Annotated in this window: 63 protein-coding genes and 2 pseudogenes (1 of these 65 only partly in view); 34 read left to right on the forward strand and 31 right to left on the reverse strand. The window is 30.7% G+C overall.

Annotated elements, in window-relative coordinates; genetic code table 11:
• A partial coding sequence (locus tag AJ885_RS05255; RefSeq protein ID WP_002934477.1) for a methyl-accepting chemotaxis protein occupies positions 1–915 on the forward strand: 915 nt, incomplete at its 5' end.
• Between the two features lie 120 nt (positions 916–1035).
• Here AJ885_RS05255 and AJ885_RS05260 read toward each other — a convergent pair.
• Genes AJ885_RS05260 through ilvE form a run of 4 tightly spaced genes read right to left on the reverse strand, consistent with a single transcriptional unit; the run spans position 1036 to position 4100 of the window.
• Positions 1036–1545, reverse strand: coding sequence for a DUF2393 family protein (locus AJ885_RS05260; RefSeq protein ID WP_002861050.1), 510 nt, complete (start codon positions 1543–1545; stop codon positions 1036–1038).
• Entirely contained in the window at positions 1545–2075 is a 531-nt protein-coding gene (locus tag AJ885_RS05265; protein ID WP_002861051.1) for a DUF2393 domain-containing protein, read from the reverse strand. Before AJ885_RS05265 ends, AJ885_RS05260 begins: the two co-directional genes overlap by 1 nt.
• 12 nt (positions 2076–2087) lie before the next feature.
• On the reverse strand, positions 2088–3173 hold the full coding sequence (locus AJ885_RS05270) for a prohibitin family protein (RefSeq protein WP_044780358.1): 1086 nt from the start codon (positions 3171–3173) through the stop codon (positions 2088–2090).
• 12 nt (positions 3174–3185) lie between these two features.
• The gene (gene ilvE, locus AJ885_RS05275; protein ID WP_044780359.1) at positions 3186–4100 is read right to left on the reverse strand and encodes a branched-chain-amino-acid transaminase; all 915 of its coding nucleotides are present in this window, start codon (positions 4098–4100) and stop codon (positions 3186–3188) included.
• Between the two features lie 173 nt (positions 4101–4273).
• Here ilvE and AJ885_RS05280 point away from each other — a divergent pair, with 173 nt between their 5' ends.
• The 10 genes from AJ885_RS05280 to AJ885_RS05325 all read left to right on the forward strand — a co-directional run bounded on the left by AJ885_RS05280 (position 4274) and on the right by AJ885_RS05325 (position 14304).
• Positions 4274–4480 carry a 4-oxalocrotonate tautomerase family protein gene (locus tag AJ885_RS05280; RefSeq protein ID WP_044779567.1) on the forward strand — a complete coding sequence of 69 codons (207 nt, stop codon included), beginning with the start codon at positions 4274–4276 and terminating at the stop codon, positions 4478–4480.
• Positions 4477–4932: a thioredoxin-dependent thiol peroxidase gene (gene bcp, locus AJ885_RS05285; protein ID WP_044780360.1), complete on the forward strand. Its 456-nt coding sequence runs from the start codon at positions 4477–4479 to the stop codon at positions 4930–4932. The genes AJ885_RS05280 and bcp overlap by 4 nt, the downstream gene beginning before the upstream one ends.
• Positions 4932–6023 (forward strand): epoxyqueuosine reductase QueH, encoded by a 1092-nt coding sequence (locus AJ885_RS05290; protein WP_044780361.1) that lies wholly within the window; start codon positions 4932–4934, stop codon positions 6021–6023. Before bcp ends, AJ885_RS05290 begins: the two co-directional genes overlap by 1 nt.
• Before the next feature lie 94 nt (positions 6024–6117).
• A complete protein-coding gene (fabZ, locus tag AJ885_RS05295) occupies positions 6118–6558 on the forward strand; it encodes a 3-hydroxyacyl-ACP dehydratase FabZ (RefSeq protein ID WP_002851782.1) in 441 nt (146 codons plus the stop codon).
• Positions 6558–7349 (forward strand): acyl-ACP--UDP-N-acetylglucosamine O-acyltransferase, encoded by a 792-nt coding sequence (lpxA, locus tag AJ885_RS05300; RefSeq protein ID WP_044779564.1) that lies wholly within the window; start codon positions 6558–6560, stop codon positions 7347–7349. The genes fabZ and lpxA overlap by 1 nt, the downstream gene beginning before the upstream one ends.
• Positions 7342–8565, forward strand: a complete 1224-nt coding sequence (clpX, locus tag AJ885_RS05305; protein ID WP_002860329.1) for an ATP-dependent Clp protease ATP-binding subunit ClpX — start codon at positions 7342–7344, stop codon at positions 8563–8565. The genes lpxA and clpX overlap by 8 nt, the downstream gene beginning before the upstream one ends.
• Positions 8566–8575: 10 nt before the next feature.
• Positions 8576–9616 (forward strand): rod shape-determining protein, encoded by a 1041-nt coding sequence (locus AJ885_RS05310; protein WP_002861059.1) that lies wholly within the window; start codon positions 8576–8578, stop codon positions 9614–9616.
• Positions 9606–10355 (forward strand): rod shape-determining protein MreC, encoded by a 750-nt coding sequence (gene mreC, locus AJ885_RS05315; protein WP_044779563.1) that lies wholly within the window; start codon positions 9606–9608, stop codon positions 10353–10355. Before AJ885_RS05310 ends, mreC begins: the two co-directional genes overlap by 11 nt.
• 260 nt (positions 10356–10615) lie before the next feature.
• Positions 10616–13885: a carbamoyl-phosphate synthase large subunit gene (gene carB, locus AJ885_RS05320; RefSeq protein WP_070210113.1), complete on the forward strand. Its 3270-nt coding sequence runs from the start codon at positions 10616–10618 to the stop codon at positions 13883–13885.
• Positions 13882–14304, forward strand: a complete 423-nt coding sequence (locus tag AJ885_RS05325; RefSeq protein WP_002861062.1) for a hypothetical protein — start codon at positions 13882–13884, stop codon at positions 14302–14304. The genes carB and AJ885_RS05325 overlap by 4 nt, the downstream gene beginning before the upstream one ends.
• Here AJ885_RS05325 and AJ885_RS05330 read toward each other — a convergent pair whose 3' ends face one another.
• From AJ885_RS05330 to AJ885_RS05380, 11 genes are all read right to left on the reverse strand, one after another.
• A complete protein-coding gene (locus AJ885_RS05330; RefSeq protein ID WP_002861063.1) occupies positions 14305–15282 on the reverse strand; it encodes a transaldolase in 978 nt (325 codons plus the stop codon).
• Positions 15282–15905 carry a phosphoserine phosphatase SerB gene (gene serB, locus AJ885_RS05335; protein WP_002857594.1) on the reverse strand — a complete coding sequence of 208 codons (624 nt, stop codon included), beginning with the start codon at positions 15903–15905 and terminating at the stop codon, positions 15282–15284. Before serB ends, AJ885_RS05330 begins: the two co-directional genes overlap by 1 nt.
• Complete coding sequence (locus tag AJ885_RS05340) at positions 15905–16426, reverse strand: chemotaxis protein CheW (protein ID WP_002826355.1); 522 nt, start codon at positions 16424–16426, stop codon at positions 15905–15907. The genes serB and AJ885_RS05340 overlap by 1 nt, the downstream gene beginning before the upstream one ends.
• Before the next feature lie 4 nt (positions 16427–16430).
• A complete protein-coding gene (locus AJ885_RS05345; protein ID WP_070210114.1) occupies positions 16431–18740 on the reverse strand; it encodes a chemotaxis protein CheW in 2310 nt (769 codons plus the stop codon).
• Between the two features lie 3 nt (positions 18741–18743).
• Entirely contained in the window at positions 18744–19700 is a 957-nt protein-coding gene (locus tag AJ885_RS05350; RefSeq protein ID WP_002934096.1) for a chemotaxis protein, read from the reverse strand.
• The gene (locus AJ885_RS05355) at positions 19693–20451 is read right to left on the reverse strand and encodes a UDP-2,3-diacylglucosamine diphosphatase (RefSeq protein WP_350223072.1); all 759 of its coding nucleotides are present in this window, start codon (positions 20449–20451) and stop codon (positions 19693–19695) included. Before AJ885_RS05355 ends, AJ885_RS05350 begins: the two co-directional genes overlap by 8 nt.
• 9 nt (positions 20452–20460) lie before the next feature.
• Positions 20461–20946 (reverse strand): transcription elongation factor GreA, encoded by a 486-nt coding sequence (gene greA, locus AJ885_RS05360; RefSeq protein ID WP_002851733.1) that lies wholly within the window; start codon positions 20944–20946, stop codon positions 20461–20463.
• A gap of 11 nt (positions 20947–20957) precedes the next feature.
• Positions 20958–22052 (reverse strand): lipid-A-disaccharide synthase, encoded by a 1095-nt coding sequence (gene lpxB, locus AJ885_RS05365; RefSeq protein WP_070248615.1) that lies wholly within the window; start codon positions 22050–22052, stop codon positions 20958–20960.
• 213 nt (positions 22053–22265) lie between these two features.
• The gene (locus tag AJ885_RS05370) at positions 22266–22838 is read right to left on the reverse strand and encodes a cytolethal distending toxin subunit A (protein WP_002861073.1); all 573 of its coding nucleotides are present in this window, start codon (positions 22836–22838) and stop codon (positions 22266–22268) included.
• A 14-nt stretch (positions 22839–22852) separates the two neighbouring features.
• Positions 22853–23659 (reverse strand): cytolethal distending toxin subunit B family protein, encoded by an 807-nt coding sequence (locus AJ885_RS05375; protein WP_044780366.1) that lies wholly within the window; start codon positions 23657–23659, stop codon positions 22853–22855.
• Between the two features lie 17 nt (positions 23660–23676).
• Positions 23677–24477, reverse strand: coding sequence for a cytolethal distending toxin subunit A/C (locus AJ885_RS05380; RefSeq protein WP_070210117.1), 801 nt, complete (start codon positions 24475–24477; stop codon positions 23677–23679).
• Between the two features lie 479 nt (positions 24478–24956).
• On the opposite strand from AJ885_RS05380, the gene surE reads away from it, so the two are divergent.
• From surE to blaOXA, 3 genes and pseudogenes are all read left to right on the forward strand, one after another.
• Positions 24957–25733, forward strand: coding sequence for a 5'/3'-nucleotidase SurE (gene surE, locus AJ885_RS05385; protein WP_044780369.1), 777 nt, complete (start codon positions 24957–24959; stop codon positions 25731–25733).
• Positions 25723–26388: a ThiF family adenylyltransferase gene (locus AJ885_RS05390; RefSeq protein WP_079396828.1), complete on the forward strand. Its 666-nt coding sequence runs from the start codon at positions 25723–25725 to the stop codon at positions 26386–26388. Before surE ends, AJ885_RS05390 begins: the two co-directional genes overlap by 11 nt.
• Positions 26385–27157, forward strand: a pseudogene (blaOXA, locus tag AJ885_RS05395) (OXA-184 family class D beta-lactamase). The gene AJ885_RS05390 and the pseudogene blaOXA overlap by 4 nt, the downstream one beginning before the upstream one ends.
• Here the strand turns inward: blaOXA and AJ885_RS05400 are convergent.
• Genes AJ885_RS05400 through AJ885_RS05430 form a run of 7 tightly spaced genes read right to left on the reverse strand, consistent with a single transcriptional unit; the run spans position 27113 to position 32289 of the window.
• A complete protein-coding gene (locus tag AJ885_RS05400; protein WP_070210119.1) occupies positions 27113–27994 on the reverse strand; it encodes a sulfate/molybdate ABC transporter ATP-binding protein in 882 nt (293 codons plus the stop codon). The pseudogene blaOXA and the gene AJ885_RS05400 overlap by 45 nt on opposite strands.
• Entirely contained in the window at positions 27991–28665 is a 675-nt protein-coding gene (gene modB / locus AJ885_RS05405; RefSeq protein WP_070210120.1) for a molybdate ABC transporter permease subunit, read from the reverse strand. The genes AJ885_RS05400 and modB overlap by 4 nt, the downstream gene beginning before the upstream one ends.
• Positions 28658–29059 carry a molybdopterin-binding protein gene (locus AJ885_RS05410; RefSeq protein ID WP_070210121.1) on the reverse strand — a complete coding sequence of 134 codons (402 nt, stop codon included), beginning with the start codon at positions 29057–29059 and terminating at the stop codon, positions 28658–28660. Before AJ885_RS05410 ends, modB begins: the two co-directional genes overlap by 8 nt.
• Positions 29056–29805, reverse strand: coding sequence for a molybdate ABC transporter substrate-binding protein (modA, locus tag AJ885_RS05415; RefSeq protein WP_070280866.1), 750 nt, complete (start codon positions 29803–29805; stop codon positions 29056–29058). Before modA ends, AJ885_RS05410 begins: the two co-directional genes overlap by 4 nt.
• 50 nt (positions 29806–29855) lie before the next feature.
• Positions 29856–30542 carry a malonyl-ACP O-methyltransferase BioC gene (gene bioC / locus AJ885_RS05420; RefSeq protein ID WP_002880517.1) on the reverse strand — a complete coding sequence of 229 codons (687 nt, stop codon included), beginning with the start codon at positions 30540–30542 and terminating at the stop codon, positions 29856–29858.
• Positions 30539–31150 carry a pimeloyl-ACP methyl esterase BioG family protein gene (locus tag AJ885_RS05425; RefSeq protein ID WP_002880516.1) on the reverse strand — a complete coding sequence of 204 codons (612 nt, stop codon included), beginning with the start codon at positions 31148–31150 and terminating at the stop codon, positions 30539–30541. The genes bioC and AJ885_RS05425 overlap by 4 nt, the downstream gene beginning before the upstream one ends.
• Positions 31147–32289: an aminotransferase class I/II-fold pyridoxal phosphate-dependent enzyme gene (locus AJ885_RS05430; RefSeq protein WP_070210123.1), complete on the reverse strand. Its 1143-nt coding sequence runs from the start codon at positions 32287–32289 to the stop codon at positions 31147–31149. The genes AJ885_RS05425 and AJ885_RS05430 overlap by 4 nt, the downstream gene beginning before the upstream one ends.
• Before the next feature lie 67 nt (positions 32290–32356).
• Here AJ885_RS05430 and AJ885_RS05435 point away from each other — a divergent pair, with 67 nt between their 5' ends.
• Entirely contained in the window at positions 32357–33640 is a 1284-nt protein-coding gene (locus AJ885_RS05435) for an adenosylmethionine--8-amino-7-oxononanoate transaminase (RefSeq protein ID WP_002880514.1), read from the forward strand.
• Here the strand turns inward: AJ885_RS05435 and AJ885_RS05440 are convergent.
• The 3 genes from AJ885_RS05440 to AJ885_RS05450 are packed head-to-tail and all read right to left on the reverse strand — an operon-like array spanning position 33627 to position 34897.
• Positions 33627–34232, reverse strand: a complete 606-nt coding sequence (locus tag AJ885_RS05440; protein ID WP_002880513.1) for a dethiobiotin synthase — start codon at positions 34230–34232, stop codon at positions 33627–33629. The genes AJ885_RS05435 and AJ885_RS05440 overlap by 14 nt on opposite strands.
• Positions 34233–34241: 9 nt before the next feature.
• The gene (locus AJ885_RS05445) at positions 34242–34556 is read right to left on the reverse strand and encodes a DMT family transporter (RefSeq protein WP_002857436.1); all 315 of its coding nucleotides are present in this window, start codon (positions 34554–34556) and stop codon (positions 34242–34244) included.
• Positions 34557–34558: 2 nt separating this feature from the next.
• The gene (locus tag AJ885_RS05450; RefSeq protein WP_002880510.1) at positions 34559–34897 is read right to left on the reverse strand and encodes a DMT family transporter; all 339 of its coding nucleotides are present in this window, start codon (positions 34895–34897) and stop codon (positions 34559–34561) included.
• 133 nt (positions 34898–35030) lie between these two features.
• On the opposite strand from AJ885_RS05450, the gene AJ885_RS05455 reads away from it, so the two are divergent.
• The 17 genes and pseudogenes from AJ885_RS05455 (at position 35031) to AJ885_RS05535 (ending at position 51817) form a co-directional block, all read left to right on the forward strand.
• The gene (locus AJ885_RS05455; RefSeq protein WP_002880509.1) at positions 35031–35567 is read left to right on the forward strand and encodes a 50S ribosomal protein L25/general stress protein Ctc; all 537 of its coding nucleotides are present in this window, start codon (positions 35031–35033) and stop codon (positions 35565–35567) included.
• On the forward strand, positions 35564–36109 hold the full coding sequence (pth, locus tag AJ885_RS05460) for an aminoacyl-tRNA hydrolase (protein ID WP_002861093.1): 546 nt from the start codon (positions 35564–35566) through the stop codon (positions 36107–36109). Before AJ885_RS05455 ends, pth begins: the two co-directional genes overlap by 4 nt.
• A gap of 1 nt (position 36110) precedes the next feature.
• The gene (locus tag AJ885_RS05465; RefSeq protein ID WP_002880507.1) at positions 36111–37169 is read left to right on the forward strand and encodes an LptF/LptG family permease; all 1059 of its coding nucleotides are present in this window, start codon (positions 36111–36113) and stop codon (positions 37167–37169) included.
• Positions 37170–37212: 43 nt separating this feature from the next.
• Positions 37213–38421, forward strand: coding sequence for a diaminopimelate decarboxylase (gene lysA / locus AJ885_RS05470; protein WP_002880506.1), 1209 nt, complete (start codon positions 37213–37215; stop codon positions 38419–38421).
• Position 38422: 1 nt separating this feature from the next.
• The gene (locus tag AJ885_RS05475; RefSeq protein ID WP_070210127.1) at positions 38423–39190 is read left to right on the forward strand and encodes an HAD-IIA family hydrolase; all 768 of its coding nucleotides are present in this window, start codon (positions 38423–38425) and stop codon (positions 39188–39190) included.
• A complete protein-coding gene (gene pheA / locus AJ885_RS05480; RefSeq protein WP_002880504.1) occupies positions 39178–40251 on the forward strand; it encodes a prephenate dehydratase in 1074 nt (357 codons plus the stop codon). Before AJ885_RS05475 ends, pheA begins: the two co-directional genes overlap by 13 nt.
• Positions 40241–41335, forward strand: a complete 1095-nt coding sequence (hisC, locus tag AJ885_RS05485) for a histidinol-phosphate transaminase (RefSeq protein WP_070280868.1) — start codon at positions 40241–40243, stop codon at positions 41333–41335. Before pheA ends, hisC begins: the two co-directional genes overlap by 11 nt.
• Positions 41336–41388: 53 nt before the next feature.
• Positions 41389–43071: a flagellar basal-body MS-ring/collar protein FliF gene (gene fliF / locus AJ885_RS05490; protein ID WP_002861099.1), complete on the forward strand. Its 1683-nt coding sequence runs from the start codon at positions 41389–41391 to the stop codon at positions 43069–43071.
• Positions 43071–44099: a flagellar motor switch protein FliG gene (gene fliG, locus AJ885_RS05495; protein ID WP_002854670.1), complete on the forward strand. Its 1029-nt coding sequence runs from the start codon at positions 43071–43073 to the stop codon at positions 44097–44099. The genes fliF and fliG overlap by 1 nt, the downstream gene beginning before the upstream one ends.
• Before the next feature lie 7 nt (positions 44100–44106).
• The gene (fliH, locus tag AJ885_RS05500) at positions 44107–44937 is read left to right on the forward strand and encodes a flagellar assembly protein FliH (RefSeq protein ID WP_002880502.1); all 831 of its coding nucleotides are present in this window, start codon (positions 44107–44109) and stop codon (positions 44935–44937) included.
• Positions 44930–46777: a 1-deoxy-D-xylulose-5-phosphate synthase gene (gene dxs, locus AJ885_RS05505; protein WP_002880501.1), complete on the forward strand. Its 1848-nt coding sequence runs from the start codon at positions 44930–44932 to the stop codon at positions 46775–46777. Before fliH ends, dxs begins: the two co-directional genes overlap by 8 nt.
• An 85-nt stretch (positions 46778–46862) precedes the next feature.
• Positions 46863–47273, forward strand: a complete 411-nt coding sequence (perR, locus tag AJ885_RS05510) for a peroxide-responsive transcriptional repressor PerR (RefSeq protein ID WP_002861102.1) — start codon at positions 46863–46865, stop codon at positions 47271–47273.
• A 45-nt stretch (positions 47274–47318) separates the two neighbouring features.
• Positions 47319–48515 (forward strand): hypothetical protein, encoded by a 1197-nt coding sequence (locus tag AJ885_RS05515; protein ID WP_002880500.1) that lies wholly within the window; start codon positions 47319–47321, stop codon positions 48513–48515.
• Between the two features lie 2 nt (positions 48516–48517).
• Positions 48518–49225: a bifunctional demethylmenaquinone methyltransferase/2-methoxy-6-polyprenyl-1,4-benzoquinol methylase UbiE gene (gene ubiE, locus AJ885_RS05520; protein WP_002872421.1), complete on the forward strand. Its 708-nt coding sequence runs from the start codon at positions 48518–48520 to the stop codon at positions 49223–49225.
• Positions 49222–50385, forward strand: coding sequence for an exodeoxyribonuclease VII large subunit (xseA, locus tag AJ885_RS05525; protein ID WP_053872709.1), 1164 nt, complete (start codon positions 49222–49224; stop codon positions 50383–50385). The genes ubiE and xseA overlap by 4 nt, the downstream gene beginning before the upstream one ends.
• A 9-nt stretch (positions 50386–50394) precedes the next feature.
• Positions 50395–51471 carry a phosphoserine transaminase gene (gene serC, locus AJ885_RS05530; RefSeq protein ID WP_070210128.1) on the forward strand — a complete coding sequence of 359 codons (1077 nt, stop codon included), beginning with the start codon at positions 50395–50397 and terminating at the stop codon, positions 51469–51471.
• A pseudogene (locus tag AJ885_RS05535) lies at positions 51468–51817 on the forward strand (RidA family protein). Before serC ends, AJ885_RS05535 begins: the two are co-directional and overlap by 4 nt.
• Here the strand turns inward: AJ885_RS05535 and AJ885_RS05540 are convergent.
• The 6 genes from AJ885_RS05540 to AJ885_RS05565 form a co-directional block, all read right to left on the reverse strand.
• Entirely contained in the window at positions 51814–52788 is a 975-nt protein-coding gene (locus tag AJ885_RS05540; RefSeq protein ID WP_044780418.1) for a beta-ketoacyl-ACP synthase III, read from the reverse strand. The pseudogene AJ885_RS05535 and the gene AJ885_RS05540 overlap by 4 nt on opposite strands.
• A complete protein-coding gene (plsX, locus tag AJ885_RS05545; RefSeq protein WP_044780419.1) occupies positions 52781–53767 on the reverse strand; it encodes a phosphate acyltransferase PlsX in 987 nt (328 codons plus the stop codon). Before plsX ends, AJ885_RS05540 begins: the two co-directional genes overlap by 8 nt.
• A 5-nt stretch (positions 53768–53772) precedes the next feature.
• A complete protein-coding gene (gene rpmF, locus AJ885_RS05550; protein ID WP_002858674.1) occupies positions 53773–53919 on the reverse strand; it encodes a 50S ribosomal protein L32 in 147 nt (48 codons plus the stop codon).
• A 23-nt stretch (positions 53920–53942) separates the two neighbouring features.
• A complete protein-coding gene (locus AJ885_RS05555) occupies positions 53943–54296 on the reverse strand; it encodes a hypothetical protein (protein WP_044780420.1) in 354 nt (117 codons plus the stop codon).
• Positions 54297–54710 carry a nucleoside-diphosphate kinase gene (gene ndk, locus AJ885_RS05560; protein ID WP_044780421.1) on the reverse strand — a complete coding sequence of 138 codons (414 nt, stop codon included), beginning with the start codon at positions 54708–54710 and terminating at the stop codon, positions 54297–54299.
• Positions 54711–54822: 112 nt separating this feature from the next.
• The gene (locus AJ885_RS05565) at positions 54823–55107 is read right to left on the reverse strand and encodes a DUF362 domain-containing protein (RefSeq protein WP_002854354.1); all 285 of its coding nucleotides are present in this window, start codon (positions 55105–55107) and stop codon (positions 54823–54825) included.
• A gap of 206 nt (positions 55108–55313) precedes the next feature.
• Here AJ885_RS05565 and AJ885_RS05570 point away from each other — a divergent pair, with 206 nt between their 5' ends.
• Complete coding sequence (locus AJ885_RS05570) at positions 55314–55910, forward strand: peroxiredoxin (RefSeq protein WP_002854219.1); 597 nt, start codon at positions 55314–55316, stop codon at positions 55908–55910.
• Positions 55911–56028: 118 nt separating this feature from the next.
• Positions 56029–56142 carry the start of a flagellar biosynthesis protein FlhB gene (flhB, locus tag AJ885_RS05575; protein WP_070210130.1) on the forward strand. It continues 975 nt past the right edge of the window, so only the first 114 of its 1089 coding nucleotides appear in the window; the start codon lies at positions 56029–56031; its stop codon lies off the right edge, out of view.

A 56142-nucleotide genomic window follows, 5' to 3' on the forward strand; every position in this document is an offset into this window, starting at 1 on the left:
ATCAACGAAAACATCCTTGCTACTAAAAAAGGTTTAGAACAAGACAATCAAGCTGTTAAAGAATCAGTTCAAACCGTATCAGTTGTAGAAGGTGGTAATTTAACAGCAAGAATTACTGCTAATCCAAGAAACCCACAACTTATTGAACTTAAAAATGTTCTAAATAAACTTCTTGATGTTTTACAAGCTAGAGTAGGTTCTGATATGAATGTTATTCATAAAATATTTGAAGAATACAAAAGCTTAGATTTTAGAAATAAAATCTCTAATGCTTCAGGAAGTGTTGAATTAACTACTAATGCTTTAGGTGATGAAATAGTTAAAATGCTAAAACAAAGTTCAGACTTTGCTAATGCTTTAGCTAATGAAAGTGGAAAATTACAAACTGCTGTTCAAAGCTTAACCACTTCTTCAAATTCTCAAGCTCAATCTTTAGAAGAAACTGCAGCAGCTTTAGAAGAGATCACTTCTTCTATGCAAAATGTTTCAGTTAAAACTAGTGATGTTATCACTCAATCTGAAGAGATTAAAAATGTTACAGGTATTATAGGAGATATCGCAGATCAAATCAATCTTCTAGCTTTAAATGCAGCTATTGAAGCTGCACGTGCTGGAGAACATGGTAGAGGCTTTGCTGTTGTGGCTGATGAAGTTAGAAAGCTAGCTGAGAGAACTCAAAAGTCTTTATCTGAAATAGAAGCTAATACTAATTTACTTGTTCAATCTATCAATGATATGGCAGAAAGTATTAAAGAACAAACTGCAGGTATTACTCAAATCAATGATAGCGTAGCACAAATTGATCAAACTACTAAAGATAATGTTGAAATTGCTAATGAATCAGCTATTATTTCTAGTACAGTAAGTGATATAGCTAATAATATCTTAGAAGATGTTAAGAAGAAGAGGTTTTAACCTTAGATAACTAGCTAAAAAGCTAGTTATCTCTATAAAATAATATATGTTTAATTCTTTAAGATTTAATGAAATGTGATATAGACAAATTCTAATTATTAATATTAAGTATTTTCTAAATCAAATACATTTTAGAGTGTGATAAAATTCAGGGTTATCAAAACTTGGAGGAAAAGGAACACTGGCTCTAAATTCTTTATAAGTATTACCCGGAAGTTTGTCTATAATTTCTATAGTGTAAGAAACACTTGTATTTTGCATTTTGGCATTGCGAATATTTTTATCATTGAAAATTTCTCCCCCTACTTTTTTTTGGTTTAATATGCTAAGTATCAAATAGCATTTTCTGATTTCAAATTTAGTAAGATTTTGAACCTTTCCGCTCACGATAACACTTTCATGTCTTAGATCTCTTGTATAGGTTAGTTTGCTAAGATCGGCTTGAGTGGTGAATTGATTGATTGTTAGAAAAATAGAATATATCAAAAGTGCGGTAAAAATAGTAGCTATGGTATAAGAAATTAAAGCCATTTCTTTCTGTTTGACTTTTAGAAAGATTAAAATACAAATCAAGGCAAAGCAAATAAGTAAAATGATAAAAGCTATAATATGGAAAATCGTAAAATGCATTAAAAACACTCCGAAACTAAGCGTATGGTATAGTTATTTTCATAGTTAAAATTTTCAAAAGCAATTCTTTGAACTTGGGTTGCGTTTTTCTTTAGATCTTTAATTTCTCTACTTTTTTGTCTAAAAGGGATAAATTTCTTTTTATATTCTTCTATGATATTATCATTAGGTATTTTATCCGCAAAAATTTTAGCTGTAATTTTACATTCTTTAAAATTATTTTTTGAATTATTTGTAATGTTAAAATCAACAATTAAATCATTTGAGCTTTGTATTATTTTTTGATCCGTAATAGCGGTTTTTCGAGTTCTTACTTCATTGTCTATTAGTTTATACCCATAGATATAAACTAAAAAACAAATAATAATATCAAATGCAATAATAAAAAGTGCTGCTATAGGTCTATGGCGTAAAAATACACAAAGAAGTAAAACACAAGTGAAGAGAAAAAAAACTAATAAAATCAGCATATAATCTACTAAATATAAATGAGTAGTGTAAAAAAGCACGATTTCTCTTAGTTTTTCCACTTGCGTATCCTTTTAGTTCATGTTGGCAGAACTTTGCTTTTTAGCATCTTTGGTATCAACCCAAATGTTTGGTACTGCTCCACCTGGAGTTAAGAAAATTTTAGCATCTTGATTGACTTTTAAAGCTTCATTAAATTCTTTTTGAGTTTCAATTTGCTTTAAATTTAGTAAAGGAGTGTTTAAGCTGTTTGCGATTTCTTTATTAGAATAAGCTTGTGCATCTGCTTCTATCTTAACAGCCATAGCTTTACCTTTAGCACTAATTATGGTTGCATTTGCTTCCCCTTCAGCTAAGGCAGCTTTTTTTAAGGCTTCTTGATTAGCTCTTTCTACTTCATATTTAGTTCTTTCAGCCTCTTGTTTTGCAATTTGCACGCGTTCGATTTGCTCTTTTACTTTTGAAGGTAAAATAATTTCTCTAAGTTGTACAGCACGAAGTTCTACAGGTTCATTTGGTTGAGCTTCTATAGTTTTTCTTATGCCTTCTTCTATTTGAGCGGCTATTGTATTACGATTAGTAGGAAGTTCCTCGGCTGTATATTTTCCTACAACACTTCGCACTACATCACGAACAACTGGATCGATAATTTTATTTTCCCAATTTAAGCTCCAAGTAGCTATGGTTTGAGGAACTTGCAAAGGATTTAAACGGTATTGCACTGTAACATCAATAGATACAGGCAATCCACGAGAGTCAAGTACAGAAATACTATTTTTATTAATAACACCTGAACCTGAAGATAAATTTTCATTACTTCCCTCTATAGAAGCATAGTTGATTTGTCTTACTCTAGTATCGATTATGGTTATTTTTTGTACAAAAGGCAAGAAAAAGTGAAGTCCTGGTTCTAATGGATTTGGGTCATATTTACCTGTTGTTGATTTAATACCCATTTCTCCAGAATTTATTACCATAAAAGGTTTTGCAACGATTAAAAATAAGATAATAATAATCACCCCATAAATAAGCGGAGAAAATTTTCCAAAACCTTTAAAATTAAATTCTGGTGCTTTGAAATTGAAATTTTGACGGTTGTTTCCGTTATTATTAGAATTTCCATTTTTTTTATTGAAATAATCATTCAAATCAGCTGGCATTTATTTCCTTTTTTAAATATAAGTTAGCATAGATGCGTATTTTTGATTGCGTCCATAAACTACATCAAAATAAGCATCTTGAAGTTTTTTAGTTACAGATCCTCTTAAACCATTTCCTATTATTCTTGCATCAATATTGTTAATAGGTGTGATTTCAGCGGCTGTTCCGGTAAAAAATGCTTCATCAGCAGTATAAACTTCATCTCTTGAAATTCTTTGGCGAAGCACAGTGACACCAAGATCATGAGCGATTTTAAGCACTGTATCTTGAGTAATGCTTTTTAAAGAAAAATCATTTGGAGGTGTGATTAAAACCCCATCTTTTACAATAAAGAAACATTCTCCTGTTCCTTCTGCGATAAAACCTTCTTCATCAAGCATTAAAGCTTCTTCATAGCCTGCTTCAATAGCTTCAAATTTTGCAATTTGAGAGTTAAGATAATTCGCACTTGCTTTAGCTTTTCCCATGCATGATTTAACACTATTTCTTGCAAAAGACGAAATTTTTACTTTTATACCTTTTTCTAAACCTTCTTCTCCAAGGTAAGCACCCCATTCCCAAGCTGCAATCCCAACTCTTACAGGAGCTTTTATATGATAAAGTCCCATAACTCCATCGCCTAAGAAAATCAAAGGGCGGATATAGACATTGCTTTTAAAATTATTTGCTTTTAATAGTTCAATTTGTGCATTTTCAAGCTCTTTTTGAGAAAAAGGACAATTTAAAAGAGTAATTTTTGCAGACTCTAAAAGTCTTTTGGTGTGATCTTCAAGTCTGAAAATTGCTAAGCCTTTATCTGTTTTATAGGCTCTAGTTCCTTCAAAAACAGCATTGCCATAATGTAAAGAATGGGTTAAAAAGTGTAAAGTTGCATCTTTAAAATCAACTAATTTTCCATCCATCCAAATTTTATCTGCTGAGATCATTTTTTACCTTTTATAGTTGTTTATTTCTTAAAAAATATTATTTTAAGAATAAATTAGGATTTTATCAAAAATATACTAACAATAAGCTTTTATTAAATTCAGGTTTTTTGTTAAAAAAAATATTAGGTATTTTTTGAAATAATTATAAAAAATTATCATTAAAAAGGAGAAATATGCCATTAGTAAATATTAAATTAGCAAAGCCGTCTTTAAGCAAGGAACAAAAAGCGGAGCTTATAGCTGATATTACCAAACTTTTAAGCACGAAATATAATAAAAGTAAAGAAAGAGTTGTGGTGGTTTTAGAAGATGTAGAAAGTTATGACATAGGCTTTGGCGGAGAAAGTGTAGAAGCTATCAAAGCAAAGGCAAACAAATGAGTTTAAATATAGGAGATAAAGCGCCTCAGTTTGAGCTTTTAAATCAAGATGGGGTAAAAATAGCATTAAAAGATTTTATTGGTAAAAAGGTGATTTTGTATTTTTATCCAAAAGATAATACTCCAGGTTGTACTACAGAAGCTTGTGATTTTAGTTTAAATTATGATAAATTTGGTGATAAAAATGCAGTGATTATCGGTATCAGTCCTGATAGCGTGGCAAGTCATGAAAAATTTATCTCTAAATTTGATTTAAAGCATATTTTACTTAGTGATAGCGAAAAAGAAATTGCTAAAGCTTATGGAGCTTGGGGGATTAAGAAAAATTACGGAAAAGAATACGAAGGTCTTATCCGATCTACTTTTGTTATCGATGAAACAGGTAAGATTGCTCAAATTTATAGTAATGTTCGTGTAAAAGATCATGCTTTAAAAGTACTTGAAAGTCTTTAATGCTAGTGCATATTTGTTGTAGTGTGGATAGTCATTATTTTATTGAAGAACTTAGAAAGACTTATCCTGATGAAAAAATCATAGGGTATTTTTATGATCCAAATATTCATCCTTTAAGCGAATACGAACTAAGATTTTTAGATGTAAAAAGATCTTGTGATAAACTTGGTATTAAGTTATATAAGGGCGAGTATGAGTATGAAAAATGGCTTAATGCTGTGCGTGGTTATGAAAATGAGCCTGAAAAAGGTGCAAGGTGTGAAATTTGTTTTGATGTAAGAATGGGATCTAGTGTTAAATTTGCTGCTAAAATAGGAGAAAAAAAGCTTACTACTACGCTTTTAACCAGCCCTAAAAAAGATTTAGAACAGTTAAAAAATGCTTTACAAAAAGAATGTGAGTCTTATGGGGTAGAGTTTTTAGCTCCTGATTTTCGTAAAAATGGCGGCACTCAAAGGCAGTTTGCTTTAGCAAAAAAAGAAATGCTTTATCATCAAAACTATTGTGGTTGTATTTATGGGCTTAAAAAACAAAAACAAGATAAGAATTTCATTGATGAGTTAATGTCTCCTGTAAATAAGCAAATTTTACCTGCAAGTATAGAAGCAAGAATAGCTCTTTATAAAAAAATAGTTTTATGGGAAAAAAAAGGTATAAAATTTGAAATTTTAAGAGAGAAATTTTTAAATTATCGTCTTTTAAATGCTTTAATAAAATTAGATAAAAAGCCTGTTAAATCTCATATTTTATTTTATTCGCATTTTAAAAACGCTTATACAAGATTTTCTTTGGATGAGGAAAATTTAAAACAAAATTTAAAAGAAGGCTTTTATAGAAGCACTAAAGATGAAATGGTTTTTGTTGAATTTTGGCGTTTTAATGCATTTTTTAAAAACAAATGGAAAAATTTTGAAGATTTTTTAAAAAGACCTTTGAGTGTGCAAGCAGAAACTAAATGGCGTAATAAATTGTTTGGAACTTATAATCTTAGCCCTATTATCATCCTTGAAAATATTTTACCTTCAAGATATGAAGTGATAGCAAAAAGTGAAATTTATCATGATAATCAAGAGGTGCTTGTAGAAATTTAAGAAATTTATTAAGAAAAACTTTTTTTGTTAATGTAATTTTTAATGATTTTTTTATATAATAAAATTTTTAATTGTTTTCAAGGTTAATTTAATAATGATAGATGTAATGCAAATTCAAGAAATCTTACCACACCGTTATCCTTTTTTACTAGTAGATAAAATTACAGAATTAAAAGTTAAAGAAGTGGTTCGAGGATATAAAAACATCAGTATAAGTGACCATGTTTTTATGGGACATTTTCCAGGGCATCCTATTTATCCTGGAGTTTTGATTTTAGAAGGTATGGCTCAAACAGGCGGAGTTTTAGCTTTTGAAAGTATGGAAGATAAAGTGGATCCAAAAAGTAAAGTAGTTTATTTCACAGGCATAGATGGAGCAAAATTTAGAAATCCTGTGCGTCCTGGAGATAGGCTTGATTATGAAATGAGCGTGGTTAAAAATCGTGGTAATATGTGGATTTTTAAAGGGCAAGCTTTTGTAGATGGAAATTTAGTTGCAGAGGCTGAGCTTAAAGCTATGATAGTGGATAAATAATGAAAAAAATTCATCCAAGTGCGGTGATTGAAGAGGGTGCACAACTTGGTGACGATGTTGTAATAGAAGCTTATGCTTATGTAGGTAAAGATACTAAAATAGGTAATGATGTTGTCATCAAACAAGGTGCTCGAATTCTTTCAGATACAACTATAGGTGATCATTCTCGTGTATTTTCTTATGCTATAGTAGGCGATATTCCTCAGGATATATCTTATAAAGAAGAGCAAAAAAGCGGTGTTGTTATAGGAAAAAATGCAACTATTAGAGAATTTGCAACGATAAATTCAGGTACAGCTAAAGGAGATGGTTTTACTCGTATAGGCGATAATGCTTTTATTATGGCTTACTGTCATATTGCTCATGATTGTTTTTTGGGTAATAATATTATTTTAGCTAATAATGCAACTTTAGCAGGACATGTAGAGCTTGGAGATTTTACGGTTGTAGGCGGGCTTACACCTATTCATCAATTTGTCAAAGTAGGTGAGGGTTGTATGATAGCAGGAGCTAGTGCACTCTCTCAGGATATAGTACCGTTTTGTTTAGCAGAAGGAAATCGTGCAAGTATTAGAAGTTTAAATTTAGTAGGTATTCGTCGTCGTTTTGATAAAGATGAAGTAGATAGACTTAGCAGAGCTTTTAAAACTTTATTTAGACAAGGAGATTTAAAAGAAAATGCTAAAAATTTGCTTGAAAATCAAGAAAGTGAAAATGTTAAAAAAATGTGCCATTTTATATTAGAAACAAAGCGCGGAATTCCTGTCTATAGGGGTAAAAATAATGCCTAGAAAATGTAGTTTTTGCAATGAAGTGGAGAATCCACAAAGAAGAATTTTAGCAAATGAAAATGATGATGCTTTTATTTGTGAATATTGCGTTGAAGGTGCTTATAGTATTATTTATGGAGAAGAAAAAGAATTTAAAGAACCTAAACAAAGCCATAATACAGAATTTAAAGATATCACTCCAAAAGAATTAAAAGCTTATCTAGATCGTTATGTCATAGGACAAGATAGAGCTAAAAAAGTTTTTAGTGTTGGAGTATACAATCATTATAAAAGACTTTTTAAAGCCGAACTTCAAGATGATGATACAGAGCTTTTTAAGTCAAATATTTTACTTGTTGGGCCAACAGGAAGTGGAAAAACTTTATTGGCGCAAACTTTAGCTAAATTTTTAGATGTACCTATAGCAATTTGTGATGCAACTTCTTTAACTGAAGCAGGATATGTAGGTGAGGATGTGGAAAATATTTTAACACGTCTTTTGCAAGCTGCAGATGGAGATGTGCAAAGAGCTCAAAAAGGTATAGTTTTTATTGATGAGATTGATAAAATTGCTAGAATGAGTGAAAATCGTTCTATTACTCGTGATGTAAGTGGAGAGGGTGTGCAACAAGCTTTACTTAAGATTATCGAAGGAAGTTTGGTAAATATTCCACCAAAAGGGGGAAGAAAACATCCAAATCAAGAGTTTATACAAATTGACACTTCAAATATTTTATTTGTTTGTGGTGGAGCTTTTGATGGTTTGGAAACTATCTTAAAAAGAAAACTTGGCGATAAAGTTGTGGGCTTTTTTGATGATGCAAAAGAAGAAAATAAAGCTTTGCTTGAGAAAATCGAACCTGATGATTTGGTGCATTTTGGTTTGATTCCTGAGCTTATAGGTCGTTTGCATGTGATTGCATCTTTAAATGAGCTTAATGAAGAGGATATGGTAAGAATTTTAACTGAGCCTAAAAATGCCATTATTAAACAATATCAAAAGCTTTTTGCTATTGATGGGGTAAATTTAAAATTTGAAGAAGATGCTCTAAGAGCTATCGCGCAACTTGCATTGGAGAGAAAAACAGGGGCTAGGGGACTTAGAAGTATTATAGAAGAAATGATGGTAGATTTAATGTTTGAGTTACCAGAGTATAAAAATTATGATATTGTAATAACTAAAGAAGTTGTTAAAGACAATGCAAAAGCATTATTAATAAAAAGAAAAATAAGTTAAAAGGATAGAAATGATATTAGATCAACTTATAGGATTTTTTTCTAGTGATATGGGGATTGATTTAGGAACAGCTAATACGCTAGTTTTGATAAAAGATAAGGGTATAGTGATAAATGAGCCTTCTGTTGTGGCAGTTGAAAGAGAAAGGTATGGTTCCAAAGCAAAAATTTTAGCCGTAGGTAAAGAAGCTAAAGATATGGTGGGAAAAACTCCAGGCAATATCGAAGCTATTCGTCCTATGAAAGATGGCGTGATTGCAGATTTTGATATGACTGAAAAAATGATCCGCTATTTTATAGAAAAAACACACCGTAGAAAAAGTTTTTTACGCCCTAGAATTATCATTTCTGTTCCTTATGGTTTAACTCAAGTAGAAAGAAAAGCGGTAAGAGAAAGTGCTTTAAGCGCAGGTGCAAGAGAGGTATTTTTGATTGAAGAGCCTATGGCAGCAGCTATTGGTGCAAGTTTACCTATACAAGAGCCTAAAGGAAATTTGGTAGTAGATATAGGGGGCGGAACTACTGAAATTGGAGTGATTTCTTTGGGTGGACTTGTGATTTCAAAGTCTATTCGTACGGCTGGAGATAAGCTTGATATGAGTATAGTTAATTATGTAAAAGAAAAATACAATCTTATCATAGGTGAAAGAACGGGCGAAGAGATCAAAATCACTATAGGTTCAGCAATACAACTTCCAAAAGAACTTTCTATGGTGGTAAAAGGACGCGATCAAGTAAGTGGACTTTTAAGTCGTATTGAACTTACAAGTGAAGATGTAAGAGAAGCAATGCGTGAGTATTTAAAAGAAATTGCTGATGCTTTAAAAATGGTTCTTGAAATGATGCCGCCTGATTTAGCAAGTGATATAGTAGAAAATGGTGTAGTTTTAACAGGTGGCGGAGCATTGATTCGTGGTCTTGATAAATATTTAAGTGAAATTGTACGTTTGCCAGTTTATATCGCAGATGAACCGCTTTTAGCTGTAGCAAAAGGAACAGGTAAAGCTTTAGAGGAAATTTCATTATTGCAACAATTAACCAATGAAGAATAAGATTTTTTATGTTCTTGTCTTAGCCTTTTTGGTTTTTATATCTTTTTATTATGGAAGACTTATCAAGCAAAATGTTCTCCGTGTTAATGACTTTGTTATAGGTAATTTTTATAATATTAAAGATTATTTGAAAGAAAAAATTTCAGAACATTTTAATCAAGCAAATCAAATTCAGCAATTAAAAGCTAGAAATAAAGAATTAGAAGACATTGCCGTAAAGGTAACTAGTTTTGCAAATCAATTAAATCGTATTTTAGAGGATCAAAATTCTACAAAATATTTACCTCAAGTTTCTTTAACTAGAGTTATTTCTTATGTTCAATTGAATGATTATAAAAAATTATGGCTAGATTGGAGCAAAATTCCCGTTGGTAAAAATCGTGGTTTAATATATCAAGGATATACTGCAGGTATAGCTATTAATAAAGATGGCAGAACAATGGCTCTTCTGCAAGGTGATGATCAGTGTGTTTTTTCTGTTTATATAGGAAAATCCAAAGCTCCAGGTTTAATTCAAGGTGAAAATGGCAAGGTTGTGGTTAAATTTATTCCAAAGTGGGCGAAAATTAATGTCGGAGATGAAATCTTAACAAGCGGACTTGATAATATTTTCTTTTCGGATGTCCCTGTTGGGATTGTGAATAGAGTTGATGATGAAGATATGTATCAAAGTGTAGAAGTAAAGCCTTATGTTAAGATCAGTATTCCTGCTTATTTATATGTAGTAGATAATTTATAAGTCAAGGGTTAGACTTTTTAAAAATTTTCTATATTTTTGCTAATTATTATAACTTTGTTTAATGCTAAAAATTTTGTTAAATTATCAAATAAATTTTTATAATCGAATGAGAATTTTATAAAAAATCTTAAATTTCTTTATGTATTATTTCCTAGATTAAAAGCAGGGTGTTTATTTTTTAAAATTATATCGATAATTTCAAAGTTTATAAAACTAATTTTTGTTATAATCAGCTCAAATTTATGCTCTTAGGAAAATTTATGCCAAAACGAACAGATATTAAAAGTATTTTACTTATAGGAAGTGGTCCTATTGTGATAGGACAAGCTTGTGAATTTGATTATTCTGGAACTCAAGCCGCAAAGACTTTAAAAGAATTAGGATATCGTGTAGTATTAATTAACTCAAATCCTGCAACTATCATGACAGATCCTGAATTTGCAGATGCAACTTATATAGAACCCATAACAAAAGAAAGTATTTTAAGTATTATTAAAAAAGAAAAAATTGATGCAATTTTGCCAACTATGGGTGGACAAGTAGCGTTAAATGTTGCTATGGAAGTTTATGAAAGCGGACTTTTAGGAGATGTAAAATTTTTAGGCGCAAATCCTGAGGCGATTAAAAAAGGCGAAGATCGTCAAGTCTTTAAAGAATGTATGAAAAAAATCGGCATGGATTTGCCAAAATCGATGTATGCGTATAATTATGATGAAGCTTTAAAAGCCGTAGATGAAATCGGCTTTCCTTTGATGATCCGTGCTTCTTATACTTTAGGAGGTGCTGGAAGTGGTGTGGTTTATAATATGGACGAATTTAAAGAACTCGCTAATACTGCTTTAGCTTTATCGCCTATCCATGAAATTTTGATTGAAGAAAGTTTGTTAGGTTGGAAAGAATATGAAATGGAAGTTATACGCGATAGAGCGGATAATTGTATCATAGTTTGTAGTATAGAAAATATCGATCCTATGGGAGTTCATACAGGAGATAGTATTACAATAGCTCCAGCATTAACTTTGACGGATAAAGAATATCAAGTTATGCGTAATGCTTCTTTTGCTATTTTGCGTGAAATTGGCGTAGATACAGGCGGAAGTAATGTACAATTTGCTATCAACCCAAAAAATGGAAGAATGATAGTTATAGAAATGAATCCAAGGGTTTCAAGATCAAGTGCTTTAGCTTCTAAGGCAACGGGTTATCCTATAGCAAAGGTTGCGACACTTTTGGCAGTAGGCTTTAGTTTAGATGAGATTAAAAATGACATTACAGGAACTCCTGCATCTTTCGAGCCTGTGATTGATTACATTGTGACAAAAATTCCTCGCTTTACTTTTGAAAAATTTCCAGGAGCAAATACAACTTTAGGTACAGCTATGAAAAGTGTGGGTGAGGTAATGGCTATAGGACGCACTTTTAAAGAAAGTATACAAAAAGCACTTTGTTCTCTTGAGCGTTCTTTGAGTGGTTTTGATAGAGTAAAATTTGAAGATAGAAATGATCTTGTTTTTAAAATTCGCAATGCCAATGAAAAGCGTTTACTTTATGTTGCTCAAGCTTTTAGGGAAGGTTTTAGCGTAGAAGAACTTTATGAGCTTTGTAAAATAGATCCTTGGTTTTTAACACAGATTAAAGAAATTGTAGATTTTGAAGAGCAAATTGATATGGATATTTTAAACAATAAAGCTCTTTTGAGAAAAGCAAAAACTATGGGCTTTTCAGATAAAATGATAGCTTTGCTTGTAAATTTGAAAGATAATTTAGAATTAAGCCAAAATGATATTTATTATGCGAGAATGAAGCAAAAAATCATTGCAGAATTTAGTGAAGTGGATACTTGTGCGGGTGAATTTGAAGCTTTAACTCCTTATCTTTATTCAAGTATTAATGTAAGCGAACTCACTCAAAGTAAAAACGATGCTAAGGATAAAAAAGAAAAAAAAGTGATGATTATAGGTGGGGGGCCAAATCGCATAGGACAAGGTATAGAATTTGACTATGCTTGCGTACATGCTTCTTTTGCGCTTAAAGATATGGGTATTAAAACCATTATGTATAATTGTAATCCTGAAACCGTTTCGACTGACTATGATACAAGTGATATTTTGTATTTCGAGCCTATTGATTTCGAACATTTAAGAGTGGTGATTGAGCGTGAAAAACCTGATGGAGTGATTGTGCATTTTGGTGGACAAACTCCTTTGAAATTTGCTAAGCGTTTGAGTGCTTTTGGAGCTAAGATTATAGGTACTAGCGCAAGAGTAGTTGATATGGCAGAAGATAGAAAGAAATTTGCCGAATTTATTACAAAACTAGGTATCAATCAGCCAAAAAATTCTACCGCAACAAGTGTAGAAGAAGCGGTTCTTAAGGCTAGTGATATAGGGTATCCTGTGCTTGTAAGACCAAGTTATGTTTTAGGTGGGCGTGCGATGCGTGTGGTAAATGATGAGGCTGAACTTAGACTCTATATGCAAGAAGCTGTAGATGTGAGCGATAAAAGTCCTGTTTTGATTGATCAGTTTTTAGACAATGCTACAGAAATTGATGTTGATGCGATTTGTGATGGTAAAGATGTTTATGTGGCAGGAATTATGGAGCACATAGAAGAAGCGGGAATTCATTCAGGTGATAGTGCTTGTTCTTTACCACCTTGTAATATCGATGAAAAAATGCAAGAATTTATTGCACAAAAAACCGCAGATATTGCTTTAAATTTAGGAGTTGTAGGGCTTTTAAATATACAATTTGCTTTACATCATAATGAGCTTTATATGATAGAAGTAAATCCTAGAGCTAGTCGTACTGTGCCTTTTGTTAGTAAAGCTACGGGTATTCCTTTAGCAAAAGTGGCAACGCGTGTGATGTGGCAAGGAAATTTAAAAGAAGCTTTAAAATTTTATGATACTTTCAAAGTGGTTAATTTTGATACTAAAATTTTACGCCCTAAAACTCCAAAATATATGAGCGTGAAAGAAGCAGTATTTCCATTTGCAAAACTTAGTGGAAGTGATTTAGAATTAGGTCCTGAAATGCGTTCAACGGGTGAAGTTATGGGTATAAGCAAGGATTTTGCAAATTCTTACGCAAAAAGTCAAATCGCATCGTTTAATCATCTGCCAGAGCAAGGCGTGGTATTTATCTCCTTAAAAGATAAGGATAAAAAATATACCAAAAAAATCGCTGCAGAATATGTAAAGCTTGGCTTTAAGCTTATGGCAACAGGGGGAACTTGTAAGGAAATTTTAGAAAGTGGTTTTGAGTGCGAACTTGTACATAAAATTTCAGAAGGACGCCCCAATGTTGAAGATAAATTGAAAAATGGAGAAATTCACTTAGTTATCAATACAAGTGATAATCACAGTTTTAAAGGTGATACGAAAAAAATTCGTGAAAATATTATTCGTTTTAAAATACCTTATTTTACAAATTTACGATCAGCTTTAGCAGGTGCAAAATCGATTAAAGCTATACAGAGTAAATCTTGCCTAGATGTAAAGAGTTTGCAAGAGTGGCTTAAATTTTGATTTATTTAGCTCAAACAGATACTACGGTAGGATTTTTAAGTAAAAATTTAGAAGAGATTAATGCTTTAAAAGGTAGAGGTAAAAATCAACCTTGCTTAATCACTTCTGCGAAATTTTGCGAGTTGAAAAGTTTAGCAAGAATTCCAAAATCTTTTAAAAATTTAGTACGTCGTTCTAAAAAAACAACTTTTATTTATCCAAATAATCAGGCCATTCGTATTGTGAAAGAGTGTAAACATGCGAATTTTTTAAGTAAAAATGGCTATTTTTATTCATCTTCGGCAAACAAGCATGGAAAAGAATTTGATGAAGAATGGGCTAGAAGTGTTGCTGATATAATACTTGATGAGAAATTTTTCGAAAATATCCCATCAAAAATATTAAAACTTTCAAAGAATAAAATGATAAAAATACGTTAATTAAAGAGCTTTTAAAATATCTTCAAAAGCAATACAAAATTGCTCTAGGCCATCACTTAATAAATCATTGCAAGCTTTTTCTCGTTCACTTTGAGAAATGATTTGATTAAGTTCTGTATAAATTTCAAAATTCATTAAAGGTTTTTTAAAATCCATTTTTCCTTTAAATACCTCTATTGCATCAAGAGGAGCAGTATTAACAGAATTCTCAAAAAGAAGTTCTTTGATATAATAGTCTTTTGGCAGATCATCTCCTTTAACTCCGGTGCTTGCAAACAAGGCGCGAATATTAGGTTCATTTTTTGAGTAGATATTATTATAAGCTAAATTTGCATTTAAAATTCCAATACGATTTTGCTCTTTGGCTTTAGGATTTAAAAGTCTATCAAAACGACTTACAAAAATACTTATAACAGCTTGTGGTGTTCTAGTATTTTGTTCTTTTAAGGCTATATTGTTTTTTCTAAATTCGACTAAACCTGCATTTAAAGCTTCAAAACATTTTTGACTTTGTTCAAGAGAAAAAATTAAGGTAGCATTGACGCTAATACCATTTTTCATAAGTTCATACATTACTTCATAAGAAGCTTTTGTAGCTGGAATTTTAATCATTACATTTTCTTTGCTAATAGCACTATAAAGTCTTTTAGCTTCGCCTAAACTAAGAGTCGTGTTATCATGAAGTCTTGGATCTATTTCAATACTTATAAATCCATCGTTTTTTTGATAAAAAAGAGGAGCTAATTTATCAGCTGCTTTTTGAATATCAGAAATTGCTAATTCTTCATAAATATCTTTTGTTTTTTTTCCTTTTAATTTAAGAATTTTATCTTTATAAATTGGAGAATTTAAAATAGCATTTTTAAAAATAGCAGGATTTGAAGTAGCACCATTAATTCCATGTGATAATAAATTTAAAAATTCATTATCTAAAAAACTATTTTCTATAAAATCACACCAAAGAGAAAAATTTTTCATTATATTACCTTTATTATTTCTTTTAAGTCTTTTATATCTATGCAAATATCAGCTTTGGAACGTAAAATTTCTTTAGCACAAAATGCAATCTTTAATCCACTTTCGTTAAACATTGCCAAATCATTTGCCCCATCGCCAACACACATCACTTCATCTGTTTTCAAATTTAAAAAGCTTTTTAATCGTTGTAGCATTAAGCCTTTTGAATTTGAAAACATCATTTCCCCACCAACTAGCCCTGTTAAAATGTCATTTTTATGATGCAGATAATTTGCAAAACCAAGGCTAATTCCAAGTTTTTGCATAGCAGGATCTATGCCTTCATGAAAACCACCGCTAAAAATAACAATTTGTATATTTTTAGATTTTAAATATTGGATAAGTTCATGTGCTCCATGCATTAGTGGAAGTGTACTACCTAATTCTAAAACTTTTTTATAAGACATACCTTTTAAAAGGCTTACTCGTTTTTGAAGACTTTCGAAAAAATCAAGCTCTCCAGCCATGGCATGGCGGGTAATTTCGCTTGTTTGATTACCCTTGCCATGCGCTGTAGCTAAAATATCGATGGTTTCACCATCCATTAAAGTAGCGTCAAAGTCAAAAACACAAAGTTTAATCATTAAAATTCGCGCTTAAGTAAAGCTTCTACTTTGAGTATAGTTAAGATATTTTCATCTCTTTTTCCTATACCATAAATCATACCTTTGTCTTTAACTAAAGTTTCAGGTGGTGGATCGATTCTGTTTCTGTGAATTTTAATTGCTTCAGTTAATCTATCTATAACAAAACCAGCATTTCCTCCAACTCCAGTTCCATTTGTCTCACCTCTTAAAACAATATATCTTGTTTGAGGTGTCATTTTAGAACTTCCTAAATGAAAGCGTTGAGCTAGATCAATGAGTGGCATAACATTACCACGCATATTAAAAACCCCTAGAACATAATCAGGTACACTAGGAACTCTAGTATATTCTATAGGTTTGATGATTTCTTGTATATTAAGAATTGGAATCGCATATTCCTCATCTCCAACTACAAAGCCGACAAGTTGGATGATATCATCTTCTCTTTGATCGACATCAGGACCAGCCATCTGAGTTTGCTGTTTTTGCAAAATTTGCTCTAATTTTTCATTACTCATATTCTTATCCTAGTTTCAAATTTTTTCTAACTACATTTTCCAAGTATTCTGGAGAATAAGGTTTAGTGATATATTCAGTCATACCCACTTCAACACCTCTTAAGCGGTCAGTTTTACTTGTTCTTGAAGTAACTGCAATGAGTGGTAAGTTACGATATTTAGAATACTTTCTAATTTCACCAGCTAAGGTGTATCCATCCATTCTTGGCATTTCGATATCTATAAGCATTGCATCAATATCATGTTCGCCAGATTTTATAATATTCAATGCTTCAACACCATTTGTTGCTTCAACTAAACTAACTCCTAGCGGTTCTAAAGCTTTTTGCATTAAGGTTCTATCCATTTTAGAATCATCTACAATTAAGACTTTATAATCACTTGGTTGTTCTTTAGGTTTTTTCGCGCTTGATTCTAATTGCGCTTTAATATCAACTTTAATTTCTTTGGCCATATCCATCATAGCACCTACATCAATGATTAATGTCACTCTACCATCACCACGGATTGTAGCTCCTGCTATGCCTTGGATATTTTGTAAATAATCACCCATGGATTTAATAACTATTTCTTCTTGTCCTACAAGAGTATCTACTATAATACCAAGCTTGCTTTCTGCTACCCCTATAACAACGACATAAGTTTGATCACCGCTTTCAAGGACTTGTTTAACTCCAAATACATCTGAAAGTCTCACAAGAGAAAGCACTTCATCTCTTAAGCGTAATACATTTTTACCTTCGATAGTATAGATATCATCAATTGGTACTCTAACTGTTTCAAGAACGCTTGCAAGTGGAATTGCATAAAATTCTTCTTGAGTTCCTACAAGTAAAGATTGAATGATTGCCAAGGTAAGAGGAATTTTAAGTTTAAACGAACTTCCTTTACCTAACTCACTATCAATTTCAATTACCCCATTTAGTTTTTCGATGTTGGTTTTAACAACATCCATTCCTACGCCACGACCTGAAACATTTGTTACTTTAGCCGCAGTTGAAAAACCAGGTTTGAAAATCAAAGCAAAAGCTTCTTTGTCTGTCATTTGATCTGCTTCTCTTTCGGTAATCAAATTTTTCTCTATAGCTTTTGCTTTTAAGCCATTTGGATCAAGTCCTTTACCGTCGTCTGTAATTTCTACAACGATGTGATTGCCTTCATTATAAGCTTTAAGTTGAACTATACCTTTTTCAGGTTTTCCATTAGCTGCACGAGTTGCTGGATCCTCAACACCATGGTCACATGAATTTCTAATCATATGCATGATAGGATCGCCAATTTCCTCTACGATAGATTTATCAAGTTCAGTTTCTTCACCTGTAATTTCAAGTTCTATTTGCTTTCCTAATTCACGACTCAAATCACGAACAACTCTTGGGAATTTATTGAAAACTTTTGCTATAGGTTGCATTCTTGTTTTCATTACAGCAAGCTGAACATCAGTTGTAATAATACTTAATTGACTTACAACCTGATTAAGTTCTTCAAGGAATTTTTCTCCTTCATAACGCTCTTCAACATCATCGTAAATTTTAAGCAAACGGTTTTTACCTAAAACAAGCTCCCCAATTAGATTCATTAAGTGATCTAATCTTTTTACCTCCACGCGTATGGTTTGATCCATACTGCTAGTATTGCTACCTGAAGCAGGAACTTTTTTCTCTCCACTTTCCGCAGGTTTATTTGTTGTATTGTTAGTCGGTTTAGGTGCCGCATTTGTTGTTTGTTTCTTTTGTGCGCGACGAGCTTGATCTTCAGCTTTTCTAACTTTTAAAAGTCTTTCTATTTCAGCTTCAACTTCAGAATCACTTAATTGATTAACATCTACTTCAGGTTCAGGAGTAGTTGTTTCTTGTTTTGGTGCTTCTGGTTCTGCTTGTGGAGTAGATTTTTCATTTGAATCTGTTGCCGCAACAGGAGACTCTCCTTCTGAAATAGCTGTTAATCTTGCGCAAATTGGTTCTATATCCATACCAATAGCAGTATCGTTGCCATTATCACGAATGGAATTAAGCAAAGTTTTCATTCTATCAATAGACTCTAAAACCACATCCATGATATCTGGAGTTATTTTTAACTCGCCATGTCTTGCTTTGTTTAAAACATCTTCCATGTGGTGAGTTAACTTTGTTAAAACATCAAAATTTAAGAAACTTGATGATCCTTTAACCGTATGCGCAACACGGAAAATTCTATTTAATAATTCTAAGTCTTCTGGATTTGATTCAAGCTCTACTAAATCATGGTCGATTTGCTCAACAAGCTCAAAAGCTTCAACCAAAAAGTCTTCAAGTATTTCTTGCATATCTTCCATATTTTACCCCTGTTCTTGAGATTGATGTTTTTTAATAACCTTTGCAATTTCATTGAAGAAATCGCTAGCGTTAAATTTGACAAGATAGCCTTCTCCACCAGCTTCTTGAACACCTTTCTCATTCATAAATTCATTTGATAAAGACGAGTTAAAGACTATAGGAATATCTTTAAATCTTGGATCTTCTTTAATGCGTGCAGCAAAGTGGAAACCATCCATTTGTGGCATTTCGACATCGCTTACTATAATTTTTAAAGTATCATTTAAACTTTCACCATAAACTTGGCTTAATTCTTCTAATTTGTTTATGCCCTCTACGCCGTCTTTAGCTTCAACAACTTGAAAGCCCATCTGTTGCATCATTTCTTTGACGCGTTTTCTAGCAGTCATGCTGTCATCAAGTATAAGTGCTGTTCCAGTAAATTTTTCTATTTTTCCAAAATCTATATCTGTTTTTGGAGCGTAAATTCCTAAATCTTCAACAACACTTTCAAGATCTAAAATTAGCAACACTTCATCATTTTCAATGCGTGTTACACCTGTGATTTTACCTTTATCTAAAGCACCTGATCCTGTAGAAAAAGTTGCTGGTTCTATATCCTTCCAGTTTATTCTACGAATTCTTTTTGCTTCGTGAACTATAAAACCAATAAGAATATTGCTAAATTCAGTGATAATAACTCTAGGTTTTAGCATAGCGCTTTCTGGCTCAGTGATTTGCATCCATTTGGCAAGATTGACTACAGGTATAACCACTCCACGAAGATCAAAGATACCTTCGATGTAATCAGGTACACCTGGAAGTTCTGTAAGGCTTGGGATTTTTATAATTTCCCTTACCTTAGAAACATTTACACCATAAATTCCTTCATAGACTTTATCGTGTCCTTGCTTAAAGATACGGAAATCGACAAGCTCCATTTCATTTGAACCCGTTTTCACGATATTTTCATCAAACATTTTGACCCCTCAATTTCTGTTCTCGAAATTTGATTTCTTGTTGATATTCTACTACAAAAAAACTTCTCTCATATGCAAAACTAGCTAAGTTAAGATATTTAATGTTTTCTTTGTTGATTTGATGATTTTGATGATAGTGTCCTTCACATACCCAAAATCCTAAATTTTCATATCTTTCATATCTTTTTTTTGCTAAATTTTCAAAATCTTTTATTTGATAAAAAAGGTTTTTTTTGTTTTGATTTTGAAGAATTTTATTTGAAATAAAATTACAAGTAATAATATTTAAAAAATTCAAAAATATAAGCAAATAATGATTTCTTAATATTTTAAGAGTAAATTGTAAAAGAGGTGGTAAAAAAATATCTCCGTGAGCTAATTTTATAAAAGCGTTATTTAAAACAAGATTATTACCTTTACTTGTATGCAAACTAAGCTTTATGGGTTGCTTTTGTAAGTTAAAAATTTTTACCCTTTTAAAAAAACAAGAAAGATTAAAATCATGATTGCCTTCTAAGTAGATAATTTCAATCTTTAAGGCCAATTCTTCTAAAAGTTCTATGTAAGGTTTAGCAAATTCATGTGTAGCAGAGATTTCACCTATAAGTAAATCAAAAATATCACCCATAAGTATGAGTTGAGGGGTGGAAATTTTACCTTTTTTTAAGGTTTGTAAAAATTCCCAAAATCCCTTTCTCTGTTCATTTTCATGAGCATCCGCGATTAAAATCGCTCCATTTTGTAGTAAAATTTTTTATCCTTAAAATTTCAAAGGCTCATAATTTATAGAAAGGATTTCAAATTCACTCTCACCTTTTGGCAAACGCACTTTAAAATCATCTCCTTCTTTTTTCCCAAGCATAGCTTTTGCTATTGGAGATGCGATGGAAATATAACCCTTATCTAAATCTCCTTCGCAAATTCCTACTAGAGTATATTTGCTTTCTTTTTCTGTATCCAAATCCATGATCACAACACTTGAGCCAAATTTCACACTATCATGTTCATAGCTTGAAGGATCGATCACTTGAGCTCTTGCTAGCAAGTCACTAAGCTCTGCTATACGACTTTCAATTAAAGCTTGTTTTTCTCTTGCAGCATGGTATTCCGCATTTTCTTTTAAATCCCCATGACTTCTTGCTGTATCGATTTCTATTACAACAGCGGGACGTTGATTATCTTTCAAATCTTTTAATTCTGCGGCTAATTTATCATAGCCAAATTGACTCATTGGTTCTTTTTGCATGATTTATCCTTTTATATTTCGCTTAGGATTTTTGCTAAATTTTTAGCACTTCCAAAATTTAAATACTCTTTTAAAAAATCAACTTTAGCAAAAAATGCCTTATAATCATATTTATTATAAGCTTCATATAAATTTAAAACATTGACTTCATCTTGTAAAAATTCGGGATTTAAAGCTTCTTTTCCAGCAAAATCACAAAAAATATTTGCAAGTCCTATATGTTTTAATTTTACAAAAAGTTTTGCGATAAAAATATCAATCGCTTTTGCTTTGTAAGTAAGGATAAAAGGAGTTCCCACTAAAGCTGCTTCTAAAGTAGCCGTTCCGCTACAAATAAAGGCAAAATCAGCTTTTTTAAGTACTTTTGGAGTATGGCTTTCTATTTTAAATTCGCTAATATCACTATAAATTTCTAATTTTTCAAGATTAAATGGGGGAACGCAAAGAATTTTTTCACCCTTAAATTTTTGCGAGAGTTCCTTAAAAATAGGCATTAAACGCTTAATTTCACTACGCCTTGAACCTGGTAAAAAGGCTATAGTTTTTTCATCATCTTTTTTTGAAAATGTAAGATTAATGTCTTCTTTATTTTTAAATTCTTTTATCTCATCTAAAAGAGGATGGCCTACATAAGTGCTTTTGTTAAAAAACTGATTATCAAAAGGCAAAATAGAAGCTAAAATATCAAAATGACTTTCTATGATAGGTATGCGACTTTTTTTCCATGCCCAAACTTGAGGTAAAATATAATAAATGCGCGGAATTTTACTGCCTGCTTTTTTTAAAGCTTTAGAAAAAGGTATGTTAAAAGCGGGCGAATCTATACATAAAATCCCATCTATTTTTTGAGTAAAACTTAAATTTACAAGCTCTTTTATAGCTTTTTTTGCTTTAAAAATCAAAGGTAAAACTTCTATAAAACCCATAGCACTAAATTCATGTGAGCTATAAAGTGGCTTAGAATTTAGATCAAATTCTTTGCATAAGCTCTCATCATAAATCCCATGAATTTCAAATTCGCCAAAATCTTTTTTATAAGCTTTTAAAACTTCTTTTAAATGCAAATTTGCTGAAGGCTCTAAAGCACAAACTAAAAAGGTTTTCAAAAAATTTCCTTATCAATATTTTAAACATTTTATCTTATTTTGGCTTAATTAAAAGAAGTTATGCAAGAATATACGCTAAAAGTGTATATGAAGGTTTATTTTCTCCAGTAGTATTTTCTGAAAATTTTCTTAATATTTATAAACATATATTGCATCGATTTATTAAATATTTTAATTACTCGCAAGCTTTTATTTTAGCTTGCTTGCAAGTAATTAATAAATAGGGGTTGCTTCTATAATAGCTGGGGTAAAAAACATTAATTCATTTAAATCTAAAAATAAAGCTGAATCTAAAGTACATGGTTGTATACCAAAACGTTTTTCTATTGGAACATTTGGGTTGTAAAATATTTTTATACATTCTCTTCCACCTTCAACTAAAGATCTTATTTGAACTGCTGAGCTAGTTGTTGGCATAATAGAAAATATAGTTTCTAACTTTCCATCTTTTAAATCTTGTTTGCATGATTTCCCTCCAAAAAAACCACTTTCTAGTATCGCCAAACAAATATCATCATCGTTTGGATTTACAAATTGCACATAACCAAAGCGTAACAATTCCCCTAATTCATCTTTTTGTTTTAATTCATCGCTAAGTATAATTTCTCTTAAGATCCAATTTTGGTCTTTTAAATCTTCTGAAGTCTCTCTAAAAGGGCTTAAACTAATTCCTGTCTGTAAGGATCTAATAGTAAACATTGGTGTAAAATCAGATAAATCGCCAGGTTCTTCGATAGATTTAGATAAGCTTAATAAAACCAATATTAAAATAACAATTTTTTTCATAACAACACCTTATATTAAAAAAATTTTCTAAAATTCACAGGAAAATGATCTGAAGCTAAAAATGTTCTAAGTCCAGCAGCAGCTAGTATAGCTAGTATAGCTGGGGGAGTATATCTTCTGGTTGTATCAGAATTTCCTGTAACAGCGTAATCAAGAACACCACCACTTGCTTGAGTATAAGATGCAGGAGAAACAAAATGTACTCGGTTTCTTAATCCTTGATCTAATAAAGACATTAATGAATTTGGATCTCTATTAAAATCTCCCAAGATCATCCAATTAATCAGAGGCATATTTCTAAAATGCATATCAACAGCAGTAACTATAGCTCCTGCATCATTTCCACCTCTTGCTAAAGCATGTGCGTTAAAAAATACATCATTGCAAATACGGATTCCTATGATAGGTCTTGAAGCAACGGTTGGAGGAGGTAAAACAATTACTTCATCCGCTTGTCTTCTACTTACTATTGCCATATTAACTCTATTTGCTCCTACATCAATTCTTGAATAATATATAAATACTGAATTAGGACGCGATGAAGTTCCCAAATTCCATTCGTATTCATGAATAGGAATACCCACACCAACAGGTTGGACTTGTCTTTGAGTCATCGTTGCGGTAGACGGTAAAACTCCTGCTTCTTGGACGGCTAAAACATCCATAGGGTTGCTTCCTGTAACAAGTTGTCTAATGCTAATATTCCATTTACTTTCTGTTGATGCTGAAGAACCTTGCAAATTCCATGTTCCAACATTATAATCTTCTAAAGAAGCAAAACTCAAATTGATACTTAAAATAATCAATAATATTTTTTTCATATTCAACTCCAATTGAATTATCTATAAGGATTTCGAGCGGTATAGGTAGGAGGTGCTATGTACCACTGTCTATCTAAATTTTTTTCTCCTGATTTTACACATTCGGTGAGAAATATTTTATAATAGCTTAAATTAAATTCTTTCATAACATCATGTATCGGCGTTTGAATACATTGCTTGGTCGCTAAATTTTGAATTTGATATGCACCGTTGTCCATAGGAAGAAGGGTCCAAAATTGAGCGTAATTACTTTGATCGCAAGGGTAATGGACGATCCCTTCGCCATAAGCATTTAGACATGTGAGTGTTTTGACATTTTTAATCATAACTTTATTTTGAGGAAATTCTATAAGCTGCCATACATTTGCATCGCCAAAAGGTCTGCTTGAATATAATGTATAACCCCATATCCAATTTCCTGGTCTTAAAGCCCATACAGTTAAAGCTGCTCCTGATGGACCCATTATGGTTATGTAATCACTAAAATATCCTCTGTTTTCATATACAGGAACATTGTTAAATTCTCCGTTTGATTGCGTTCTAGGCGAAGGTCCTTTAATAAAATCATTACCTTTAAAAGTATTTGTTTTTATTACAGGTGGTTCTAAAGGAACATCTTTTGGTATCAAATCTGAACCATCAACTAAAGCAGGAGTTTCTTGTTTGGCTGGTATTGTAGGTGTTTTTCCTATTTTAAGCGGATCGCTATCATGTAAATCACCATAAGATCGTCCCAGAGGATTAAGCTCTTTAGAAGAGCATCCGATAAAAAATATCAATAATAAGCTTAATACTATCATAGAATGAAATTTTTGCATTTTTTCTCCTTGAGTGAATTAAGATATCGATAAGTATAATAATATAATTTTAAAAATGTATAAAAAATTATAATTTAAGATTAAATAATTGTCTTCTATAAAAGAATAAAATTTTAATTTTTTGGAAAAATTATAGTTATAAAAAAATATATTAATATCAAAATGAAAGTTAATTTTAATAATAAAAAAAGTTTTTTTATTATTAAAATTTAAACTATGGAATTTTAAGTTTTTAAGAATAAAAATATAAATGAGTATGGAATTTAAAATATTTGAACATTAGAAGAGTTACGATTAAAATCGTGATTTTAAAGTGTAGATTGGACTAAATAATAAAAATTAAGTTGATTTTAAGTTAATTGTGAATTGCTTTATTGAGTTGAGAATAAACGAATTAATTATAAAGAACATTTCTATATAGCTTTGTTTGTGTTTATTCTTAAAGCTTTTTATGTTAAAATATCCAATAAGGAAAAGCAATGAAAGAAATTCTTATCACTAATGACGATGGCTATGAAAGCGAAGGACTTAAAAAACTCATTAAGATGTTAAAAAAAGAATTTAAAGCCAAGATCACCATAGTAGCTCCTGCTAGTGAAAAATCAGCTTGTTCACACTCCATAACCCTAACCAAACCTTTGCGTTTTGTTAAAGTAGGAAAAAGATTTTACAAGCTTGATGATGGCACTCCAGCAGATTGTATTTATCTTGCGCTTCACGCACTTTATAAAACACGCTTGCCTGATCTTGTAATCAGTGGGATTAACAAAGGAGCAAACGTAGGTGAAGATATTACCTACTCAGGAACTTGTGCAGGAGCTATGGAGGCGGTTTTACAAGGAATTCCTGCTATCGCTCTTTCTCAATTTTATAAAAAAAGCGAAAAAGAACTAGACTATAAAAATGCTTTAAAAATTACCAAAAAAATCATTCAAAATATTTTTGATAAAGGTTTTCCTTTGGAAAAAAAAGAATTTTTAAATATCAATTTTCCTGCAAAATCAAAAATCAAAGGCATTAAAATTTGTAAAGCAGGCAAAAGGGTTTATAATTTTGAAGCCCACTCAAATGTCAATCCGAGAGGAGTTGAGTATTATTGGCTTGCAGCAGCGAATTTAGACTTTGAAGATGAGAAAAATAGCGATATTGTCTTACTTAAAAAAGGCTACGCTACAATAACCCCTATAATGCTGGATCTTACAGCTTATGAAAAAATGAAAAAAGTTAAAAAATGGTTAAAGGCAAATGATGAATGATAGATTTACACGTATAAAATGGCTAGTTGGAGAAGAAAAATTTCAAAAAATTTCACAAACAAAAGTTCTGGTTTGCGGACTTGGTGGAGTGGGTGGAATTTGCGTTGATGCACTTTATCGTAGCGGTTTTAAAAACCTTACTTTAATCGATGCGGATAAATTTGAAATCACCAATCAAAATCGCCAAATTCATAGCGAAAATATAGGCGAAGAAAAAGCTAAAGTATTTGAAAGAATTTACAAGGCTAAAGGTATAGTCAGCAAAATCGATGAAGATTTTTTAGAAAATTTTGATTTAAGCGAGTTTGATCTTATCATAGATGCCATTGATGATATCCCTGTAAAAGTAGCTTTGGCTCATCTTATAGATTTTAAAAAACAAATTTTTATCTCTTCAACAGGTGGAGCTAGAAAGCTTGATCCAACACGCATTAAAACTACAAGTATTTTTAAAACTCACGGCGATGCTTTAGCTAAAAAATTCCGTTATGAGCTTAGAAAATCAGGTTTTAAGGGAAATTTTGATGTGGTATTTTCTGATGAAGAAGCACATTGTAAAGATTTGGGTTCTTTTATGGGTGTAACAGCTTCTTTTGGTTTGGCTTTAGCAAGTTTAGCAATGAGAAAAGTCTTATCAAAATATAAAGAGCAATGAGAAATTTTATTGTATTTATATTGTTTTTGAATATAGCCATTGGAGAGGATAAAATACTTGGTAATTTTTTTAAAGATTATAATACAAGTGGGACTTTTATAGTCTTTGATGGAAAAAATTATGCAAGTAATGATTTTCAAAGAGCTAAACAAGCCTTTTCTCCTGCTTCAACTTTTAAAATTTTTAATGCTTTAATTGCGCTTGATAATGGTGTAGTTAGAGATACAAAGGAAATTTTTTATCATTATAAGGGCGAAAAAGTATTTTTGCCCTCTTGGAAACAAGATGCTAGTTTAAGCTCAGCTATAAAACGCTCTCAAGTGCCTGCTTTTAAAGAATTGGCAAGAAAAATAGGACTTAAAACCATGCAAGAAAGCTTAAATAAACTTTCTTATGGAAATGCAAAAATTTCAAAAATCGATACTTTTTGGCTAGATAATTCTTTACAAATTTCTGCAAAAAATCAAGCTGATTTACTTTTTAAATTTTCGCAAAATTCTTTACCTTTTTCTAAAAAAATTCAAGAAGAAGTTAAAGAAATTATTCTTTTTAAGGAAGATAAAATCCAAAAAATTTATGCTAAAACAGGTTTTAATGATAATATCAATTTAGCTTGGATTGTTGGATTTGTAAAGACTGAAAACAAAATTTTATCTTTTGCTTTAAATGTTGATATAAAGGACATTAAAAATATTAAAATAAGGGAAAATTATTAAATAAGTATTTAGCTAATTTTTCCAACAATAATAGGATTAAAAGCTTTTACTGAAAGTATGAGAGTATCGCCTATTTTTATATCTTGATAAGCTTTTAAAAATTCCTCTTCACTAAGAGTGATTTTAATAATATCTTGATTTAAAAGCAAGGTTAAAACCACTAAAATATCACTTTTTTTAATTTCTAGCAAAGTTGCACTCAAACGCAATTTTGCACTAATACTTGAATGAGTAAAAAATTCATTTTTAGGAAAATCCTTAATGATTTTTCCATTTTTAAGTTCTAAAATTCTATGACTTAACTTATAAATTTCAGTTAGATCGTGACTGACTAATAAAGTGCTTATCTTAAAATATTCTAAAATTTTAGCCAATTCATCTTGTAAATTGGCACGCATTTTAAAATCCAAAGCACTCAAAGGCTCGTCTAAAAGCAAAATTTTTGGTTCCCTTGCTAAAGCTCTTGCTAAGGCCACTCTTTGTGCTTGTCCTCCGCTTAAATGTTTAGGATAAATTTTAGCCAAATTTTCAAGACCCATTAAGGCTAAAAGCTCACTAATCTTTGTCTTAGAACTAGTGGCATAGGCGATATTTTCTTTTACATTCATATTTGGAAAAAGCGCATAATCTTGAAAAACAAAACCGATTTTTCTTTTTTGCAAAGCTAAACTAAAATTTTTTGAAGAATCAAACCAAAGTTCATTATCTACTTCTATACGCCCCAATTTAGGCTCTATAAGTCCTGCTATGATTTTTAAAAGAGTGGTTTTTCCTGCTCCGCTTTCGCCAAAAAGTGCGGTAATTTTTCCTGATTCTATATCTTTTTTAAAATTTAAATCCAGTCTTCCTTTGGCAGTATTCATAGGATGATTGATATTAATTTTTATCATTGAAAACTCATTTTTTTATTGACAAAATAAAGACTAAAAAGCACTAAAAAAGAAAAAATAAACAATATAAAAGCATATTGATGTGCCAAGCTATAGTTTAAGATTTCAAGTTCATCATAAATAGCTATACTAGCTACTAAAGTTTCACCTTGTTTATGTCCTCCTATCATCATCACGACTCCAAATTCACCCACAGTATGGGCAAAACTCATCGCACAAGCACTAAAAATTCCTGCTTTAGAATTAGGTAAAATCACTCTAAAAAGAGTATAAATTTTACCTTTACCTAAACTATAAGAAGCATCGAGCAAATTTGGATTGATCGATGAAAAGGCACTTTGCAAAGGATTTACCATAAAAGGCAAAGAAAAAATTAAAGAAGCAAAAACAAGACCTTCAAAACTAAAAACCAAAGAAAGATTAAAATATTCTTTTAAAACTTGCCCTAAAAAACTATTAGCCGAAAAAGTTACAAGCAAATAAAATCCCAAAACACTAGGAGGTAAAATCAAAGGCAAAGAAATAAAGCTTTGAAGGATTGTTTTAAAAGGAAAACGCACAAAACTTAACAAATAAGCTAAAAATACACCAATAAAAAAAAGAATAAAAGTCGTGATAAAAGCAAGTTTAAAAGTAAGATAAAGGGTTTGTAAAAAAGCTGGATTAAGCATTATGACTCCTTAATACAATATCATTTGCTTTTACAAAACAAAGCCATTCTTGATTTTCACAAAGTTCAAGTTCTAAAGCTTTTTCTTTGGTGATGATACTAGAAAGCTCGTTATCTTTAAAATCAAAAAATATCTGATACAAAAGTTCGCCTTTTTTAATTTTTGTAATTTTAGCTAAAAAAGAATTTTCAACACTTAAAAGAGTTTTACTTGTGCTAAAACAAAGCTCATGCTCTTTAAAAAGAAGTTCTACACTCGCACCAATTTTTAAATTTTCTAAAGATTTTAATTCAAGCATTAAAACACTAAAAATCACTTCTTTAGAAAGTATTTTAACAATAACTATATCCTCTTGATTTAAAAGCTCACAAATTTGTCCTTTTATAAGGTTCATGGTGTGCTAAATCCGTATTTTTTAAAAATCTCTTTTGCTTTTAAAGAGCCAATAAATTCGCTAAATTCAAAGGCTAATTTTTTATTCTTAGCATATTTTGTGATGACATAACTTTGCTCTAAAGGGCTAAAATACTTTGGATTAATAATACTTGTTTTACCTTTAGGATGATTAATAGGAGAAACTAAAGAATAAGCCACTATAGCTATATCTGCATTTTTACTATCTACATGTAAAACAGGCACTGAGATATTTTCACCTAAAACGATTTTATCCTTAAAAAGCTCATTTAAATCCAAATTTTCAAGCACTTCTTTAGCCGCTACTCCATAAGGAGCTACTTTAGGATTGGCTATGCTTAGATGCGTGATTTTACCTGCCTTTTCTTTTAAATTTTCAACACCTCCTTGGAGTAAATTTTTATCCAAACTATACAAAGCCAAAACTCCTAAAACATAAACTTTTGGCTTTATTAAGGCATTTTTATCATCATAAATAGCCTTAGCATATTTAGTATCCGCTGAAAAAAAGAGATCAAATTCTCTTCCTTGTTTTAAAAGCTCATAATATTTTCCAGAAGCACCAAAAACCAATTCTATTTTATCTTCTGGATGTGTTTTCAAAAACTCATCTTTAACTTCACTCATTGCCTTTGAAGCTGAAGAAGCTACAAAAATGCTTAAATTTTGTGCATTTAGATGTAAGGTAAAAAACAAAATCCCAAAAAATACTATAAACTTTTTCATTTAGTTTTCCTTGTGTAAAAATTTAATTTTTGGATTATAACACAAAAAATTCATTTTATATCATTTTTGCATAAAATAAATACAGGATGATAAGTGAGTTTGTTTTGAAATTTTTCTTCAAATTCTTTTAAAAAACCTTTATTTAAAGGATAAAATCCTAAAGAATTTACACCGCTAAATTTTAAATGTCTAAAAACATCTAAAGCATTATTAAAACTTAATTTTATGAGTTCTTGAGTGATTTTTACTTCATCAAAATAGATTTTAAAAATTTGCTCTAATTCATTTAAGCTAAAATAATTTAAACCAAAACCCGTGCTTTGTTTGATTTCTTTTAAATTTTGTTTTGCAAAAGTAGAAAGAAGTAAAATCCCATTTTGATTCAGCATATCCCTAAGACTTGGTATAATGCGTTTTAAATCAAGCCATTGCAAAGTTGCATTTGAAACAATAAGATCAAATTTCTCTTTACTTAAATCCTGTTTTGCAATTTCATTCATATTAAAAATTAAAATATTAGAATTTTCTTTAAAATCTAAAATATCGTTTCTTAAATACTCATTAAAAGTAATGAAATTTTGAAGTTTTTTGCTAAATTCACCTCTACCACAACCAAATTCAAACACTTTTTCAAAATGTGAAATTTTTAAATCTTTTAAAATTTCACAAAGTTTTAAACCCATAAAATCTTGCACTTTTGCATGTTTTTCATAATCTTTTGCTTTTAAAAAATTCAAATTTCATCCCAAGTTTTAAAATCAAAAAAAGCAAAATGCGGTTCATCTAAAAAAATAAGTTTTGAAAAAGCATTTTTTAAAGTATTTGGTGGAAAAATTTTATCTTCTTTACTTGAATAAACCTTATCCCAAAGCAAATTTTCTTCTTGTTTTGTTAAAGCAAAGTCAAAAAGTTTTTCAAGTTCTATTTTTAAAGCTTTTTCATCTTTAAAAATAAAATCTTTGACTAAGCTTTTGTGTTCTTCAAATAAAACTTCTTTGAAATTTTCTAATTTAAAATTTTGCAGGGTTTTTTTAAAAATTGTAGGATGAATTCCTTTTGATTTATCTATACCTAAATTTGTGCCATTTATGGCTATTTTTTGTTTAAAATTAAGCTCTTTTAAAAGTCTATTTGCTACGCAAACCCCCATAGAAAAAGCGATTAAAAAAAGTTCATCAAAAGCTTTGAAATCAAAATTTAAATCAAAATTTTCATAATCATAAAATAAAATCACATTTTTATTGCTTTTTAAATGCGAAAAATGACTAGGATGTGAAGCAAATCCTCCAAATATCACTATAAGTTTTTTTGAATCAGGATTTTTACATAAAAATTCATATTTCATAAAAGCTCTATTATCCTTTCAAGTTCTTCTGTGTTAAGTCCTGCATGTAAGGAAAAACGAATTCTGGCTTTATTCTTTGGCACGGTAGGTTCTTTGATCGCAGGAGCAAAAAATCCAGCTTTTTGGAGTTTTTGTGAAATTTCTAAGGCTTTTTTATTTTCACCTAAAAGTAAGCAAATGATATAAGCATCGCCTAAAACAGTGTGATTTTTTTCTTGCAATTTACTTTTAAAAAAAGTGCTTAAAAGTTCTAATTTTTCTCTTTCTTTCTTAAAACAAGGTATTTTTTTAAAAATAAATTGTGTCCAAGCTACATTAATAGGTGGCAAGGCTGTAGAATAAATAAAAGCTCTAGCTTTGTTGATGAAAAATTTTTTATATTTTTCATCACATATCATACAAGCACCTATGGAAGCAAGGGCTTTTCCAAAGGTAAAAACCAAAAAATCCACTTCATTTTCTAAGGCTAGTTTTTTAACAAGCCCCAAACCCTCTTTATCAAAACAACCCACGCTGTGTGCTTCATCTATATAAAGCTTAATTTTATCATAATGTTTTTTAAGCTCACACAAAGTTTTAAAATCGCTAAAATCTCCATCCATACTAAACAAAGCTTCGCTTAAAACGATGATATTTTCATAATTTTCATAATGTTTTTGGATTAAACTCTCTAAATGATTCATATCTTTATGATGAAAACGAAAAAAATCAGCTCCGCCAAGTCTTAAACCATCAATCATACTTGCATGAATAAATTTATCGGTTAAAAAAAGCGTCTTAGAAACGCTAGAAAGTGCTGCTATACAAGAGATATTTAGATGATAACCACTATTAAAATGTAAAATTTCCTTATCTTTAAATTTAGTCTTTAAAAAACTTTCTAATTCTTCATAAATTTCAAAATTTCCACTCAAACTTCTTGAACTCGAACTTGAAAAAAACAAATCTTGCTCTTTTAAGGTATTTAAAAACTCAGCTTTTAACTCTTTAGAAGACGCCAAATAAAGATAATCATTTCCTGCTAAATTTAAAAGTTTTTGATCTTGCTTATAAACAAATTTATTTTCATGTTTTAAAGGCGTTAGAGTTCTTAGATTGTGATTTTGCTCTAGATCTTGCAAAATTTTTTCAAGCTTCATTTTTTTCCTGTAAATTTAAAAATTTAAAGTATTATTTTGCCAAAATATTTTTAAAAAAGAAGTTATAATGCAAAATCAAATCTTAAAAAATCTCGATTTAAAACACATTTGGCACCCTTGCACACAAATGAAAGATCACGAAACCCTACCTTTAATCCCTATAAAAACAGCAAAAGGCGTGTGGCTTTATGATTTTGATGATAAAGCTTATATGGATTGTGTGAGTTCTTGGTGGGTAAATCTTTTTGGTCATTGTAATGAAAAAATCGCAAATGCCATTAAAAAACAAGTTAATGAGCTTGAACATGTGATTTTAGCAGGTTTTACACATGAGCCTATCATCAAACTTTCGGCTAGACTTTGTGAAAAAGTGGGGCGTGATTTTAATAAATGTTTTTATGCAGATAATGGCTCAAGCGCCATTGAAGTAGCACTTAAAATGAGTTTTCATTATCATTTAAATAAAGGTTTGAAAAAAAATAAATTTTTATCCCTAAGCAATTCCTATCATGGCGAAACCTTAGGGGCTTTAAGTGTGGGTGATATTGCACTTTATAAAGATACTTACAAAGCCTTGCTTTTAGAGTGTTTAAGCACTCCTGTGCCACAAGGTAAAGACTATACTAAAGAGCTTGAAATTTTAAAAGATATTTTAGAAAAAAATGCAAGTGAAATTTGTGCTTTTATACTTGAACCCTTGGTGCAATGTGCAGGAAATATGCATATGTATGAAGCTAGCTTTATCGATGAAGCGATCAAGCTTTGTCATGCTTTTAATGTGCAAGTGATTTTTGATGAAATTGCAGTAGGCTTTGGACGCACAGGAACTTTGTTTGCCTTACATCAATGCAAACAAAGCCCTGATTTTATCTGCCTTTCAAAAGGGATAACGGGTGGATTTATGCCACTTTCTGTAGTGCTTACAAGAGATGAAATTTATAATGCTTTTTATGATACTTATGAAAGCCAAAAGGCTTTTTTACATTCTCATAGCTATACGGGAAATACCTTAGCTTGTGCAGCAGCTAATGCGGTTTTAGATATCTTTGAAAATGAAAATATTTTAGAAAAAAATCAAATTTTAAGTACCTTTATCCAGCAAGAATTTTCAAAACTTAAAAAATTTGATTTTTTAGGAAATTTTAGAACTTGCGGAATGATTAGTGCTTTTGACATTTTAAGCCATAAACACGAACGCGTGGGACTTTTTGTATTTCAAAAAGCCTTAGAAAAAGGCTTGCTTTTAAGACCTTTAGCAAACACTATATATTTTATGCCTCCTTACATCATCACAAAAGAACAAATCGTTTATGTGGTGGAAAGTTTAGAGCAGATTTTTAAGGAATTTTAAGTTGTAAAATTTCTTGCATTTGTTCCTTAAAATCTTTATTTAAAATACTATTTTCATCAAAAAAATCAAGATTGATTATAGGAATTTTTGCATAATTTTTTATAAAATCATCTTGCAAGGTATCTTTTTTGCCCATCATTATAAGGGCTAAAAGATTGATATTTCTTTGCTTTAAAGCTTCAATGCTAAGCAAGATATGATTAATACTTCCAAGATAGTATTTTGCTACTAAAATCGTAGGGTGTTTAAAAATATTCATAAAATCAATCATAGTGTAATTTTCATCCATAGGAGAAAAAAGCCCACCCGCAAGCTCAATAAGTAGGTTCTTACTTTTTGGTAAAATGATATCTAGAGCTTTATAATCAAGCTTTTCTTTGATTTTTCCAAGATGAGGAGAAGCTGGAGTTTGCAAAAAAATACCTTCTTTAAAAACCTTTGTTTTTGGGCTAAATTTTGCAATAAACTCGCTATCTGTTGGAGTTCCTGCTTGAATGAGTTTAAAATAATCATAGTTAAAATTCGCACAAAAAGCTGCACTAAAATGTGTTTTTCCTACATCAGTATGTATTCCACTTACATAAATTTGCACAAAAAATCCTTAAGAAAGAAATTTTAAACCCACTGTACAAGCAATAATCACAGTGATTAAAAAAAGTTTTAAAAAACTTTTACTTTCTTTATAAAAAAGCACTCCTATCATTACCCCACCAGCGGTTCCAGCTCCTGTCCATATAGCATAAGCAACACTCATAGCGATATTTTGCATACTTAAACTTAAAAAAGTAAAAGAAAATCCAAAACACACTATCAAAGCCAAAAGGTAAAGCTTGTTTTTAGTGCTTACAAGTTCTTTCATGATTACCACACCAAAAATTTCACAAGCAGTAGCTAAAAACAAATAAAACCATTCCATAACTAAGCTTCCTTGCTTACCCGTTTAAGGGCTATAATGCTTAAAAGTAAAATCGCTATAAGCACAAGTTTAATTACAGAAACAGCCTCGTTAAAAATAAACATTTCATTTAAAACCACTCCTATAGTGCCAATGCCTACAAAAACACTATAAGTAATGCTTACTTCAAGTCTTTCACAAGCTTTTAAAAAACAAGTAAAAGAAATACAAACTCCAATGGCTGTTAAAATATAATGCCAAATTTCTGTAGAATATTTAAGTCCGCTTACCCAAAAGCATTCTATAATCCCACCTAAGATTATTAAAAACCAAGCTATATTGATATTGAATTTTTCATTCACATGAAGCCTTAAATTAACATAATATTTGTAAAACAAATTATATCTTAAAGAAATTAAAAGAAGCTATAAATTTACTTTTCCATAAGCCAAAATTAGATATAATCAAAGCTCATTTTTTAAGAAAGGACAAAAGATGTTAGAAGGTATCGTTAGAGAGAGTATCGGTAGAAAAGCTGCTAAAGCTTTAAAAAGAGATGGTTATCTAATCGCAAACATCTATGGAAAAGGATTAGAAAATATCAATGCCGCTTTTAAAGTAAATGAGTTTATTAAAGAAGTTCGTAAAAAAACTACTTTAATTTTTGATGTAAAAGTAGGTTCTCAAACTTTAAGCGTTGTAGTTGTGGATTATCAAAAAGATCCTGTAACTGCAGAACTTAAACATGTGGATTTAAAAGTTGCACAAAAAGGTGTGATTTCTAAATACATGGTTCCAGTTAAAATCACAGGAACAGCTATAGGTCTTAAAAATAAAGGTGTTTTAATCCAATCAAAAAGAAGATTAAAAGTAAAATGTGCAGCTGAAAATTTACCAAATTTCTTCGAACTTGATGTAAGTAAACTTGATGTGGGTGATGCTTTACTTGTTCGTGATATTGTAGTTCCTGCAGGAGTAACTATAATTGATGCTGATAGAGTAGCGGTTGTAGGCGTAGAAAAAGCTAGATGATTTTAGTCGTAGGGCTTGGCAATATAGGCGTAGAGTATGAAAATACCCGTCATAATGTCGGTTTTATGCTAATTGACTTGCTTTTAAAAGAAAGCAATTTTACAAATCTTACAAACTCTAAATTTAAAGGAGAACTTTTTAAAATAGGTTCTTCTTTACTTCTTCTTAAACCTAGCACTTATATGAATAATTCAGGACTTAGTGTAAAAGCAGTGAATGATTTTTATAAATGCGAAAGAATGATAGTTATCCATGATGATATAGATATAAATTTAGGATCCTTGCGCTTTAAAAAAGGCGGTTCAAGTGGTGGACATAATGGACTTAAAAGCATAGATACTTTATGTGGAAATGATTATGAAAGAGTGCGTATAGGAGTGGGAAAGGGTGAAAATGTGATTTCTCATGTTTTAGGTAAATTTAAACCCGAAGAAGAAATAACCTTAAGCAAAGTTTTAGAGCATACAAAAAAAGCTTTGCTTGAGCTTATTGAAAATGATGATTTGTCTGCTATATCATCCAAATACAGCCTAAAGGCTTAAGATGTGGATATTTTTTCGTTTTATTTCAGGGATTTATCTAAAAAATTTTTTTATTATATTTTTTTCTTTACTTGGTTTTTATTGCGGTATTGATTTGCTCTTAAATTTTAAAGATCTACCAAAAGCCGCAAATCTTGATTTGCTTTATATTATGTTTTTATCTTTCTCGGCAGTGCCTTATGTATTACCCATTTCTTTGATTTTTGCTTTGGTAGTTTCTTTGATTTCTATGATCAGAGCAAATGAATTTGTAAGTCTTTATGCGTTAGGACTGAGCAGAAATTATGTTATTTTATTTCCTTTTTTATGGGCTTTATTTTTTTGTTGTATTTATATAGGATTGAATTTTACTTCTTTTGCTTATGCAAATGATTATAAGAGAAATATTTTAAAAAATGGCACTATTATGAATCAAAGTGGAGAAGTGTTTTTGAAATTTAACAATAATTTTGTTTATATTTCAAAGATAAACAATGGACAAAATAGTGCTCAAAATATAAAAATTTTTAATATCAATGATTTAAATTTAAGCTCTTTTGTAAGTGCTAAAAATGCTTATTTTGAAGGTGAAAGTTGGATTTTGCGAGATGGTAATATTACATTATTACCTAAAAATTATGAACTTGCTAATGATGGTTTAAAGATACAAGATTTCTCCGAGCTTAAATCACTTGAGGGTTTTAAACCAAAGATTATAGAAGGGGTTGCTAGTAATAGTGATTATTCAATATCTGATGCACTTGAAAGTTTTGAGCTTTTTAAGGCGCAAAATGTCAATACAGATGCTCTTAAAATCAATCTTTATAAATTTGTTTTTACTCCTTTTTTTGCACCATTTTTAATGCTTATTATGTATTATTTTTTTCCTGTAATAGCAAGATTTTTTAATCTTGCTTTTATAGCTTTTATAGCTTTTGTAGTGACTTTGATGATTTGGGGAGTCTTGTTTTTGCTTACTAGATTAAGCGAAAATAGTGTGATTGCAAGTGAAATTGGCATTGTAGTGCCTATTATAATTTTGGGTTGTTTAAGTGCTTATATGTATTATAAGCATCGATAAATTAAGCTTTGTGTAGTAAAATTATAAAAATTAAAGGTTAAATATGGATTATAAACAATTAAAGCAAGAATTTAATACTCCTTTTTATATTTACAATTTTGATTTCATAAAAGAGCGTCTTTTAAATCTCAAAGAGGCTTTTAAGGCTAGAAAATCTCAAATTTTTTACGCCGTAAAAGCCAATTCAAATTTAAGTTTGTTGCAAATGCTTGCAAATTTAGATAGTGGATTTGATTGTGTAAGTATAGGCGAGGTAAAGCGTGCCTTAAAAGCAGGAGCAAAAGCTTATAAGATTATTTTTAGTGGAGTAGGAAAAACCAAAGAAGAGTTAAGACAAGCTTTAGAATATGATATTTTATATATTAACCTTGAAAGTGAAGCTGAAATGATGCTTTTAGAAAGTGTGGCTAAAGAACTTAATCTAAAGGCAAGAATCAGTATTCGTGTTAATCCAAATGTTGATGCAAAAACTCATCCTTATATTTCTACAGGATTAAATGAAAATAAATTTGGTGTTGAAATTGATATAGCAAGAAAAATGTATCTTTATGCAAAAAATTCATCTTTTTTAGAGCCTGTTGGAGTGCATTTTCATATAGGTTCGCAACTTTTAGATATTTCTCCTATTCATGAAGCAGCAGCCATTGTCGCAAAACTTGTAAGAGAGTTAAAAGCCTTGCAAATCGATCTTAAATTTTTTGATATAGGCGGTGGCTTGGGTGTGGCTTATGAAAAAGATGAGTGCGAACCTGATCTTTATAATTATGCACAAGGTATATTAGCACAACTTCATGGGCTTGATTTAACCATAGGAATGGAGCCTGGAAGGTATTTAGTTGCTAAAAGTGGAGAATTTGTTTGTTCAGTACTTTATGAAAAACAAAATAAAACCAAGCGTTTTGTTGTAGTAGATGGAGCGATGAATGATCTTATACGCCCAAGTTTATACGAGGCTTATCATGAAATAATCTTACCTTATAATCAAGCCCAAGAGAGTTTATGTGATGTTGTAGGTGGAATTTGTGAGAGTGGAGACTTTTTTGCTAAAGCAAGGTCTTTACCTAGCACTCAAAGTGGTGATATAATGGTTATTAAAAATACTGGAGCTTATGGTTTTAGTATGAGTAGTAACTACAATACTCGTAATAAAGTTTGCGAATTAGCCCTTGAAGAAGGACAGGTAAGATTGATCCGTCAAAGAGAAAATTTTGAAGATCAAATCGTTTTAGAAGAGAAATTTTTAAAGGCTTAAAATGTTTTTTTTAGATGTTCAAGGGACTTTAATTTCTGATCATGATAAGAGTTTAATCCATGGCGCTAAAGAATTGATCGATTTTTTAAATGCAAAAAATCTTCCTTATGTTATCATCACTAACAATACAAAAAAACTTGATTTTTTGGAAAAATTACAGCAAAAAGAATTGGCTATAAAAGAAAATGCTTATATTGATCCTTTTAGCGTTTTAAAACACCTTTTAAAACCTTGTAAAGTTGCGGCTTTTGGCGCAGATGAGTTTGTAAAAAGTCTTGAAAATCTTGGTTTTGAACTTGATTTTGTAAATCCTAGTGCTGTGCTTGTAGCTAGTTATGATGATTTTAAATTTAAAGATTTTGCTAGTATGATAGAATTTGCTAGAAGAGAAGTTAGGTTTATAGCTATGCACGAAACTAGCATTTATAAAAAAGATGGTAGGCCTTATCCTGGTGTAGGTAGCATTATGGCTATGCTTAAAAATGCTATTGATTTTAAATACGAGGTTGTGGGTAAGCCTAGCATTGCTTTTTATAAAGAAGCTTTAAATTTGATAAGAAGACAAAATTCAAAAATCGATTTTGAAGATATTAAAATCATTAGTGATGATTTTAGAGGAGACTTGCTTAAGGCAAAAGAACTTGGCATGAAAACCTTACTAGTTTTAAGCGGCAAGATAAGCGACACAAAAGGGCTTGATACGGATTTGCTTGATGGAGTTTATCCTAGTGTTTTTGAGTTTTTAAAGGAGCTAAAATGCCAAATTTAGAAGAATTTAGAAATAAAATCGATGCGGTTGATGATAAAATTTTAGAACTTTTAAATGAAAGAATGACTTATGTTAAAAGTATAGGCGAGCTTAAACAAAGCAGTGGGGGAGCTATTTATCGTCCTGAGCGTGAAAGAGCCATTATCAATCGTTTAAAAAATGCAAATTTAGGATTTTTAGATCAAAATGCCATAGAGGCAATTTATCAAGAAATTTTTGCAGTTTCAAGAAATTTAGAAATGCCTCAAACTATAGCTTATTTAGGGCCTGAGGGAACTTATACTCATCAAGCAGCAAGAAGTCGTTTTGGTGCGATGAGTCGTTATATAGCCTTGGCTAATATCGAAGATGTTTTTAAAGAGTTAAGCAACAAAGAAGCAAAATACGGTGTTGTGCCTATAGAAAATAATACCGAAGGTGCAGTAGGTATTACTTTGGATTGTCTAGGTAAGTATAATGAGCTTAAAATTTTTGGTGAAATTTATATGGATATCCATCATTCTTTTGCGGGAATTAATGAAAATTTAAAAGAAATCAAACGTATTTATTCGCATCCACAAGGTTATAATCAATGTCGTAAATTTTTAGAAAGTCATGAACTTAGTGCTATAGAATTTGTTCCTTCAAAATCTACAGCTAATGCGGCTTATCTAGCTTCGCAAGATAAATATGCAGCAGCAATTTGCTCTAAAATAGCGGCTAAGCTTTATAATGTGCCTGTGCTTTTTGATAAAATAGAAGATAATGCAGCCAATAAAACAAGATTTTTAATTTTAAGCGATATTAAAAATCCTAAAATGCCAAATTGTAAAACTTCTATTTTAGCACACACAGCACATAAACCTGGGGGGCTTAGCTTTTTATTAGAGCAGTTTAAAAAAGAAAATATCAATCTTACCAAGCTTGAATCTCGTCCTGTAAAATCAAAAGAATTTTTACACAGTTTTTATATAGATTTTGAAGGACATATTGATGATGAAAATGTAAAAAAAGCTTTAAAAGATATACAAGAGATTGTTTGGCTTGGATCTTATTTATCAGGAGAAAAAGATGAAATTTAATGAATTTTTAAGTCATTTAAGCAATTATGAACCCGGAAAAGATATAGAAGTTATTGCCAAAGAATATGACATTAAAGAAGTGATAAAATTAGCAAGTAATGAAAATCCTTTTGGTACGCCACCAAAAGCCATAGAATGTTTAAGACAAAATGCAAACAAAGCTCATCTTTACCCTGATGATAGTATGATAGAACTTAAAAGCATATTGGCTCAAAAATACAAAGTTCAAAATGAAAATATTATTATCGGTGCAGGCAGTGATCAAGTGATTGAATTTGCTATACATTCTAAGTTAAATTCTAAAAATGCTTTTTTGCAAGCTGGAGTTACCTTTGCTATGTATGAAATTTATGCCAAACAATGCGGTGCAAAGTGCTATAAAACTCAAAGCATTACTCATAATTTAGATGAATTTAAAAAACTTTATGAAATACATAAAGATGAGATTAAACTTATTTTCTTATGCTTGCCAAACAATCCTTTAGGCGAGTGTTTGGATGCAAGTGAAGTGACCAAATTTATTAAAGGTGTAGAGGAGGATTGTTTAGTTGTGATTGATGCAGCTTATAATGAATTTGCAAGTTTTAAAGATAGCAAAAAACATTTAGAACCTTGTGAATTGATTAAAGAATTTGACAATGTACTTTATTTGGGAACTTTTTCCAAGCTTTATGGATTAGGAGGCTTACGCATTGGTTATGGCATAGCTGATGCTAGTATTATTAGTGCATTTTACAAGCTTCGTGCGCCTTTTAATGTGAGCAATCTTGCTTTAAAAGCAGCAGTTGCAGCAATGGATGATGATGAATTTACTGAAAAAACTTTAGAGAATAATTTTTCTCAAATGGAGCTTTATAAAGAATTTGCTAAAAAACATAATATCAAAATCATTGATAGTTATACAAATTTCATCACTTATTTTTTTGATGAAAAAAATAGTACAGATTTGTCTGAAAAATTGCTTAAAAAGGGTATAATAATAAGAAATTTAAAAAGCTATGGTTTAAATGCTATACGCATTACTATAGGAACATCTTATGAAAATGAAAGATTTTTTACAGAATTTGATAAGATTTTAAGATAGATATAAATCAAATAAAAATATGTAAAATTCGCCAAACTAAGGGATGAGAATTAATGGATTTTAAAAATATGTTTCATCAAATTGGGCAACTTTATCAAAATTTAACTCGCAAGCAGCGTATAGTGATTGCTGCATCTATTGTAGTGGTGGTTGGGTTTTTGGTTTTTTTAGCTTTATTTCGCGGAAGTGGTAGTAATGCAAATAATGGATATGCAGTTTTAGTTGAAAATGTAAGCCCAAGTTCTTCTGCTGCAATTGTAGCTAAACTTGAACAAAATAATATTCCCTATAAATTAGAAAGTGAAAATAAAATTTTAGTTCCACAAGATCAGGTTTATCGTCAAAGAATGTTTATTGCAAGCGAAGGTCTTATAAAAGATAGTCGCGTGGGTTTTGAAGCTTTTGATACTCAAGCTTTTGGAGCTACAAATGAAGAACAAAAGGTAAAATACCAAAGAGCCATAGAAGGCGAACTTGCAAGAACTATTGAGACTTTAGAACCTATTCGTAGCGCTGTTGTACACATAGCATTTCCTAAAGATAGTGTTTTTACCGAAAGGCAAATTCCGCCTACAGCTTCAGTTGTTGTTAATGTTCGCGAAGGCTTAAAGCTTACTAGAAAACAAATTGATGGTATAAAAAATATTGTTTCAGCGGCAGTTCCAAAACTTACTAAAGAAAATGTTAAGATTAGTGATCAAAGTGGTGTACCTTTAGATGAGCAAGAAGCATATGAAGATGATTTGGTTCGTGCGCAAATTAAATTTAAAAGTGATCAAGAAAAAGCTTTAGAAGATAAGATTATAGAAAATTTAGCTCCTTTTGCAGGTGGTATGGATAAAGTAAAAGTGAGTGTAAATATAGATTTTGATTTTTCCAAGCAAGAATCTCAAAGTGAAATTTATGATCCAAATCCTATAGTGCGTAGCGAGCAAACTTTAAACGAGGAAAGAACAGGTAGAAAAGATCCAGAAATTCAGGGTGTTCCAGGTGCTGTTTCTAATATAGGTCCTGTTGAAGGACTTGACAATAAGGGTCAAATTGACACTTATAAAAAAAATCAAGTTACTACGAATAATGAACTTTCTAAAACTATTACAAATACCAAAAAACAATTTGCAACAGTTTTACGCACTTCAGCAGCTGTTACTATAGATGGAAAATATCAAGATGTGGTTGATGAAAATGGGGATGTGAAAAGCGAATATGTTCCATTAACCAAAGAAGAGCTTGCAAGTGTTGAGAGTATAGTTAAAAATACTATTAATTTTAGTGCTACTAGAGGTGATAGTGTTGTAGTTCAAAATTTACCATTTCATCGTGAGTCGATTAGAGTTGAAAGTAAAGTTAAAACTTTTTATAATCGTTTTATTGAGCCGTTTATTCCACCGGTTAAGTATTTTATTGCAGCGATTTTACTTTTTATTTTTTACAAAAAAGTTATTACTCCATTTACTCAAAAAATGCTTGAAGATGTCGCAGCACAAGAAGAAATGCAGCAAGGTCCAAATGCTGTTTTAGATGATGTTGAAGATACTTTGGAAAAAATGAATGCAGCAAGGAAAAAAGTTGAAGAACAACTTGGTTTTGGAGATAATTTCAATGAAGATTCTATCCAGTATGAGGTTTTGCTTGAAAAATTGCGTGGTTTGGTAAGTGATAAAAGCGAGGAAATTGCTGCACTTTTGCAAAATTTAATTCAAAACGATAGTGAATTTGGTGAAAAGGATATGTGATGATAAAGCTAAGTGAAGAACAAAAAATGGTCTATGATGATTTATCGATGCCTGAAAAGGTGGCGATATTTCTTATACAACTTGGCGAAGATGCAACAACTTCTGTGTTTTCACATATGGAAATTGATGTAATTACAGAAATTTCACGTTATATTGCTATGGCTAAAAATGTTGATAGATCCGTAGCTACTGCAGTTTTAGAAGAATTTTACACTCTGCTTCAATCAAATCAATATATTAAAAGTGGTGGTTTGGAATATGCTAAAGAAATACTTTTTCGTACTTTTGGGCCAGAGATTGCAAATAAAATTCTTGAAAAACTCACTAAAAGTATGGAGAATAATCAAAATTTTGCTTATTTGGCGCAAATTAAACCACAGCAGCTTGCAGACTTTATTACTAAAGAGCACCCACAAACCATTGCTCTTATTTTGGCACATATGGATTCTATTCATGCGGCAGAAACTTTAGAGTATTTTAGTGATGAATTAAGGGCTGAGGTGGTTATAAGAATGGCAAATCTTGGCGATATTTCTCCAAGTATTATTAAAAGAGTTTCTGCAGTGCTAGAAAGCAAGCTTGAAAGTCTTACCTCTTATAAGGTTGAAGTGGGCGGCCCAAGAGCAGTAGCAGAAGTGCTTAATCGTTTGGGTCAAAAAGCAAGCAAATCAACCATTACTTATATTGAACAAAGTGATGAACGCTTAGCAGAGACTATTAAAGAGCTTATGTTCACTTTCGATGATATACAAAAACTTAGTACTCAAGCTATAAGAGAAATTTTAAAAGTAGCTGATAAGCGTGATTTAATGATAGGTTTAAAAGGCGCAAGTGAAGAGTTAAAGCAAAAATTCTTAGCCAATATGTCTACGCGTGCAAGCGAAGCTTTTCTTGAAGAAATGGGTTTTTTGGGTGCTGTGCGTGTTAAAGATGTTGAAGATGCACAAAGAAAGGTTGTTGAAGTGGTGCAAAAACTTGCAGAACAAGGTCTTGTTCAAACAGGCGATGCGGATGAAATGATAGAGTAGGTGAGAGATGGTTAATCGTAGCAATGTAATTTCTGGTGGGGCTTCTGATCAGCATGTTGTTGAAGGATATCGTTTTAAAGTTATTTCAGAATTTGATAATCATACAGGTGAAAAAAAACATACTCAAACTCCAGATGAAGAAAATGCTAATATATCTTTAAATGATGAAAAACCAGTCGAAGAAAATCATGCTATTGCCCCTACGCAAGCTGTTATGGAAACTCAAATTCCAACATTTCAACCAAGTTTTGTTGAAGATTTGCTTAAAAAAACAGATGAAATGTCAAGCAATATTATTAAACTTCAAATGCAAATAGAAAGTCAAGAGAATGAATTTAATAACCGCTTAAATTCAGAACTTGAAAATGCTAAAGAAAAATTTGCCAAAGAAGGTTATGAGAAAGCAAAAGAAGAATTTCAAAAGGAATTGAGTGATTTTAAAGATAAGTATTTAAAAAGTATAGCCAAGCTCGATAATGCTTGTGAAAATCTTGAAAATTTTATAGAAAAAAACGAGAAAGAATTAGCAGATACTGCTATAGATATCGCTAAAGAAGTAATCTTAAAAGAACTTGAACTAAATTCAAGTAAGATAGCTTATGCTTTGGCCAAAGATTTAATCGGCGAGCTTAAGGGTGCTAGTGCAATTGAGCTTAAGGTTAATGCAGAGGATTATGAGTATTTAAAAGAGCAATTTGATCAGAATGCTCATATTAAAATAAGTCTTGATGATGCAATTAGTAAAGGAAGTGTTATTATTATAAGTGACGCAGGCAATATAGAGTCCAATCTTAACTCTCGTCTAACTAAAATTAAAAAAATGGTGAATAATGAGTAAAAAATTTGCCCATACTCAAGAAGAGTTAGAAAAGCTAAGTTTAAAAGAATTAGAAAATTTAGCAGCATCTATACGTGAAAAAATCATACAAGTTGTGAGTAAAAATGGTGGACATTTAAGTTCAAATTTGGGTGCTGTAGAACTTAGTATAGCAATGCATTTTGTTTTTGATGCAAAAAAAGATCCTTTTATTTTTGATGTGTCACATCAATCTTATACACACAAGCTTTTAAGCGGAAAAGAAGAAATATTTGATACTTTAAGACAAATCAATGGTTTGAGCGGTTATACAAAACCTAGCGAGGGAGATTATTTTGTAGCAGGGCATTCTAGCACCTCTATTTCTTTGGCAGTAGGTGCTTGTAAGGCCATTGCTTTAAAAGGTGAAAAGCGTATTCCTGTTGCTTTGATTGGAGATGGTGCTTTAAGTGCGGGTATGGCCTATGAGGCTTTAAATGAATTGGGTGATTCTAAATTTCCTTGCGTAATACTTTTAAATGATAATGAAATGAGTATTTCAAAACCAATTGGAGCAATTTCAAAGTATCTTTCTCAGGCTATGGCAACGCAGTTTTATCAAAGTTTTAAAAAGCGTATTGCTAAAATGTTGGATATATTGCCTGATAGTGCTACTTATATGGCCAAGCGTTTTGAAGAGAGTTTCAAACTTATTACTCCTGGGCTTTTGTTTGAAGAATTAGGGCTTGAATATATAGGGCCTATTGATGGACATAATCTAGGTGAAATTATTTCTGCATTAAAACAAGCAAAAGCTATGCAAAAGCCTTGTGTGATACATGCTCAAACCATAAAGGGTAAAGGCTATGCTTTAGCCGAAGGAAAACATGCTAAATGGCACGGGGTGGGAGCTTTTGATATAGATAGTGGAGAGAGTGTTAAAAAAAGTGATACTAAAAAATCTGCTACTGAAATTTTTTCTAAGAATTTGCTTGATTTAGCCTCAAAATATGAAAATATTGTTGGGGTTACGGCGGCTATGCCAAGTGGAACAGGTCTTGATAAGCTTATAGAAAAATATCCAAATCGTTTTTGGGATGTGGCTATTGCAGAACAGCATGCAGTAACTTCTATGGCTGCTATGGCAAAAGAAGGATTTAAACCTTTTATTGCAATATATAGCACCTTTTTGCAGCGTGCTTATGATCAAGTGATCCATGATTGTGCAATTATGAATTTAAATGTGGTTTTTGCTATGGATAGAGCAGGGATAGTAGGTGAAGATGGGGAGACACATCAAGGTGTTTTTGATCTTAGTTTTTTAGCTCCTTTGCCAAATTTCACTCTTTTAGCCCCAAGAGATGAGCAAATGATGCAAAATATAATGGAGTACGCTTATTTACATCAAGGACCTATTGCTTTTCGTTATCCTAGAGGGAGTTTTATTTTGGATAAAGAATTTAATCCTTGTGAGATAAAACTTGGTAAGGCACAATGGCTTGTAAAAAATAGTAGTGAAATTGCTTTTTTAGGTTATGGACAAGGTGTGGCAAAAGCGTGGCAAGTTTTAAGAGCCTTGCAAGAAATGAATAATAATGCTAATTTGATCGATTTAATTTTTGCTAAACCTTTAGATGAAGAACTTTTGCGTGAGCTTGCTAAAAAAAGTAAAATTTGGTTTATTTTTAGTGAAAATGTTAAAATTGGCGGTATAGAAAGTTTAATTAATAATTTTTTACAAAAATATGATTTGCATGTAAAAGTTATTAGCTTTGAATATGAAGACAAATTTATTGAACATGGAAAAACAAGTGAGGTGGAAAAAAATCTAGAAAAAGATGTCAATAGTTTGTTGACGAAAGTTTTAAAATTTTATCATTAAATAATAAAAAATATTATTTAATATAAACTTCTTTTAATAAAAATTTTATTATTATTTCCACTTAAAAAAGCAAGGAATAAATACAATGGAATTACTACAAATGCTTAAAAAACATGAGTTAAAAGCTACTCCGCAAAGACTATGTGTTTTAAAAATTTTAAAAAGACATGAGCATCCTAATATTGATGAATTATATGCAGAAATTAAAAAAGAATACCCTTCAATCTCTTTAGCGACGGTTTATAAAAATCTTAATACTTTACAAGAACAAGGTTTAGTTGTTGAAATCAATGTTTTAAATCAAAAAACTTGTTACGATATTTATGAAGAAGAACATATTCATGTAGTTTGCGCCAAATGTGGTGGTATAGAGGATTTAAGTTTTAAAGATGCTAAGCTTTATGAATATCAAGAGCATTTAGAAAAAAAGATAGGCAATCTCGTCAATCATCTGTCCGTTTGTGCTTATGTTGATAGTTGTAAAAAGTGTCATTAAGCAAAATAAGGTTAAAATAGCCCATATATTTTAAGGGTTATTTTAATGGTTTATGAAATTCAAAAAAACTTTTTACTATCTGATTGCACTCTTTTAGAGAATTTAAAAAAAGATAATATACCTTTTCGAAATTCTAAATTTGAAACTTTTTATACTCAAATAACTTCAAATCATAGTGTTAAATTTCAAAGTTTTTGCAATGAATTTTATAAAATTACAAAATTTAATAATTCAATTTTAGAACAGAATCAAGAAGAGAAAATTTCTAAAAAAAAATTTGAAAAAGCTCGAAAAAAGATTATAGGAAAGAGCATTAAAAAAGAACGCTTCGAATTTAAATTGTGTTCTTTAAAAAGTTATATTGATATTTATGAAGAGCCTAAAATTTGTATTTTAAAAATATTTTTTCCAACGTTGGATAGTTCCAATGAATTTAAAATCCCTAAAGATTTTAAAATTCAAAAAGAATTACATCATGATTTAAATTCTAAACATATCGTTTTATATGGTTTTGAATATCAAAAGTTTGATATAGAGAAATGTTTTAAAATTATAGAAAAAAATCAGAATTTTAGCTTGGATTTTCCAAATTATATTAATGCTTATGATGGATTTAGGATTTTTTTATTTTATTTATTTAAAAAATTAAAATTTTATTGGACTTTATCTTTAGAGAGAAAAGATAAGCAAAGTTTATGTGAATTTTTATTTTATTCAAGAAGTTTGTATATAGTTTTATCAAGCATGAATACTATTTTAGATAAAAATTTGAGTAATATTTTGGCTTTAAAGTTTAAAGATATAACGAAAAAAACTCAAGATATTTTAGCAAGTGAAAATTCAAATCAAGATTTATTGCTATTTTTAAGCGATGAAAAAATCCAAGATTTGTTTAATGATTTTGATTTTTTCATAAAGGAAAATTCTTTTTATGAAGGCGATTGCAAAGATAGGTTTTTTAAACAACTTGTTGCGTTAGAACTTAGAAAAAAAATTATTTTATTTAGAAAAAATATACTAAAAAATTTTGATTTAGAGCTTTTTGAAAATAGTTTTTTTGAATTGGCAATATTTTTAGAATATTTTTATCGTTTTTTAGAGATAAAAAATTTAAACAAACTTTATGAAAAATATTGCAAAGATAGAGATAAAAATATTTTTTCGAAAATAATCAATAATAAAAATAAATTTTGCAAATTGCTTAAAAAATCAAGTAAAAATTTGAAAATTTACAAAGGATAAAAATGCAAAAACAAGAAAAAATTATAGAAATGTTTAATCAAATTGCACCTACTTATGATAAGGCGAATAGAATTTTAAGCTTTGGAGCTGATGTAGCGTGGCGCAAAAAAGCTTGTCAAAGAGTGATGAGTTTGTATTTAAAAAAAGATTTAAAAATCGCTGATATTGCCTGTGGCACAGGGGATATGATAGAGATTTGGCAAGAGAGTGCTTTAAAAATGGAAAAAAATATTTTAAATATTAAAGGTATTGATCCAAGTAGTGGCATGCTAAATGTTGCAAAAGAAAAATTTCCAAATGTCGAATTTATAGAAGCAGGGGCGCAAAATTTACCTTTAGAAAGTCAAAGTTTAGATATTTTAAGCATTAGTTATGGCATTCGCAATGTTGTAGAAAGACAAAAAGCCTTAAGTGAATTTGCTAGAGTACTTCAAAAAGATGGTATTTTGGTAGTTTTGGAATTTACAAAAAGAGAAAAGGGTGGATTTATAGCAGCTTGTAGAGATTTTTATCTTAAAAATATTTTACCAAGTATAGGTGGGATAATCAGTAAAAATAAAAGTGCTTATGAGTATTTGCCAAACTCTATTGAAGGATTTTTAAGTAAGGAAGAATTCATCTTAGAACTTAAAAATGCTGGTTTTGAAATGCTTGATTATAAAAGTTTTAGCTTTGGCGTGAGTTCAATGTTTATAGCAAAAAAACTATGACACCAACAGAATTAAATCTTAAAGCAAAGGCTTTATTAGAAACACATTTTGATAATATAGTTTTAAGTGGAGAAATTTCAAAAATTACTTTGCATGGTTCAGGGCATTGGTATTTTGATTTAAAAGATGAAAGATCAAGCATTGCTTGTGCTATGTTTAAAGGAGCTAATTTAAAAGTCGGGTTTAAACCAGCGGTGGGGGATTTTTTAGAGCTTTGTGGAAGTGTGAGTTTATATCCTGAAAGCGGTCGTTATCAATTTATCGCTACTAGTATGAAAAAAGCAGGTTTTGGGGATTTAGAAGCACAGTTTTTGGCTTTAAAAGAGCGTTTGCAAAAAGAAGGACTTTTTGATCCACGCTTTAAAAAATCTTTGCCAAAATTTCCTAAAAAAGTAGGCATTATCACTTCAAAAACTTCTGCTGCTTTGCAAGATATGTTAAAACTTATTCATCAAAAAGAATATTTTTTGGCAAAAATTTATATTTTTGATGCTTTAACTCAAGGAAATAATGCTCCTTTTTCTCTTATACAAGCTTTAAAAAAAGCCGATGATATGGATTTAGATGTTCTTATTATAGCACGTGGTGGAGGAAGCAGGGAAGATCTTTTTTGTTTTAATGATGAAAATTTAGCAAGAGAGATTTTTAAAGCAAAAACTCCTATCATTTCAGCCATAGGACATGAGATTGATTATGTTATTAGTGATTTTGTTGCAGATTTTAGAGCTCCAACGCCCTCAGCTGCTATAGATACTTTGTTTTATTCTAAGTTAGATATAGAACAAAGTTTGGATTTAATGGAAGAAAAATTAATGCAACTTTGGAATCATAAAATACAAAATTATGAAAATTTGCTTTTAAATTTAAGCAAATTTTTCAAATTTAATTCTTTGCCAAAAATAATAGATGAAAAAATAAAACAAAGCCATAATATAGAAAAGCAATTAAATCATCTACTGGCAAATCAAATGCGTTATAATGAATTAAAATTAGATAAATTGCAAAATGCTTATTTGCAACATGAGAATTTTTTTAATAAAAGCAAAAAGTTTATTTGTATCACAAAAAATGGTAAAATAGCAAATTTAGAAGATCTTAAGAGTGATGATATCGTTATTTTAAGTTCTCAAACTTCTCAAAAAGAAGCAAAAATTTTATAAGGATAAATTATGAGAAAAATCAATTTCAGTGCAGGGCCATCGACTTTACCTTTAGAAATTTTAGAGCAAGCTCAAAAAGAATTCTGTGATTATCAGGGTAGGGGTTATTCTATAATGGAAATTTCTCACCGCACAAAAGTATTTGAAGAAGTGCATTTTGGAGCACAAGAGAAAGCTAAAAAACTTTACGGGTTAAATGATGATTATGAAGTATTATTTTTACAAGGTGGAGCAAGTTTGCAATTTGCTATGATTCCTATGAATTTAGCTTTAAATGGGGTTTGTGAATATGCAAATACAGGAGTTTGGACAAAAAAAGCGATTAAAGAAGCACAAATTTTAGGTGTCAATGTTAAAACTGTAGCAAGTAGCGAGGAAAGTAATTTTAATCATATTCCTAGAGTGGAATTTAGCGATAATGCTGATTATGCTTATATTTGTTCTAACAATACTATTTACGGCACTCAATATCAAAATTATCCTAAAACTAAAACTCCTTTGATTGTGGATGCATCGAGTGATTTTTTTTCTAGAAAAGTAGATTTTTCAAATATTGCTCTTTTTTATGGCGGAGTGCAAAAAAATGCTGGAATTTCGGGTTTAAGTTGTATTTTTATCCGTAAAGATATGTTAGAAAGATCTAAAAATAAACAAATTCCTAGCATGTTAAATTATTTGACTCATGCTGAGAATCAGTCCTTGTTTAACACGCCTCCAACCTTTGCTATTTATATGTTTAATCTTGAAATGGATTGGCTTTTAAATCAAGGCGGACTTGATAAAGTACATGAGAAAAATTCTCAAAAAGCTGCTATGCTTTATGAGTGTATTGATTTAAGCAATGGATTTTATAAAGGACATGCAGATAAAAAGGATAGATCTTTAATGAATGTGAGTTTTAATATTGCTAAAAATAAAGATTTAGAGCCTCTTTTTGTAAAGGAAGCCGAAGAAGCTGGAATGATAGGACTTAAAGGACATAGAATTTTAGGGGGAATTCGTGCAAGTATTTATAATGTGCTTAATTTGGATCAGGTAAAAACCTTGTGTGAATTTATGAAAGAATTTCAAGGAAAATATGCATGATAAAGCGTTTTGATGAGTGCGATAGAATGTCGCAAATTATTGTTTTTGATAAATATTTTAAGACTGCAGGACAAGTGCTTTTGAACCTAGCGGAGATATTAAAAAACAAACTAAAGAAGCGCTTGCAGAACTTGATGCTTTGTTTGAAAAAATAGGCGCAAACAAAGGAGATTTGATTCAAATTCAAATCTGGTTAGCTAATATGCAAGATTTTGATGCAATGAATGAAATTTATGATGCTTGGATTAAAAATTATCCTAAACCTGTTAGAGCTTGTGTAGGAAGTGCTTTAGCAGAGGGTTATTTGGTAGAAATTCAAGCTTTTGGAAAGCTAAGAGAGAATTAAAAATTCTCTCCTCCAAATTTTAAAAGCGCAGATCCCCAAGTAAAACCACCGCCAAAAGCATCTAGCAAGATCAGATCTCCTTTTTTAAGTCGACCTTCTTCATAGGCATCATTCATTGCCATAGGTATAGAAGCAGCTGAAGTATTGCCATATTTTTGTACAGTGATCACACATTTTTCATCGCTTAGATTGAGTTTTTCTTGGACGGCTTTAATGATGCGTAGATTAGCTTGATGAGGAATAAAAAGATCAATTTCTTGTGCTAAAATGTTATTTTTAGCTAAAATTTCTACAACATCATTGCTAAGCGTGTTTACTGCTATTTTAAAAACTTCATTGCCCCTCATTTGCATAGAAAGTGTTTGGCATAGGCTTGATTTTTGCGATCTTTGAGTCATTAAAAGATCTCCATAATTACCATTGCTTGCAGTATGTACATCAAGGATATGATTTTCATTGTCCAAACTTACAACTCCAGCACCCGCACCGTCTCCAAAGAGTATGCAAATGCTTCTGTCATTGTAATCCATAATTGAACTTGTTTTTTCAGCTCCTATGATTAAAACATTTTTTTTCAAACCACTTTCTACTAAGGCTTTAGCTTGTTCAAGTAAATAGATAAAACCAGAACAAGCTGCTGAAATATCAAAAGCACTAATATTTACAAGTCCTAAATTTGAAGCAATTTTACAAGCCGTTGAAGGCATAGTAAAATAATCAGGACTTAAAGTGGCTACAAGAATTGCATCAATATCTTCAGGTTTTAAATTTGCTCTTTCTATGGCTTTTAATGCAGCTTTTGTGCCTAAATCGCTAGCATTCTCATTTTCACCAGCAATGCGTCTTTCTTTAATGCCTGTGCGTCTAGTGATCCATTCATCGGTGGTATCTACCATCTTTTCAAGATCAGCATTGCTTAAAATTTTTTCTGGAATATAAGAAGCTATACTTTTAAGACTGGCTTTAAGCATTGTATTTCCCAAGTTCATTTTCTATAAGTTCATTGATATGAGACTGGCTAAAATTTATAGCTTGAAAAATTGCATTTTTAATAGCTCTAGAATCGCTTTTTCCATGACTTATGATTACACAGCCATTAACTCCAAGAAGGGGTGCTCCGCCATATTCTTGCCAATCTATGTGTTTTTTTAATTTTTTAAAAGATGGCCTCATAAGTAAAGCACCTATTTTAGAAATAAAAGATTGCTTTACTTCGTTTTTTAGAAGCTGAAAAATAGCTGTTGCCACACCTTCACAAGCCTTTAAAATAACATTTCCATCAAAACCATCGCAGATTAAAACATCTATTTCACCATTGAAAATATCTCTACCTTCAGCATTGCCTATAAAATTTGGAATTTTTTTCATAAGCTGATGACTTTCTTTGGTAAGTTCATTGCCTTTGCATTCTTCTTCACCATTAGAAAGTAAAGCAAGGCGTGGTTTTTGAATTTGCATAATTTCTTTAGCATAAACTTCACCCATTATGGCAAATTGAAATAAATTTTCAGCTTTACAATCTGTATTAGCTCCAACATCCAAAAGTAAAGTTTTGTTAACGATATTTGGCATTAAAGTGGCAATAGCAGGTCTTGAAATACCTTTAAGTCTTCCAAGCCTTAAGGTAGCCAAAGACATACTTGCTCCACTATGACCCGCTGAAACTACAGCATCTACTTTTTTTTCTTTTAATAAATTAATAGCTTTGTATATGGTTGTTTCTTTATTTTTTAAAGCATCTGTGGCATTTTCATTCATCGAAAAAATTTCACTAGCTTCTTCGTATTGTATATATTGCTCTAATTTTTTTGGTATTAAAGGTTTTAGAATTTTAGAATTTCCCACTAAGATAGCGTTAAAAGGTTTTGCTTCTAGTGCCTTTAAAACGCCTTCTATAATGGGTTTTTCTCCAAAATCACCACCCATTGCATCAATGGCAATGTTAATCATTGATTTTAATATTCCTTAGTTGTTGGATTCGCACGGTGAGGCATTTTGTAGCTTCCATCTTTGTCTTTTATAGGCATAGGAAGACTAACTTTATAGTGAGTTCTGCGTTTAGCTGCACGAGTTTTGCTCACTCTTCTCTTTGGTACTGCCATTTTTTCTCCTTTATAAAATTTAATTAATTATTGCAATTTATGCAATAAAAATAATCACTCAAATAAGCTTCAAGCTCGCTGATAGCAACTTCTATTAAATCAATATGTCCATCGAAAAATTCTATAGTATTGCTCAATTTGTTTGCTTCATCTTTAAAAATACCATCACTTGCAAAAAGTTCTAAATTTTCTTTAATTTCAAGTTCTAACTCAGTTCCACAACTATCACAAGGTCTATAGATAAAACCTTGCATAATAGCATTTATTTTAACAAGCTTAGGATTTATTTTTACTAAATTTCCTTCAAAAATCATATTCTCAAGATTAAGTTTAAAAGGATATTCCTTTATGTTAATCTTAGAAAAAGGGATTTTCATTTAGCAAATTTCGTTTGGTTTAAAGAAAAATTCAACTTCTATTTTTGCATTTTCCAAGCTGTCGCTTCCATGAACAGCATTAGCATCAATACTCTCAGCAAAATCGGCTCTAATTGTTCCTGCTTTAGCTTCTTTAGGATTTGTCGCTCCCATTAAATCTCTATTTTTTAATACAGCACCTTCTCCTTCTAGTACAGAAACAACAACAGGACCGCTAATCATAAATTCAATCAAGTCTTTAAAAAAAGGTCTTTCTTTATGAACAGCATAAAAATTTTCAGCTTGTTCTTTGCTAAGTTGAACTTTTTTCATTGCAGCGATTCTTAATCCATTGCTTTCAAAACGATCTAAAATTTTTCCTATAACACCTTTTTTAACAGCATCAGGTTTAATTATAGATAAAGTTTTTTCCATCTTTGTAATAACTCCTTATTTTAATAAAGCTTAAAATTATACTTGAATTTGTTTAAAGAAAGTTAAATTAAAAGAAAAAGCTAGGAATCTCTAGCTTTTTCTTTTTTTAAAATTATGCAAAAACTGGAGTGTCCCCACTTCTCATATCAGCGCCAATATTATCACGACTTGGTTGTCCTGATTCTACAGCACTCCAAACTATACATCCATCTGTTGGGCAAGCGCTAGCACAAGCTGGTTGATCATTATGTCCTACGCATTCAACGCATTTGTTTGCATAAACATAATATCTATCTTCACCTTCTGGATTGTTAGCATCATCAACGATAGCACTCACTGGACACTCATCAATACAAGAACCACAAGCAATACATATATCTGTAATTTTTACAGCCATTTTTTCTCCTTTTTAATATATAAGATTTAAATGATTTTAGCATAAAATTCTTAAATAAGGTAAATTTTGATAATCAAAAATTTACCTTATTTGATAATAATTATAACTTTCTTAAATTTTTAATATTATTTTGGATATTTAAAAAAAAATAAAGATTTAAACGATATAATTTCGTTATCAATAAAATTTATTATTTAGGAGAAAATATGATAGTTACTAAAAAAGCTTTAGATTTTACTGCTCCAGCGGTATTAGGAAACAATGAAATTGTTCAAGATTTTAATCTTTACAAAAACATAGGCCCAAAAGGAGCGGTAGTATTCTTTTATCCAAAAGATTTTACTTTTGTTTGTCCTTCAGAAATTATAGCTTTTGACAAAAGATATCAAGAATTTAAAAACCGCGGTATTGAAGTAATTGGAATTTCAGGAGATAATGAATTTTCACATTTTGCTTGGAAAAATACTCCAGTAAATCAAGGTGGTATTGGTCAGGTTAAATTTCCGCTTGTTGCTGACTTAACTAAGCAGATTGCTAGAAATTTTGATGTACTTTATGCAGAAGCAGTTGCCCTTCGTGGTTCGTTCTTGCTTGATGCTGATGGAACAGTTCGCCATGCTGTGGTTAATGATTTACCACTAGGTAGAAATATAGATGAAATGTTAAGAATGGTTGATACTATGCTTTTTACAAATGAGCATGGTGAAGTTTGTCCTGCAGGATGGAATAAGGGCGATGAAGGTATGAAAGCTAACCCTAAAGGCGTGGCTGAATATCTTGGTAAAAACGAAGCTAAACTTTAATTTCTTAGTATAAAGCCTCTTCATGAGGCTTTTTCTTCATTTTTATTCTTTAATTGAAATTCATAAATTTTCTACTATAATTTTACACACATATTAAAATTTTTACTTAGGCTAAAATATGGCAGGCGAAGATCAAGAAAAAACAGAAGAACCCACGTCCAAAAAGATAGAAGATGCGCGTAAAGAAGGTAATGTTCCAAAGTCTCAAGATGCGGCAGCTATTGTAACTTTG

The organism is Campylobacter sp. BCW_6464 (assembly GCF_001762775.1).
GTDB lineage: Bacteria > Campylobacterota > Campylobacteria > Campylobacterales > Campylobacteraceae > Campylobacter_D > Campylobacter_D jejuni.

What these genes read in the sequence shown, in the direction of transcription:
- AJ885_RS05410 (WP_070210121.1), bottom strand. Translation starts at nt 29,059, where the DNA reads ATGAACCTTATAAAAGGACAAATTTGTGAGCTTTTAAATCAAGAGGAT.
- pth (WP_002861093.1), top strand. Translation starts at nt 35,564, where the DNA reads ATGATTTTAGTCGTAGGGCTTGGCAATATAGGCGTAGAGTATGAAAAT.
- plsX (WP_044780419.1), bottom strand. Translation starts at nt 53,767, where the DNA reads ATGATTAACATTGCCATTGATGCAATGGGTGGTGATTTTGGAGAAAAA.
- ilvE (WP_044780359.1), bottom strand. Translation starts at nt 4,100, where the DNA reads ATGATCTCAGCAGATAAAATTTGGATGGATGGAAAATTAGTTGATTTT.
- AJ885_RS05375 (WP_044780366.1), bottom strand. Translation starts at nt 23,659, where the DNA reads ATGAAAAAAATATTATTGATTATTTTAAGTATCAATTTGAGTTTTGCT.
- AJ885_RS05270 (WP_044780358.1), bottom strand. Translation starts at nt 3,173, where the DNA reads ATGCCAGCTGATTTGAATGATTATTTCAATAAAAAAAATGGAAATTCT.
- AJ885_RS05280 (WP_044779567.1), top strand. Translation starts at nt 4,274, where the DNA reads ATGCCATTAGTAAATATTAAATTAGCAAAGCCGTCTTTAAGCAAGGAA.
- ndk (WP_044780421.1), bottom strand. Translation starts at nt 54,710, where the DNA reads ATGGAAAAAACTTTATCTATAATTAAACCTGATGCTGTTAAAAAAGGT.
- AJ885_RS05430 (WP_070210123.1), bottom strand. Translation starts at nt 32,289, where the DNA reads ATGAAGCTTGAAAAAATTTTGCAAGATCTAGAGCAAAATCACAATCTA.
- AJ885_RS05340 (WP_002826355.1), bottom strand. Translation starts at nt 16,426, where the DNA reads ATGAGTAATGAAAAATTAGAGCAAATTTTGCAAAAACAGCAAACTCAG.
- AJ885_RS05540 (WP_044780418.1), bottom strand. Translation starts at nt 52,788, where the DNA reads ATGCTTAAAGCCAGTCTTAAAAGTATAGCTTCTTATATTCCAGAAAAA.
- fliF (WP_002861099.1), top strand. Translation starts at nt 41,389, where the DNA reads ATGGATTTTAAAAATATGTTTCATCAAATTGGGCAACTTTATCAAAAT.
- AJ885_RS05455 (WP_002880509.1), top strand. Translation starts at nt 35,031, where the DNA reads ATGTTAGAAGGTATCGTTAGAGAGAGTATCGGTAGAAAAGCTGCTAAA.
- AJ885_RS05565 (WP_002854354.1), bottom strand. Translation starts at nt 55,107, where the DNA reads ATGGCTGTAAAAATTACAGATATATGTATTGCTTGTGGTTCTTGTATT.
- modB (WP_070210120.1), bottom strand. Translation starts at nt 28,665, where the DNA reads ATGCTTAATCCAGCTTTTTTACAAACCCTTTATCTTACTTTTAAACTT.
- rpmF (WP_002858674.1), bottom strand. Translation starts at nt 53,919, where the DNA reads ATGGCAGTACCAAAGAGAAGAGTGAGCAAAACTCGTGCAGCTAAACGC.
- dxs (WP_002880501.1), top strand. Translation starts at nt 44,930, where the DNA reads ATGAGTAAAAAATTTGCCCATACTCAAGAAGAGTTAGAAAAGCTAAGT.
- AJ885_RS05345 (WP_070210114.1), bottom strand. Translation starts at nt 18,740, where the DNA reads ATGGAAGATATGCAAGAAATACTTGAAGACTTTTTGGTTGAAGCTTTT.
- perR (WP_002861102.1), top strand. Translation starts at nt 46,863, where the DNA reads ATGGAATTACTACAAATGCTTAAAAAACATGAGTTAAAAGCTACTCCG.
- AJ885_RS05515 (WP_002880500.1), top strand. Translation starts at nt 47,319, where the DNA reads ATGGTTTATGAAATTCAAAAAAACTTTTTACTATCTGATTGCACTCTT.
- ubiE (WP_002872421.1), top strand. Translation starts at nt 48,518, where the DNA reads ATGCAAAAACAAGAAAAAATTATAGAAATGTTTAATCAAATTGCACCT.
- AJ885_RS05445 (WP_002857436.1), bottom strand. Translation starts at nt 34,556, where the DNA reads ATGGAATGGTTTTATTTGTTTTTAGCTACTGCTTGTGAAATTTTTGGT.
- AJ885_RS05435 (WP_002880514.1), top strand. Translation starts at nt 32,357, where the DNA reads ATGCAAAATCAAATCTTAAAAAATCTCGATTTAAAACACATTTGGCAC.
- greA (WP_002851733.1), bottom strand. Translation starts at nt 20,946, where the DNA reads ATGCAAAAAGAACCAATGAGTCAATTTGGCTATGATAAATTAGCCGCA.
- bcp (WP_044780360.1), top strand. Translation starts at nt 4,477, where the DNA reads ATGAGTTTAAATATAGGAGATAAAGCGCCTCAGTTTGAGCTTTTAAAT.
- modA (WP_070280866.1), bottom strand. Translation starts at nt 29,805, where the DNA reads ATGAAAAAGTTTATAGTATTTTTTGGGATTTTGTTTTTTACCTTACAT.
- AJ885_RS05400 (WP_070210119.1), bottom strand. Translation starts at nt 27,994, where the DNA reads ATGATAAAAATTAATATCAATCATCCTATGAATACTGCCAAAGGAAGA.
- hisC (WP_070280868.1), top strand. Translation starts at nt 40,241, where the DNA reads ATGAAATTTAATGAATTTTTAAGTCATTTAAGCAATTATGAACCCGGA.
- AJ885_RS05370 (WP_002861073.1), bottom strand. Translation starts at nt 22,838, where the DNA reads ATGAAAAAAATTGTTATTTTAATATTGGTTTTATTAAGCTTATCTAAA.
- AJ885_RS05425 (WP_002880516.1), bottom strand. Translation starts at nt 31,150, where the DNA reads ATGAAATATGAATTTTTATGTAAAAATCCTGATTCAAAAAAACTTATA.
- serC (WP_070210128.1), top strand. Translation starts at nt 50,395, where the DNA reads ATGAGAAAAATCAATTTCAGTGCAGGGCCATCGACTTTACCTTTAGAA.
- AJ885_RS05350 (WP_002934096.1), bottom strand. Translation starts at nt 19,700, where the DNA reads ATGTTTGATGAAAATATCGTGAAAACGGGTTCAAATGAAATGGAGCTT.
- AJ885_RS05310 (WP_002861059.1), top strand. Translation starts at nt 8,576, where the DNA reads ATGATATTAGATCAACTTATAGGATTTTTTTCTAGTGATATGGGGATT.
- AJ885_RS05570 (WP_002854219.1), top strand. Translation starts at nt 55,314, where the DNA reads ATGATAGTTACTAAAAAAGCTTTAGATTTTACTGCTCCAGCGGTATTA.
- mreC (WP_044779563.1), top strand. Translation starts at nt 9,606, where the DNA reads ATGAAGAATAAGATTTTTTATGTTCTTGTCTTAGCCTTTTTGGTTTTT.
- AJ885_RS05555 (WP_044780420.1), bottom strand. Translation starts at nt 54,296, where the DNA reads ATGAAAATCCCTTTTTCTAAGATTAACATAAAGGAATATCCTTTTAAA.
- AJ885_RS05290 (WP_044780361.1), top strand. Translation starts at nt 4,932, where the DNA reads ATGCTAGTGCATATTTGTTGTAGTGTGGATAGTCATTATTTTATTGAA.
- AJ885_RS05260 (WP_002861050.1), bottom strand. Translation starts at nt 1,545, where the DNA reads ATGCATTTTACGATTTTCCATATTATAGCTTTTATCATTTTACTTATT.
- carB (WP_070210113.1), top strand. Translation starts at nt 10,616, where the DNA reads ATGCCAAAACGAACAGATATTAAAAGTATTTTACTTATAGGAAGTGGT.
- AJ885_RS05380 (WP_070210117.1), bottom strand. Translation starts at nt 24,477, where the DNA reads ATGCAAAAATTTCATTCTATGATAGTATTAAGCTTATTATTGATATTT.
- lpxA (WP_044779564.1), top strand. Translation starts at nt 6,558, where the DNA reads ATGAAAAAAATTCATCCAAGTGCGGTGATTGAAGAGGGTGCACAACTT.
- xseA (WP_053872709.1), top strand. Translation starts at nt 49,222, where the DNA reads ATGACACCAACAGAATTAAATCTTAAAGCAAAGGCTTTATTAGAAACA.
- AJ885_RS05390 (WP_079396828.1), top strand. Translation starts at nt 25,723, where the DNA reads ATGATGAATGATAGATTTACACGTATAAAATGGCTAGTTGGAGAAGAA.
- fliG (WP_002854670.1), top strand. Translation starts at nt 43,071, where the DNA reads ATGATAAAGCTAAGTGAAGAACAAAAAATGGTCTATGATGATTTATCG.
- pheA (WP_002880504.1), top strand. Translation starts at nt 39,178, where the DNA reads ATGCCAAATTTAGAAGAATTTAGAAATAAAATCGATGCGGTTGATGAT.
- serB (WP_002857594.1), bottom strand. Translation starts at nt 15,905, where the DNA reads ATGATTAAACTTTGTGTTTTTGACTTTGACGCTACTTTAATGGATGGT.
- AJ885_RS05465 (WP_002880507.1), top strand. Translation starts at nt 36,111, where the DNA reads ATGTGGATATTTTTTCGTTTTATTTCAGGGATTTATCTAAAAAATTTT.
- lysA (WP_002880506.1), top strand. Translation starts at nt 37,213, where the DNA reads ATGGATTATAAACAATTAAAGCAAGAATTTAATACTCCTTTTTATATT.
- fliH (WP_002880502.1), top strand. Translation starts at nt 44,107, where the DNA reads ATGGTTAATCGTAGCAATGTAATTTCTGGTGGGGCTTCTGATCAGCAT.
- AJ885_RS05475 (WP_070210127.1), top strand. Translation starts at nt 38,423, where the DNA reads ATGTTTTTTTTAGATGTTCAAGGGACTTTAATTTCTGATCATGATAAG.
- surE (WP_044780369.1), top strand. Translation starts at nt 24,957, where the DNA reads ATGAAAGAAATTCTTATCACTAATGACGATGGCTATGAAAGCGAAGGA.
- fabZ (WP_002851782.1), top strand. Translation starts at nt 6,118, where the DNA reads ATGATAGATGTAATGCAAATTCAAGAAATCTTACCACACCGTTATCCT.
- clpX (WP_002860329.1), top strand. Translation starts at nt 7,342, where the DNA reads ATGCCTAGAAAATGTAGTTTTTGCAATGAAGTGGAGAATCCACAAAGA.
- AJ885_RS05330 (WP_002861063.1), bottom strand. Translation starts at nt 15,282, where the DNA reads ATGAAAAATTTTTCTCTTTGGTGTGATTTTATAGAAAATAGTTTTTTA.